The sequence below is a fragment of the Nonomuraea sp. CX421 genome, from assembly GCF_059358955.1.
The window spans coordinates 1-57,671 of record NZ_JCADBK010000030.1 but is presented as its reverse complement, the minus strand read 5'-3'; the positions used below and the strand labels follow the sequence as shown (position 1 = coordinate 57,671).

The following is a 57,671-nucleotide window of genomic DNA, read 5'->3' as shown; positions in this document are numbered from 1 at the left end:
CGCTGGCCGAGCAGAGCGGCGGCACGTGGAAGCTGATGGACAAATCGTCGACCAGCTATCTGTTCAACGCCGCGGGCCGGTTGACGAAGATCACCGATCAGCGCGACCGCAGCCAGGACCTGACCTACGACACGAACGGGAAGCTGGCGACGGTCACCGGGGTGGGCGGCCGGTCCCTGGCGTTCACCTGGTCGGGTGATCGGGTCGCGTCGGTGTCCAGTGACGCGGTGAACGGTCAGCCGCTGACCTGGACCTACGGGTATGACGCCGGTCGACTGGTGGCGGTGTGCGCGCCGGTGGCGGCGCCGAACTGCTCGGCGGTGGAGTACGGAAGCGGGTCGCTGTATCGCAGTGCGGTGCTGAACACCGACCCGTTCGGCTACTGGCGGCTCGGCGAGGCCACCGGCACCACCGCCAAGGACCTGGGCACCGGGGCGGGAGATGCCACCTACACGAGTGTGACACTGGGCCAGCAGGGCGCGCTGGCCGGCACCTCCGACACCGCCGCCTCCTTCACCACCGGGTCGAGGCTGGCGCTGCCGTCCAACACGATCCCGCATCTGGGCGACCAGATCTCGGTGGAGGCATGGTTCAAAACGGCTCAGTCCGGGGTGTTGCTGTCCGCCGGTGCGGCGCAGACCAGCAACGTCACCCAGGGGGCGATGCTGTATGTGGGCACCGACGGCAAACTACGCGGCTCGCTGGACACGGTCGCGGCGCCGATCACCTCCGCCGCCCCGGTGAACGACGATCAGTGGCATCACGTAGCCTTGACCGTCTCCGGCACCGATCAGACGCTGTACCTGGACGGGCAGCAGGTCGGCACCCTGTCCGGGACGGTCAGCGCATGGCGGCAGTTCGCCACGGTCGGCAACGGCGTCACCAACCCGGCCGTCTCCCCCGCGGTGCCCGCAGGCGTGGCGGCTTTCCCCTTCAACGGGTCGATCGACGAGGTCGCAATCTACGGCACGCCACTGACGGCGGCGGAGGTGCAGGGCCACTACGCGGCCAGAACCGGCGCGCCGCACAAGCTGACGAAGATCACGCTGCCATCCGGGCGGGTGTGGGCGACCAACACCTACGACAGCAAGAGCGACCGGATCGCCACGCACGTCGACCAGCACGGCGGCACCTGGACGATCGGCGCCATCACCACCGACCAATGGGGCGAGGCGGCGGTGACCGTCACCGACCCGGACAACGAGACCCTGCCCTACCTCTACGATGCCTGGCGCGGCTACCGCATCCGCGGCGAGACCGACCAACTCGGCTACGCCAACTGGTACGAGTACGACCAAGCCGGGTTCCTGACCAAGGTCATCGACCGCAACAACAACTTCAACGAGATCTACCAGGACAAACGCGGTAACACGCTGGGCCGGCAGTACTGCCGGGCGGCGACTGAGTGCGCGATCGAATTCTGGGCCTACCACCTCAACACCAGCGATGACTTCGACCCGCGTAACGACCAGGTGCTGGCCTACCGCGACGGTCGCTCAGCGAGCGACACCGACAACACCTACGCCACCACCAACACCTACAACAGCTTCGGTGAGCAGACCAAGCAGACCACTCCGGCCACCGCGGACTTCCCGTCCGGCCGCTCGGTCACCCTCGCCTACACCGACGGCAGCGAAGCCGCCATCGGCGGCGGCAGTACGCCTGCTGGGCTGGTGAAGACCAAAACCGACGCCCGCGGCAACGCCTGGAGTTACCGCTACACCGCGGCCGGTGACCTGGCCGAGCAGACCGACCCCGAAGGCCTGGTCATCCAACTGGAATACGACGCGCTCGGCCAGCTGACCGCCGGCACCCGCGTCTCGCAGGCGGTGCCGGCCGGCGCCAGGACCACACTCGCCTACGACGGGCTGGGCCGCGTCACTACCACCACGGCACCAGGCGTTGAGAACGAGATGAGCGGCGTCACACATACCGCCCAGCTTCGCTACGTCTACGACGCCGACAGCAACAGACTGTCTGAAACGGTGGCTGACCTGACCGGCGGGGAGCCGGACCAGACCACCGTTTTCACCTACGACTCCCATGGTCGTCAGGCGACGATCACCGGCCCGGAGGGCGGCATCGTCCAGCAGGTGTGGAACCACCGCGGCTGGCTGACCCGCGTCACCGACGCGCGCGGCACCGTGGTCGACACCGGCTACAGCAAGCGCGGCGAACTCGTCTCGCGCACGCTCAAGGGCTGGGTCGGCAGCCCGGTCAACCCGCATACACCGGCCGACGTGGTGCTGGAATCACACGCCTACGACCCGGGCGGGCGGCTGACCGCCAGCGTGGACGCGATGGGCCGCAAGACCTCCTATAAGTACTGGATGGACAACCGGCTCAAGCAGAAGATCGCCGACGACGCCAAACTGAATGGCGCCGCCACCACCCGCGATGTGGTCCTGCAGGCCGACGAATACGACCCGGCCGGCAACCTGATCGAGCAGACCACTGGCGGCGGCATCACCACCACGGTGTTCGACTATGACGCCGCCAGCCGCCTGACCGCCCAAACCCTCGACCCCGGCGCGCTGGCCCGCACCACCGCCTTCGGCTACGACGCCAACGGCAACACCATCCAGACGACGCTCACCGCCGCCGGCACCAGCCGCACCGAGAGCAAGCAGTACACCTACAACAAGACCAACAAGCCCACCCGCGAGACCATCGAAAACGGCGCCCAGGACCTCATCTCCACGATCGGCTACGACGAGCGCGGCCTGGTCACCTCGATCACCGACCCGCGCGGCAACGCCAGCGGCGCGAACGCGGCGGACTTCACCACCACCCTGCGCTACGACCCGCTAAACCGGCTGGTGGAAACCACCGCGCCGCAGGTGCAGATCGACAAGGCCGGCACGGCCAGCCAAGCCCAGCCTGTCACCCGAACTGGGTATGACACCGTCGGCAACGTCACCCACCAAACCGACGCCGAAGGCCGCACCATCACTTCGGTCTTCGACAAGGCCGGGCGGCTGACCAGCACGAGCGCGCCCAGCTACACCCCGCCTGGTGGCACCGCCGTCACCCCCACCACGACGCACGCCTACGATTCGGCCGGGCTGTTGATCTCGACCACCGACCCGCGCGGCAACACCAGCACCTTCGAGTATGACCAGCTCGGCCGTCAGGTGCGCGTCACCGACCCGGCCCCATCCGGTCAGCCGGCCGGTCGTTGGGTGGCCGAGTACGACTTGGCCGGTGAGCAGCTGGCCGGCGTGGACCCCACCGGTGCACGGGCTGAGGCGACTTATGACGGTCTCGGCCGCAAGATCACCGAAACGAAGATCGAGCGTAAGCCAAGCACGGCGGCATATACCACGACGCTGACCTACAACGACGCCGGGTATCTGACCAAGGCGGTGGCGCCGGGCAGCAGGATCACCACCTACACGGTCAACGCCGCCGGTGAGGTCACCGCGCAGACCGACCCGGCCACCAACACCACCAACCTGGCTTACGACCTGGCCGGACGCCTGACCAAGACCACCGACCCGGCTCCACTAAACAACGCCACCAGCGTCGAGTACGACCTGGCCGGCCGCAAGACCGCGGTCAAGGATCTGAACACGTCCGGCACAGTACTGCGCACCACCAGCACGAGCTACGACCCGGCCGGCAACCCGATCAGCACCACCTCGCCCGAAGGCCGCGTCACCACCCAGACCTTCGACGCGCTGAATCGCGTCACGGCGCTGGTCGAGCCAGTCTCCACGGGGCAGTCGATCACCACCGGGTTCGGCTATGACGCCACCGGCGCCCGCACCCGCTTGACCGACGGCCGCGGCAACGCCACCTGGACCGGCTACAACAGTCTCGGGCTGGCCGAGACGGTGACCGAACCGGCCACTACCGCCCACCCGAACGCGGCCGACCGCACCTGGACGGCCGTCTACGATGCGGCCGGTAACCCGGTGGCGGAGCTGCAGCCGGGCGGGGTGCGCATCGACCGCACCTTCGACCACCTCGACCGGCTCACCGCCGAAACCGGCGCCGGAGGCGGAGCCACCACCGCAGAACGCACCGTCGGCTACGACCTGGCTGGACGAGCAACCGCGATCGGTGACCTGACGGTCGACTACAACGACCGCAGCCTGCCGCTCAGCATCACCCGCGGCAGCGCGGTGCAGACCAGCTACGCCTACGACGCGCTCGGCAACCCCACCCAGCGCGTCGACGCCGCCGGAACCGCAGCGTTCACCTGGGACAACGCCAACCGCCTCGCCACAGCCACCGACCCGGTGACCGGCCGCAAGCTCACCTACGGCTACGACGAAGCCAGCCGCCTCACCTCCATGAACGCCGCCGTCGGCGCCACCGCCACCGACAGCCAGGCGTTCACCTACGACGCGATGGACCGGCTGGAAACCCACACCCTCAAGCGCAACACCGGCGCCCAGCTTGCGAAGATCACCTACGGGTGGGACAAGGACGACAACCTCACCACCAAGACCACCGCCGGCACCGCCGGAGCCGGCACCAACACCTACGCCTACGACCACGCCGGCCGCCTCACCTCCTGGACCGCCCCCGGCGGCGCGGTCACCGCCTACGAATGGGACGCCTCCGGCAACCGCACCAAGGCCGGCAGCGTGACCTACACCTACGACGAACGCAACCGCCTCACCAGCGGCGACGGCAGCACCTACGCCTACACCGCGCGCGGCACCCTGGCCAGCGAGACCAAGAACGGCACCACCACCCAGCTCACCTTCGACGCGTTCGACCGGCTGATCGCCGACGGCGACAGCCTCTACAGCTACGACGCCCTCGACCGCCTCAGCTCCCGCATCCGCGGCACCACCCACCAGACCTTCGCCTACTCCGGGCTCGGCAACGAGCTGGCCACCATCACCGACACCAGCGCCGGCGTCCAAGCAAGATACGGCCGCGACCCGTCCGGCGGACTGCTCGGCCAGCAGGAAGGCACCAACCCCGCCCTCGCCACCATGACCGACCTGCATGGTGACCTGGTCGCCACCTTCGCCAGCACCGCGCTGGCCACCACCACCGCCTACGACCCCTTCGGCACCATCACCGCACAGACCGGAACCCCGACCAACCTCGGCTACCAAGGCGAATACACCGACCCGGACACCGGCAAGGTCAACATGCACGCCCGCTGGTACCAACCCGGCACCGCCACCTTCACCAGCCGCGACACCGCCACCCTGGCCCCTAGCCCCTCCGTCCAGGCCAACCGCTACACCTACGCCAACGCCTCACCCCTCACCGGCATCGACCCCACCGGACACGCCACCATCATCGGCAGCGACCAAATCGCCGGCGGAGGCTCCTACTCGCCCGGCTACGACCAACAGACCCTCGCAGACAGCTACGCCCGATACGGCATCGTGCTCGGAGACAGCGGCGGGGAAGGCGGCTACTGCGTCGGGCCCTGCGGCAGAAGCGAGTTCGGGGGGGCCATCGCCTGCGACGGCCGGGAATGCTTCGGAGCCGTCATCGACCCGATGTACCTCCTGGAGATCCAGTTGGAGCGGGAAAAGCTGTTCTGGGGCGGCGATGAAGAATCGAAACGAACTGGGACGATGCCGAACGGAATGCCGGCTCCGCCCCGCTTCTGGGACATGAGCGCCGAAGAGCGCGATGGATTCACAACTTTCGCCTCATGGATGAACCTCCTCAACCCCTCGATCACCCTGGAGGAACTGATCGGCGGCGGAGCGTCTTCCGGAGGAGGGTCGGTAGGTGGGTCTAGACAAAAGATGTCCTACTACGACGCGTACAAGAAACTGTTGCCGTACTATCGGACCGTCAGGACGGCAGCTTCGAATCATGACATCGATGAACGTGCACTCACCGCCGTTCTACTCTGGGAGATACAAACAAAGGCACACAAGCTTGGTAATGCCACCCTCATTGTTGACTTTATCGCGGGAATTGCGGAAGATAGCAAGAATCCGAAGAACAAGGGGTATGGGGCGTCTGTAGGATTTGCCCAGTTGGAGATTTATAAGATTAAAATTCTGTTTGAAAAAGAAACCGGAAAGAAATTCGAAAGCCAAGCTGGCCGCGATTACCTCGAAAAGGCACTAGGGGCAAATAGGTCTATTCATTTGGCTGCCGCGTGGATGAAACATCTCAAGCAGAATGTTTGGTACATGAAGGGCGGAACAAAGCACTATCTGAACGATATCGAGGCGGCGATCGCCTACTGCGGGTGTTCCGGAGTTACGGTAGATAATCCTGCATCGGGAAACACTAAGATCAATAGCGATAAATTTCGAACGTGGGCAGAAAGTGGCTTTAAAGACAACATGCTAAAAGTGACGAACAGCGAGAGCAGGGCCACGGGAATCGAGCGCCGAAGGACAATGCTCCAGTGGCTGGCACCCGGCAACGCCGTCGACGAATACTGGCAGTGCAACAGAATAGGCTGGGACAAGTGCGATTGACAGTGGCGCGCACGGCAAAAACCCGCCCCAGGCGACTCGTGGCCGCCGTCCTCGGTCTACTCACCGTAGCCACAGGTTGCCTGCAGCCGCCGACCCCAGTGACACTGCGAGTCGATCCAGCGGCTCTTGAAGAGGTCCGCAGCATAGGTAAGGTACGAGTGGAGTTCGCTCATGAAAGTGATACAGAAGGCGGCGGGACCCAGATCTCGGAAACGATGATTATTGATGTCGGCGGGATGAACGGGCGAGAGGCACTCGATAGGGCTGCGAATCTCCTCGCCGCCCGTGATTGGGTGATTGAAGCGGAGAATCGCCCAACGATTATAGGAATGGCATCTGCCCGCTGGAAAGACACCTCCCTGGACCTGCGCCCGTATCATCCGGCGTACTTCGAAGACCATCCAGAAGTTCTAGAGCAGATTAAGAAGGAGTCTATTGATAGTAGCTCCCTGGTATATCTGGACGTGTCCAGTCTCAATGTTTCACGATCTTGACATGGCGATCGTAGATCGTTGTGATCATGGTGTTGCCTCGGCGTAGGCGTGCCAGCGCAGGTGAGCTGGACGGGATCGATACTGTTTGCGGCGGCGCCACAGGGACCAGGTCAGCTTGTGCGCCTCTTCGCGAAGTGGGGCGGGGATCACGATGTCGCGTAACTGTCGCAGGAGTTTGGGGATGGCGATGGGCACCATCTGTGCTTCCTCAGGCAGATCGCCGTCGAGGAGACGCTGGCGGGCCAGCGCGACGGCCAGGAAGAGTTAGGCCGGCAGGGACATCGCGCTCCAGCGGTGCCAGGGGTCCAGCGGATGACCTGGCCTTTGGCCAGGCCGCAGGTCTGCTTAACAAAGTGGTGATCTTCTTCTATTCTCCACCTTGCGCATGCCACGAAGATCAGACGGGAGAGCGGGACCGGCTCGGGGCTCCAGCAGCGGTAGAAAGACAGGGTGCCGGTGTAGCGATGTCGACGCACCAGCGGCGCACCGTGCCCGTCGTGCTGCCCGTCGTGTGTCACTCTCAAGATCACCAAGCGAAGGTACCAACAAGATCGCTAGCTAAACGATATTGGTCACTCAACCACAGGCGTCAGGTGCGCAACGACAGCCGCTTCAGCGTTTGCGAGCCACTCCTCCCAGGACGCGGACCCGGCCGGGCGTGAAATCGTCAACAGCGCTGTCCGGCTGCCAGCGCTGCACGTCCACCATGCCGGGCGCCAGCAGGTCCCAGTCCGGCTGGTCGAAGAAGCGGGCGATCTCCTCCACCGTCCGGTACGTGATCGGGTTGCTGAGGTTGTTGGAGTTGGTCGCCATCAGGATCTTGTAGAGCTCGGGATCGACGTCGGTCCTGCTGACGTGAGAGAAGATCAGGAAGCTGCCGGACGGCATCGCCTCCATCAGCCGGTAGACCACGCCGTAAGGGTCGTCGGTGTCGGGGACGAAGTGCAGCACCGAGCACAACACCACCGCCCACGGTTGGGCCGGGTCCAGATGCTGCAGGGTTTCCGGGTGGTTGAGGATGCCGTGCGGGTCGCGTACGTCGGCCTCGATGTACCGGGTCCGGTCATCGCCGATGATCAACGCCTGGGCCTGTGGCAGCACACTGGGGTCGTTGTCGACGTAGACGGTCCGCGCGGACGGGGTGACCGACTGAGCGATCTCGTGCACGTTCTCCTGGGTGGGCAGGCCGGAGCCGACGTCCAGGAACTGGCTCACGCCCTGTTCAGCGAGGAAGCGGATGGCACGGATCAGGAACTGCCGGTTGGCCGTCGCGATGGTCTTGATCTCCGGCGCGTACGCCAAGCCCCGTTCGGCCGCGTCTCTATCGACCTGGTAGTTGGTGGTGCCGCCCAGGAAATAGTCGTACATCCGGGCGGGAGAGGGAGAGGACATCTCTTCGTCGGGCTGTTGCGTGCGCACGCCACTCCTCGAGGTCACAACCATCGGGCCCTTCAAGATCATAGTGAGGCCCGTACGCCTTGGCCAGAAGATCTTCTGCGATCAGGGTTCGTGATCGAATTTATCGACCCCACACGCTGATCGGCGGTTCGCAACCGATCGTCATCCTGATCCAAACCCCGCGACAACCGGTTCAACACCGGCCCTTCCTACGTTGCGGCGGGTGACCACCGAGGTAACGAATAGTCCGTCCCCTGCCGCTGACTCGCACGCCCACCGACCACATTACGTTGCCGCCAGTACGCCACCGGCGGCATCCAGAGAGCGGCCGAGATCGACCGGCCGCCGCATGAGCCAGGCCCGTCCCGGACCTCGCCTCACCCGGGGCGGGCCTGCCCGGCGCTCCGCCGGTGCCCGGCGCCACCGTGCCCGTAACCGCCGCGGGCTGCTGATGGCGGTGTCCTGTACGGCGATGGCGCTGATCATGGCGGATGCGGCGCTGACCACGCTGGTGGTCGGCGAGCTGGCTGCCGATCCGCTGACCGACGAGGTGACGGCGTCCCAGCTCACCTGGGTCAACGTCGTCAACTTCGCGGCGATCGCGGCGTTGCTGGTGGCCGCGGGCCGATGGGCCGATGCACTGGGCCGGCGCGGTGTATTCGCGGTGGGCGTGGTGCTGTTCAGCCTGGGTGCCGTCGTGGTCGCGTCGACGGCCAGTTGGCCCGTGCTGCTGGGTGGCCGGCTCATCCAGGGGGTGGGCGCGTCGATGATGTTGCCGAGCTCGCTGGCGCTGCTGCTGGCCGAGTTGCCTTCTGCCCGCCGCCGCGGCGCGCTGGCGATCTGGAGCGGCTGCTCCGGCCTGGGAGTGGCGGTGGCGCAGGCCGGTGGGGGTGCGCTGATCGCGGCTCACGGGTGGCGTGCCGCCTACCTGTGCGGTGCGGCGTTGGCGATCACGCTCCTGGCGGTCGTCCCCCTGCTGCCGAGAGACAGGACCAGGACGGCGCGGCCGGAGGTGGCCGGCACGCTCGTGCCCGCCGTTGGGATCGCGGCCGCAGTGCTGGCCATCTGGCATGGCGGCCAGTGGGGCTGGACCTCGCCCCAGACCGTGGGCTGTATGGCGGTCGTCATGGCCACGGCGGCCATCAAGCTGATGATCTCGCTTCACCGCACCGAGGACGGGCAAGCGCTGTGGCGCCATCCGAGGATGGCGCTCAGTGCGATCGCGTCGGCGCTGTTCGGGGCGGTGCAGTACACGGTCCTGGTGATGACGCCGCTGTATCTGCAGCAGATCCATGGGCTGGATGCCGCGCAGGTGGGCTGGTGGCTGACCCCGATCTCGCTGGCGGTCATCGCCGCCGCGCCGCTGGCCGGTCGGCTGGGCCGGCGGTCCGGCACCACTGCGGTGGTCTATACGGGGGCGATCGCAGTGGTGGCCGGATGCACCCTGTTGCTGAACGTCGGCGAACTGTCGGCCTGGATGGTGCTCGCGCTGGCGACCATCGGCGCCGGGATCGGCGCGCTGGCCACGGGCACGTTCACGGCGGGCACCCTGGCGGCCGAGCCGCCGCGATTCGCCGTAGCGGTCGGCGCGGTGACCGCGGCTCGCATGGTCGGCGGGGCGCTGGGGGTCGCCGGCTCATCCATCCTGCTGGAGCAGTCCATCCTGTCCGGCACGCACGCCGGTTTCACCACGGTGCTGGGTGCTGTCATCGCCGGTGCCACGCTCCTGGCCGGTGCCGCCGTCTTCAACGCGCTACGCGCTGCCCGGGGAGCTCATTCCCGAGCGAGCACCGAGCGCGTCCCGACCGTACAGGACGTGCAGGAACTGCACCGGCTGCTGGCCGAACTGCGCGCCGCTCTCGTCCAGGTGCGCAGTGAAGCCGACTACGAACTGGCCCGCCTGACCTCCGGCATCCGCCCCACGGCCCAGCCGTCTGCGTACTTCCTGCACGCGTAAGGAGAGCTTGATGCCCTACCGCCAACACCGCGACGACCTTCTGGTCCCCCTCCCCCGCCGATCCTCCGACACCCGTACGGCACCTCGCCTCGACGAGCTGACCACGGCGCACCTCCCCGTGCTCAACCTGGCGTCCGCCGACCGGCTGTGCCGGCTGCACCGCGTCCGCAGTGTCTGTCAGAACGCCATCGCCGCGATCGACGCGGCGCTCGACCGTCCCAGCCAGGACGGCACGAAATGACCACCTCATCCGCCGAGCACATCGCCGGGATCACCGGCCGCGTCGCCCTGGTGACCGGAGCCGCCCAGGGCATCGGCACGGCGGTCTGCACCCGGCTGGCTGCCGCAGGTGCCCTGGTCGGCGCGTTGGATGTGCGCGCCGGCGAGCCGAAGGATCTGGGGCACGTGACCGCTTTCCCCTGTGACGTGCGCGATCCGGAAGCGGTCGAGGCCGCGGTCAGATCCATCGAGCACGAGCTCGGCCCGGTGTCCATCGTGGTCAACGTCGCCGGCGTGCTGCGCCACGGACCGCTGGCCCAGCTGAGCGAGCACGACCTGCGCGAGCTGTTCGAGGTCAACACCTTCGGCGTGATCCAGATCTGCCGGGCGGTGACCGAGCCGATGGTACGGCGCCGCCAGGGCTCGATCGTCAACGTCGCCTCCAACGCCGGCCACGTGCCGCGTATCGGCCTGGCCGCCTACGGCGCGTCCAAGGCCGCCGTCATCGCCTTCACCCGTCACCTGGCGCTGGAACTGGCTCATGCCGGTATCCGCTGCAACAGCGTCTCGCCGGGCTCGACCGACACGGCCATGCTGTCCGCGCTCACCAGTGCCGACCAGGCGATCGCGGGCGATGCGGGCCGGTTCCGGCTGGGCATCCCCCTGGGCCGCGTCGCGCAGCCGGCCGACATCGCCGAAGCCGTGCTGTGGCTGGCCTCCGACCAGGCCCGCCACATCACCATGCAGGACCTCGTCATCGACGGCGGCGCCAGCTTGACCGGGTAACGCCCTGGTCCGCCTCCCCCTTTGAAAGGAAGCTCCAGCGTGATCGTGTCCACACAGCCACCAATTCCGATGCGCGCTCCGGCGCCGGGCGACGTCCCCGTGCCGCTGCCGAACGCCTGCAACCCCTCCACCGTCGTGATCGGCACCCCCACCCACACGCTGCTGGCCGACCGCGACGAGGGGCAGGAGCCGCTGACCGGCCCGCTGACGGCTCTTCCCGACCAGGTCGCTACCGCCCTGCACCAGCCCGGCATGGTCGCCGCCGGTCTCATCGCCTTCGACGCCGAGCGCTCCCGCCTGGCTCTGTGCGGCGCTCCCCGCTGGTTTGATCCGCTGCTGGCCCCGTACTGCTTCCGCTGCCGCCACCCGTCCTGGACGCTCACCGCCGACCCCGAGCCGGCCGCCTACCTGGCGGCGGTGCGGCGGGCCCAGGACATGATCGCCGCCGGTCCACTGCGCAAGGTGGTGCTGGCGCGCAGCCTCCGCCTGGAGGCAGACCGGCCGCTGGCGGTCAAGGATCTGTTGGCCCACTTACCGAGCCCCAACGCACGATACGTGTACGCCGCGCCGACCGGCGAGGACGCCTCGCTGATCGGCGCCAGCCCCGAGTTGCTCGTCTCCCGCCACGGCCGGATGGTGGCCACCACCCCCATGGCGGGCTCGGCGCGGCGCAGTTTCGATCCGACCGTCGATCAGGCCCGCGCGCTGGCCCTGCAAAGCTCGGGCAAGGACCTGCACGAGCACCGGCTGGTGGTCGACGCCGTCGCTCAAGCGCTCGCTCCGTTCTGCGAGCACCTGTACGTCCCGACCCGGCCACAGGTCACCGCCACTCCCACCATGTGGCATCTGAGCACGCCGATCACCGGACGGCTACGCGATCCAAGCGCGTGCAGCCTGACGTTGGCCGCCGCCCTGCACCCCACACCGGCGGTATGCGGCAGCCCCGAAAGCCTGGCCCGCGAGGTCATCACCGCGCTGGAACCCGTCGACCGTGGCTTCTACGCCGGCCTGGTCGGCTGGCAGGACGCGGCCGGCGACGGCGAGTGGGCGCTGGCACTGCGCTGCGGCGCCGTGTCCGGCACCAGCCTGCGCCTGTACGCGGGAGCGGGCATCGTCGCCGACTCCGACCCGGAAGCCGAGCTGGCCGAGACCAACGCGAAATTCTCCACCCTGCTGCGCGCTCTGCGCATCCACACCGACCTGTGAAATCCCCGGCGCAGCCGCCCCGCCATTACGGGCGGGCGCGTGAACGGACAAGAAAGGACCTGTCGTGGCGATCCCCGCCATTGCCCCTTACATGCTGCCCGCCCTGCCCGACAACCGACTGAACTGGACGTTCGAGGCGGATCGCGCCGTGCTGCTCATCCACGACATGCAGCACTACTTTCTGCGGCCCTACCAGATGGACGCCTCCCCCATCGCCGACGTGCTGTCCAACCTGCTGGCCATCCGCCAGCGCTGCGCCGAGCAGGGAGTCCCCACCGTCTACACCGCCCAGCCGGGCTCTCAAGCCCCGGCCGATCGGGGCCTGCTGGCCGATCTCTGGGGTCCCGGCCTGACCGACGCCACCGAAGACACCGACATCTGCGCCCCGCTCATGCCCGCACCCAGCGAGATCGTGCTGGCGAAGCACTGCTATAGCGCCCTCGTCCGCAGCCCGCTGGCCAACCTGATGCGCGCCTCCGGCCGGGACCAACTGCTGCTCGGCGGCGTCTATGCCCACATCGGCATCCAGGCCACGGCCGTCGACGCCTTCAGCCACGACATCAAGCCCTTCGTCATCGGCGACGCTATCGCCGCCTTCAGCGCCGACGACCACCGGGCAGCACTGACTTACATGGCCCGGCACTGCGCCCGTGTGGAAGCCACCAGCGAGGTGATCCGCACGCTGAGCCGCTGAACAGCCCCGTCCCTTATCCACCCTTTGGCCTGACTCGGAAGGCGATGCTCGTGTTCGTTTCTCATGCTCTGCCGGCTGGCGCACCGCGCCTGTCCGTCCGCCCAGTCCCGGCCCTCGGGGAGCGGTTGTGATCTCGGTCGCCGAGACGGTCAGCCAGGTGCTGACCGCGCTCGGTGTCCGCACCGTCTTCGGCGCCGCCGTAGATGACTGCCCGCTCACCACCGCCCTGGCCGCGCAGGGCGTGCGCGTGGTCGCCGCCCGGCACCCGAGTGCGGCGACAACCATGGCCGACGCCTACACACGTACCGGCGGCCAGCCCGCGGTGCTGGTCGCCTCCCAGGGATCGGTCCTGACAAGCGCCATCACCGGCATCATGGAAGCGGCCCACAGTCGTACTCCTCTGCTGGTGCTCGCATGCGAACCCCCGGGTGGCGACCACAGCGGCACGGCCCGGCAGGCGGCGCTGCTGACCGCCGCCGGAGCGCTCATCGAACCGGTCACCGACGCGGCCGAGACGGTCAGCATCGTTGCCTGGGCCCTGCACGCTGCGCGCATCCAGCGCCGCCCGCTGGTGCTGACGCTGGCACGGCAGGTGCTGGCAACCTCCTGCCCTCCACCGCCGGACGACCTGCTGGCCACCCTCGGCGACTTACGCGCCCCCGCGCCTCCGGTGCCTGACGCGGAGGCCATGACGCGCCTGACGGACCTGCTCGCCGACGCACGTCGGCCGGTGTTCATCGCCGGCCGTGGAGCCCGCCATGCCGGGCAGCAGCTGGAGGAATTGGCCGGGCGCACAGGCGCGTTGCTCGCCACGTCCGCCGCGGCGCACGGCCTGTTCGCCTCCAGCCACTGGAATCTGGGGATAGCCGGCGACTGGTCCACTCCGGCGGTCGCCGATCTGATCCACGATGCGGACGTCCTCATCGGCTGGGGATGCTCGCTGCACGAGCGGACCACCCGCCGCGGCGACCTCATCGGTTCAGGCACTCACGTGACGCAGGTCGACCTCGACCCGGGCATGCTCGGCGTCCACCGCGGCATCGACTTCGGCGTGGCCGGCGACGCCGCGGCCACGGCCCGCGTCCTGCTGCAGAAGCTGCCCACGACCCGTTCGGGCTACCGCACCGACGAGATCCACCGCCGCATCGACGAGCAGTCCAGCTGGCATGACGTCGGCTACCACCCGATCCACATCGAGGGCCGCATCGATCCGCGGACACTGTCGCAACTGCTGGATGCGCTGCTGCCAGCGGAACGGACACTCGCCGTCGACCGCGGCGACTTCATGAGCTACCCGATCGGCCTGGTGCGGATCCCCGACGCGCAGGGGTTCTGTTACTCACAGGCCTTCGAGGAATCCGGGCTCGGACTGGCCAGTGGCATCGGCGCGGCGCTGGCCAACCCGGGCCGGCTGGCCGTGGCCGCGCTCGGCGACGCCGGCGCGCTGAGAGCGGCCGCCGAGCTGGAGACCGCCGTACGGCTCGAACTCCCCCTTCTGATCGTCGTCTACAACACCAGCGAGGACGGCCCCTACGGCCTGGTCGACCTGGCGGCGCTCGCGACCGGCTACGGGTGTACGGCGACCGTCGTCCGGCAGGGCCGCGATCTCAAGGCGATTGGCGACTGGCTGGCCGGGCCGCGCCTCGGGCCACTGCTGATCGACGCACGCATCGCCTCCGTCCGGCTGTCCGACAACGCCACCGCCCGGTCCTACAGGGAGGCGTCATGACGACCCTCCATGTGCTGGATCAGGTCGGTACGTCGTCGGCGGCCAGGCTGAGCCGGATCGATCTCGCCCCGGGAGGGCTTCCGGCGCGGCATCTGACGGGCGGCTGGTGGCATGCATCCGCCGAGGGCGCTCCACATCCACTGCGCAAGGCCGCCGCGCGGGCCGCCCAACGCCACCAACGCCTGCTCGGCTACCTGTGGAACACCGACGTGTCGGTGACCGACATGGTGTGCGAGCGCGACCTGCGCCCCGGCCATGAGACCGTCACCGCCTACAGCGGGCTCCGCCTGCAGGATGCCACTCATCAGGTCTTCATCGGCGGCGCCCCGCCCGCCGACGTGGCCGTGGATGATCTGCACGAGGTGACCTTCATCTCGGGCGGATGCCACTTCAGCACCCGCGCCGCCCAATTGATCACCGAGAGCGGCCGCCGCGTCTCCATCACCTCCCTGCGCCACGGTCAGGTCGGCGAACGAGTCGTGGGTCTGCGACTGGACGACGAACTGACGATCTCCGAGACCGAGACCGCGGCCCGGCTCCCCACCGTGGGGGCTGGAGTCCTGTCACGCATCCCGCCCGGGGTGCCGGTGCGTGTGGTGCTGGATGTGCCGCACACCGCCACCACCCTGATCCTGCTGCGGGCCGCCCAGCGTGGTGAGGTTTCCCCGAGGCTGCTGCTGCAGTGGTGCGACGCGGTCGCAGCCCGCCATCCCCGCCTGGCCGGGCTGCACGCCGAAAACTGGCGAGCTGCCCTCAGCTCCACACCACTGATCCGGCCGATGCAGGTGGAGGTCTCGGCCGAACTCGAAACCGTCGGCGCCTACCTGCGGCATGCCCTGTCCTGTGGCCGGGTACCGACGACCGATGAGCTGGTCGACCTCGTCGCCACCCAGGACCGGCTCTGGCGGCTGCTCACGCAGATCGCGCCTCCTACGACCCCGGTCGAGCTGGCCGAGCTCAGTTACGTCGCCGCCCAGCTGCGCGCTGCCGCCTCCACGCCCCACGCCTCCCGGCTGGCGATCGCGGTGGAGAACGCCTACGAGACCAAGATCCAGCAACGGTCCGGCGCCCTGGCCCGCACCTTGCGCGCGAAGTCGCCCGACGTCCGGTTTCACCTGGTCGGGCTCTACCCGCTGGGTCGACTCTGGGTACGCGACGCCGACGGCGGCATCCGGCTCAACCTGCATACCCACGACCCCGGACGATGGGCGGTTGACGAGCACGGCCGCAGGATCGACCTGATCCAGCTCGCCACCGACCTGTACGCGGAGGCGGCCCGCCCGCTGGCAGGCCATGGGTGAACGGCGAGCGGGCGGCTCTTCAACCACCGCGCCGCCTGCTCCGAGCTCCGGACAACACTCCGCCGCCAGAGGGCTGCTGCTGGCGGCGCCCTGCGTGCTCTACAACCACGCCATCGGCCAGGCGTCCATTGCCCACGCCGGCGTGATCCCCATCTTCGGCGTGGTCACCGCCGTGATCTGGCTGGACAACGTGCTCGCCATGCACCACCTGCTCGGAACCGCGATCACCCTCGCGAGCATCGCGACGCTGACGGCCCGCCGGTGACCCCTTCGCCCTTCCCATCCATAGGAGAGCCGATGTGGCACTCACTCCCGCACGACGCCCGCGAGGTCATCGAGGACCTGCGGCGCCGCTACGGCGACCGGCTGTATGACTACCTACGCACCGCGCTGCTCCCAGCTGAAGCCGAGCTCGCCCTGGCCAGCGCCCTGGTCTCGGCCTGCGTGCACGCCGGACGCCCGGTCAGCGACGAGTATCTGCGCGCCTGGCTGTACGCGGTGGCCAGGGTCCACCGCGCCACCGCGGCCGCCGCCAGACCGGCCGGCAGCAGAGTGTGGTCACGCCCCGGCCCGCGGGCGGCCCTGGTCGGCCAGGCCCTGGCCGGTCTGCGGGCCGACCATCGGGAGGTGCTCGACTTGTCGGCGCGGCACGGGATGACCGCTGCTGAGATCGCGCTGATTCTCGACGTCGAGCCCGGCCAGGTCGACCTGCTCGCCGCCGGAGCGGCAGACCAGCTTCACGCGTGGGTGGCCGCGCTGTCCGACGTGGGCCCGCTAAGCTCTCCGAACACCGTTGGCCTGGCGGGAGCGGGACGGAAGGGCGGCGGCTGCGAGCAGTTGGCGGGCTTGATCCGCAGTCAGGAGATCGCCTCGCTGAGCGAGCTCACCCGCACGCAGATCAGCCGCCACATCGCCGACTGCTCGATCTGTCGGCAGGCCCCCCGCAGCGCTCCGACGGCCGAGTTACTCGACCTCCTGCCAATCGGCGACGCCCCGGACGATCTGGCCGACCAGTTCACCGTGGCCGAACCGTTGTCGCACGATGAGCGGCTGTGGCGGGCAAACGGCTTCCCTGCCCAGCCCGAGCGGGGCCCTTCTGCCGACCCGCTGCACGCCACCCCGCCGACACCGGGGCGGGCGCCCGGCGAGGTGATGGCCGCGCCGGGCTCGATCGCAGCGCCTGCAGCGCAACCGGCCGGCGAGCACGCCCCATCCGCAGGGCAAGGCCACTCTCCCGAAGACCACCACCCGCACGACGAACAGCAGGACGACCGGCAGCGAGAAGATGAGCAGTTCCGCGCCTGGGACCGGCGCAGCAACCTGGTCTCCGAGTTCTGGCACAAGCGCCCCGATGAGGCCGATCCCGAGGCGCGCCTGACGCTGCGGCCGCTGTTTCCGGCGATGCGGGTAGCCGCGCTCATCATCGCGGTGGTCGGGGCCGTCGCCCTGGTGGGGACGGCTTGGTCAGTCCTCAGACCCGACCCTCGGCCGGAAACGGCCGCTCAGGTCGCCGCTCCCCAGCCGGTGGGCACGATCACTCTGATCACCACGGAGCAACCGCCGGAGGTCGACCCGGTCCTACAGGAGCCGCCCTCGCTCGCGCCCACCCAGCCTCCGACCAGCAGGCCGGCCACCTCCCGGACCGCGACCAAGCCGAGCACGCGCCCCACCGTCCAGATGACCGGTACTCCCTCGGCCCGGATCCGCCCCACCAAGACCGGCGGTCCTACCACGCCCACCGGCCCCCACGACCCGCCGCGCCAGCCCACCACCAAGCCGAGCGCCTCGCCGGCCAAGTCGCAGCTGCCCAAACCCGCCGCCCCCTCCGCGCAGATCTCTCCCTCCAGCCTCAACCTCGGCTCCGGCCGTACCGGATCGGTGTCGCTGGACGTCTCGCCCGGAACCGGCCAGGTGGTGTCCGCCTCAGGCAGCTCCGGCATCTCGGTCAACGGCACCCGCATCACGGTGTCGGCTCCCCGGGAGAAGCCAGGCTGTGCCCGCTTCACCGAGTCCGGGACGGTCACCCTCACCTGGAGCGGCACCAGCACGGGCGACGGCCGCACCACCGCCGGCACGACCACCGGCGTCGGAACGCTGACGGTGACCGTGACCTGGACGGTGGAGGCCGACCAGGGTTACTGGATCTCCAGCGGCCCCGTCTACTCCGATCGCCAGGGGCACTGGTCGAACTGCCCGAACGGCTGACCCGAGAAGAAAGCGTCGACATGAACAAGATCCGAAAATTCTTCCTGGCGATGACGCGCCGCGAGAAGCGGTTCGCCGCCGCGGGCATCGTCGTGGCTCTGGTGGTCTGCGTGCCGGTCATGGCCGTCGCCGAGCCCGGCCTGGTGCACGGATCCGCGCCCGGCGAGCCGGTCGATCCCGGCGTCGAGCAGGCCCTGGCCGTCGAACGCGGTGATTCCTGCCGCGACATGCTGCCGGACGACACCCCCACGTTCGTGGTGTGCCGGTGGCTGTCGGCGCCACAGGACGCCGCCGATGTGGCCTCGTTCTGGATGACCGACGACGGGGCCCGCCTGGAACAGGCACAACCACTGCCGCCCCGCTACGTGCGCTGTAACCAGCCGACCGACCTGTCCAAGACCACCGCCTGCAAGGGCGGGCAGACCAGCTGCGCTCAGCAGCCGGATGGCTGGTACAAGTGCCGCAACATGGCCACCGGCACCATCACCTTCGAACGGACCGTGAACGGCAAACGCCAGATCCGCACCACAGCGCCCACAGCCTCGACCGGCCCCAGATCCTCGGCCACTCCCCGTGCCAGGCCGACCAAGATGAGCTCCACATCCTCCCCGCCGGCCACGCTCACCATCGCGCCGTCCGCGATCGCGCCGCCGGCCTCCGACACCTACCCGGGCCGGCCGAGCACGCGACCGGACCAGACCCAGGCTCCCAGGCCCGACCAGCAGCCAACCGCCACGGCGACCACCCCGTCGGCCACACCAACATCAAGCGGGACAGCTCCGACCAGCGACCCGGTCGCCGCGGCGATCACCGCCGCCCGGACGGCACGCCTGCGCATTTGGATCGAATCGGACCTGGCCGACGACTTCAAAGCCGGCCAGGCGCAGTTCCGCGCCGCCCTGCGAACGCTGATCAACGCGGCTTCGCGGCCAGGAGTGATCGGCGTCAAGTTCGCCGACAACCTTGGCTACACGTCTTTCACCTCCGAAGACGAGATCAAGGACTTCCTGCGGCAGGCGAGCGACGCACTTCGTGCAGCTCTGCCGGGCAAGCGGCTGGCCATCGGCGTGGTGGTGCCCGAGCTGGGCTGCGGCGCCGCCGCAGCCTGCGTCGCGGCCATGCGCGCCAAGGCGCCGCTGACCACCAAGAAGCTCGTCGAGCGCTACATCAAGACGAGCGCCGTCGAGCAGGTGTACGTCTCCAACGGGTTGTTCGCCTCCGCTTATCGCCAACACCAGCTGCGCGACCCGAAGACAGGTAAGCAGCAGCTCATCACACCCGCGGTCGCCACCCGCGCCCAATGGCTGAGCATCAAGGCCCTCGGCTGGGACACCCTGGCCCAGATCAGCTCGCGAGAGTACGGCCTGGCCCACAGCAGCCCCACCGCCCCCTGGGACGACGCCCAGGCCACGGCTCAGATCAATGCCTACATCGGCACGGTGATCGGAGTCGGCGCACCCACGGTGACTCTGTGGGGGCACAAAGCCGTCGACGGCGGCCACACCTACCGGTTGCTCGACGCCGACCTGGCGATGAACCCGATGTGGTCACAGCTGATCCGCCAGAACCTGCGCGAGAGGCTTTCGGTGGTGTTCGACCCGCGCTCGACCGAGCTCGGCATCCACCAGGACATCGCCGCCCTCGGCAAGGCAGCCAGCGAGATCTTCATCGTCGTGTGAAGGGTGCGACACCTCATGCCGTCCGACCCCCCAGACCTGCCCGTTGACCGCCCCTACGACGGCTACGAAGGCCCGAGCGCATTCGCTGACGTCGGCGACGGCTACCCCGTCGAGCTCGGCCCAGACCAGCAGGATTCCGCCCCCGGCTCGCCCGCCGACGATGGAGACGCCGATACACCTCCCACACCGGTCAACACGCGCCGCCTGCACCCCCTGCCATCACCGGCACCAGCCAGAGACGACGACTGGGACGAGTTCGAACCGGCCCGCACCGACTGGCGCAAGATCATCCCTTTGGTAGTCACCCTGGCCGCAGCCATCGGTATCGGCGTCTGGCTGGCCATCATCCCGACGGGACAGCAGGTCACCGAACCCGAAGAACCTTCCCCGTACGCGCAGCGCACGTCACCGACACGCCAGCCACCGCCCATCACCGCCGAGCCCCGTCCCAGACCGACTCTCACCTCGGCATTGCCCCGTAGGACCGCCTCCACCAAGCCGCACGCATCCCCCAGCCCGTCGGCCAAGACGCCCGAAAGGCGGGCATCCGCCGAGCCCACCGTGACCGCCACCAAGACGGTGCGCACCACGACCACGCCCACCCGCACTCGTGCTCGTACGCCCCGACACGGTGGGCCGGAAGAGCCTCCTCAGTCGCCCATCTGCCTGACCTGGGCCGAATGCCACGACGGACCTCCGCAGGGAAACCGATGACTACTGGGTCCGCCGACAACGCCTGGCAGCAGTCACTGCAAGCAGGGCCGCTCATCACCGCGGCCGCCGTCCTACTGGCCGCATCGGCGGCCACCGTAGCCGTCCACCGCCTGCGTAATCCCCGCCGACGCCACGGGCTGGCGCTCTGGTGGCGGCTACGCTTGCGGCTGTACCCAGGCGCGGGCTTCGCTCGTCGCCTGGAGCTCTACCTGCACTACGGGCTGCCCGCCGCCCGCAAGGTCGCCCGCCACGCACGCCCTTCCCTGCGCGGCTGGTGGAAGCGCCACCTGGTCCCGCACCGCGAGATCGCCCTGTTCCTCGGCTGGGCGCAAGGCTGGATCTTCCGCATGCGCACCTACGCCACCTTCGAGGACGGTGTGCTGTGCCTAGCCCCGCAGAAAGAGGGCAAGACCGCCCACCTCGCTGGGCGCATCCTGGACGCGCCGGGCGCGGTGATCGTCACGAGCATCCGCGACGACATCGTCGGGCTGACCGCGGGTCTACGGGGCGAGCACCGGCGCGTCCACCTGTTCAACCCTGATGGGTTCGGCACCTGGGCCTCCACCGTCCGCTGGTCGCCCGTCGACGGCTGCCAAGACCAGGCCACCGCCCTCCGGCGAGCCGCGCACATGGTCGCCGCGGCGGAAACAGGCGGCGTGTCCGATGAGGGATTCTGGACCAACCAAGCGGCCATGGTGCTGGCCTCCCTCATGCACGCCGCCGCCCTCGAACGGCTGACGATGGAGCAGGTCTACGCCTGGGCGCTGGACGAAGATCCCACCCCGCTGAAGATCCTCGCCCGGCCCCGGCCGGGGCTCGACACCGACCGCGCCGCCGCCCTGGTGCGCCGCTACCACACCCTGCACGTCCGTACGCGCGACAGCATCTTCCTGACGCTGCGGCAGGTCCTGCGCTGCATGGACGACCCGGCTATCGCCCGGATGATCTGTCCTACCCCCGGCGAGGGCCTTGACCTGGACGATCTGCTGCGCCGCCGCGAAACTCTGTACTTGATCGCCGGCGATGACGTGACCCCGGCTATCCCCGTGCTGTTCACCACGCTGGTGGCCGAGATCCACCACCGCGCCCGCCAGCTCGCCTCCCGCCGCCCCGGCCGTCGGATGGACCCGCCCGTGCTCTTCGTCCTGGACGAGGCGCCCGAGGTGTGCCCGATCCCGAGGCTGCCCGGCTGGCTGGCCACCGCCGCCGGCTCCGGCCTGGTCTTCGTCGTCGCGGGCCAGTCCCATGCGCAGTTCCGTCAGAAATGGGGTCCGGAAGGGGCCAGGACCATCTGGAACAACGCCAAGGCCAAGATGCTGTTCGGCGCCACCTCCGACCCGGAGGACCTGAAGACGATGTCCGAATTGTGCGGCGAGATCGCGCTGCCGTACTGGGAGAACTCGGTCGACGGCTCGGGCAGGCGGCTGCGCACCCGCCGCTGGGAGAACGTCCCCGTGCTGCCGCCCGAGCAGGCTCGCAGGCTTCCCACCTGGCGTGCCCTGGTCCTGCGCCGCAACGCCACGCCGACCATCGTCCGTATCGAGCAGATCTGGAAGCGCGCCGACTACAAGCGCTGGCGCAAGAACGGCGAGGTGCCCCTGCCACCTCTGAAACCGTCGGCGCCTACCCTGGCGTCTTCCAGCAGCCCTCTCGAACTGCCCGCCACCAGGCGTGGCCCTCGTCTTGCCCGGCCCTGGCACGTCCGCCACGCCGATCCGGACGACGACCGCCAGTGACCGGCCATCGTGACGACGGCGGAGACAGCGCCCGTCCCGAGATCATCACCGGCCTGGCCGCCGAGTTGGAAGAGCTCGCCCACACCGTCGCCCAGCTGAAGGCGTCCTCCAGCCGGCCCAAGCCCTCCAGCGGCAAGCCATCGCCTGGAAGCGCCCCGCGCCCCTGGTGCTGGCCCCGCATGCCGCACGAGGAGAAGGCCGATCGCCTGGCCGAGCTGGCGGACTGGGTCCGCGACGTGCTGTTCGCCTGGCCGGACGCGCAGCGGGCCATCCTCAGCTGCTGGCCACGCCACTGGGACGTCATCGAAGAGCTCTCCATGCTGTACTGCGCCTGGCGAACCGCGTACACCTGGGACGGCGCCACCTCGAGCGACGCCGCCTACTACCTCGACCGGGTCCGGCCCAGCACCGTCGAACGCCTCCAGATCCGGATGCGGCCCTGCGGCCAGAGCCACCAACCGGACGGCCCTCCACGCGATGACGCCGACACCGTCGACCGCACCATCACCGAGCTGAGACTGCTGTAGCACCCGCGGACGAGGGCGAGACTTGTCGGTCGCCATCCGTACCCTGAAGGGTCCTGTCGGCGACGCCGAGGAGGACTTTGCGATGCCGCGTCCATATTCATCCGCCGGCGCGTCCGCCCGTGCCCGCTACCACGCCCTCTGGACTGCGGGCCGCCCCCGCCGGCTGCTGGTCCGCCTGGCCGTCGCGATCACCGCCGGTGGGCTGGTGGCGTGGATGAGCACCGTCTGGCTGGGACTGATAACCGCCGTTCTCGCTTCACTGATCACCATGGTCCATCAGTTCCGTACGCACTCGCCGGCGGCAGCCTGGCGCAAGGGTGCGGCGGGAGAACGCGCCACGGCCCGCCACCTGCGCAAACTCGAGTTGACCGGCTACACCGTGCTACACGACCTGGCAGTGCCGCGCAGCAACGCGAACATCGACCATCTGGTCATCGGGCCGACCGGCGTGTTCGTCATCGACTCCAAGAAGTGGCACCGTCGCACCACCGTGCGAGCGGCCGCAGGGACGCTGTGGATCGGCCGGACGCCGCTCGACAAGGTGGTGCGTCCGGTCCACTTCGAGGCCCGCCGGGCGAGCGAGGTACTCAGCCAAGCAGCGGGGCGACGCGTCCAGGTCGCGGCGGTCATCTCGGTACACGGCTCCCGCCTGCCTCGCCACCGGGTCATCACCAATCGTGGAGCGACTCTGCTACGGGCGGCACGCCTCGTCGGTTGGATCACTCGTCGCCCTCACCTCTATGACGCAGCCGAGGTTTCGGTGCTGAGCAGGGCTGCCAGCACGCTCCTGCCGCCTTACGCTCAGACCTCAGACGGACCTGACCGACGGGAGTCTCTCGGCGGCTGAACGGTATAGGACCACGACAGGCTCCGGATGAGCAGCCGATTGAGTCACTACTGATGGCCAGGCATTGATCGACGTCTGTGACGGTTCACCCCCACGGGCGTGGGGACTGTGAACGGACACGAGGTTTTCCTGATGGGCGGCCAACCTGATCCAGGTTGGCGGCGGTCAAAACTCCTGCTGGGTGGCCAGGTAGCTTCCTGGCGGGTGGCTTTCGTGGGTGAGAAGTAGGTCCGCTCGCCGGTCGGTTCCGGGGCGGGCCCCTTCGGGCGAAATCGATGTCACCGCGTTTCGGAACCGCTTGTCCGATGCCAGTGAGATTGTCGTTGCTCCCGTCGCGGAACCTATGGGGCGGTCAACGCCGTTTCGATCAGCACGTCGTTTCGCTCCAACCACGCCTCCCGCCGCTTGATCTGATCGCCGACGCCCTCCTGCCACATCCGCGCCCAACCCCCGCCCTGCGCCTCGGCGATCTGCTTCATCGAGAACCACGCCCGCCTTGATCGCAGTACGGCCACCTCGACGAGCCGGGAACGATCCGTATCCGACATCCCGTAGGCGTCAGCGAGGATCCGGCAGCGGCGCGGCGCATCGACGTTCTGCAGCAGCGGATCGGCGTCGACGGGATCACCCAGCGGAGCCCAATAGAGCATTGCGTTGCACACCTCGTCGACCCTGGATACCGGCTTGGCCATGTCGAAGTCGATGAGCGCAGCGGCCTCGCCGTCCCGGAACACGATGTTGTCAGGCGTGAAGTCCATGTGCCCGACCAGTTCGGCCGGATAGGGCGGTGCGGGCGGCATGTCCGGCTGCTCGGTGAGTTCCGTGAGCCCCGAGAAAGGCCGGACCCCTTCAGGGAGGACGAAACCGGCGGCCGCGTCGTCGTAGGCCCGGACGAGGCGGCCGACCGAAGCCAACCGCTCCTCGTCGGCGATCCAGGCAGGCCTCGGCCGTCCGGCGACCTCGCCAGCGACGAACGTCAGCACCTCACGTCCGGCCGCGTCAATGCCGAGAAATCTCGGAGCACCCGCGAACCCGACCACCTCCAGGTGGCGGAGCAAGGCATGGACGAGCGGAGCGTTGAAGCCGACCGGACGCCGCACTGTGTCGCCGACGCGCACGACGCCCTCGGTGACGTCACCGCCGACCAGCGCGATCTCGGGTTCGGATTCAGCAGGTTCGACGTAGGTGGCGGAGCTCATTGCGGTTCCCCTCTTCAATCCGGCCAAGTGTTAGACCGTACTGCGGCACATGGGCATGATCGAGTGATTTCCTTGACCATCTACCAGGATTTCCGATGGCCGCCGGCCAGGAAGCGCATGGCCATCAGCCCGGACTCATATGGCCGCCGACCAGGAGAAATCCCGGTGGACGGCCAGTACCACCTTGCCGATTCTCGCCCGGACTGAGTGCTCAGCTGGCTACTACGCTGAGGAGATCACCCCAGCCCGCGAGCGCGGACCGACTGTTGCTCCCGGGTAAACCGGTCGATGTCCAAGCGCACGCCGGTCATCGCTTCCACGGTCGCCAGCGCGGTCTCCCACTCAGGGTATGGAGCGGAGGGTGTCACACCGGCCTGGTCGTCGGCCCTCTTCTGGTCGGCAAGAGCGCGCAGCGCGCCCAGGTAGGAATCCAGCGCACGAGGGTTCTGGCCGGCGCACCCTGAAGACTCGGGATACAAGGTGTCCAGCTCGGTGACAAGCTGCCCATCGGCGGCGTAGAACAACCTGTTCGCAGCGTTGATCAGCCACCAGACACCCCACGCCTGCGCGTTCTCGGTCAGGCGAACCCATATTTCAGGATCACTGGGATAGGCGCACTGCGTCAGCACGATCACACCATGGTCGCTCTGTTCCAGCACGACATGCTCCCCCAGTTCCAGCACCGTGCGGGGAACCGCCGTGTCGGGGTCGGCGCCCAGCCGGCGGGCTACATCGGCGACCGTGAGGGACACATCTCGCCCGCGCACCACCATCCAGAACATCGCGCTGGTGCTGCCATCCTGCACCCGTTCCAGATCCTTCACCAGTTGTATGTAGTAGTCGATCATCTCGCCCGCGACCGGACTCATGCGCTTCCTCCTCGATAAGCGGAGACGACAGGGTAGCGATCGATCACGACGTTTTCCGATCACGAGGAGGACCCCAGCCCGGCGACCAATCGCCGCAAGGCATCGGCTGTGGCATCAAACTCGGATCTGGCCCACATCGGCGGCCCAACGGAAGCCGGTGGGCGATGCTCGATGCCGTGAGGCCGACGAAGGAGGCCTTGCGGCATCGAGCATCGCCCTGACCATCGGCGGCGGCACGCTGTCGTCTGCGATCGTCACGGCCTTGCCAGGCTCCTCCTTGGGTTGGTTCCGCTCAAGCACGGTGGCCATGGGCCCTCAGAAGTGTTGGCCGCCCACCAGGAGAATTCCTGGCCGTGTACCAGGATGCTCGTGGCCACCCACCAGGAGAACCTCATGTCCGTCCACAGGGACCACGGGCACGGGCACGAACTCGCTCATGCGGATGCCGGTTCACCCCCACGGGCGTGGGGACGGGCGATGGGGACCTGCCCCTGTCACCGCCGGCACCGGTTCACCCCCACGCCCGTGGGGGTGAACCGGCAGATCTCCAGTCTCCACGTCCCGTCCCCACGCCCGTGGGGGTGAACCTATGATGCCGAGCGCACGGCCGCGCTTGATGGCCCCGTCCCCACGCCCGTGGGGGCATGCTCCGTGACCTGGCACTATGTGGCCGTCTGACCCTGATTTTAGGCACTTTCGCAGCGGTTGCCAGGGGGACAGCGGCAGTCGATACCCCTCTGCGCTGGAGGCCCCGATATTTTCTCGGCCTGCCTATCTCCCGTGCCCCTGATCGCGGCTCCCTCCTTCACGATCGAGCAATCGGGACTGCTCGGTCTGCTCCCGTTCAACCCGGTGCTCATTACGCGACTGGTCCGTACCTCGCTCGAAGCGGGCTTGTACAAGTTCGACGTACTCCACGCGCACAGCCTGTTCGATGTCGCGCCGCTCAGGCGACATTTCGGCACGTCGGACGACCTCCTGCTGAACAACAGTGCGCTCCTGCTGAAGAAGTGCACGATTCCTGCGAGCGGCCTCCGCTCGCTGCACGGCATCATTGATGTCCTGAGTGCGAGCACCGCGTTGAGCGGTGGCGAAGTCGCGATTCAGGTCGTCATAGCGACGCCGCACCAGCGGCCACGCGGCCCTTGGCGGTGCCTGTTCAGCCGCTTGCTGAGCATCCCTTTGTAGCTGCGTCATGTTTTCGACGAGGACGTGATGACGCTGCTGCAGTTGGGCTTGCCGTTCCCGTATGCCTCCCAGCTCAGTCTCCAACTCGCGACGGCGCGCCCGACCCCATAGCGCATCGAGCTCGCCGGTGAGGTCGTGTTCACGCTGACGTAGTTCGTTGAGCTCTCGGTTGTCCTCCATCGCGCCAACAGCCTGATGCGCTCGCTCAGCAGTCGAAGACGCCGCCTCGATCCGGTGGATCTGCTCGGTCAAGTGGTCGCGCTTGGCGATCAATCGAAGCTCGAAGGGCCCACCTCCGGCTTCGGCGTAGCTCTGCCTGTCCTGCTCGGCCGTCCGGGCTTCGGCCTCCGCAGCGGAGATCTTCCGGCCCAGCTCGTCAAGGCGCTCCTCGAGTTCGACGTCCGGCAGCAACCCGACCCCGTACTCCGACTGAGCCAAGGCCAGCGCAGCGGCCGCCCGGCGCACAGCCATCCGGGCTTCCTGCTCGGCATCACGCGACCGTTCGTCAGTAGCAGACCTCCGGATGATGCCGACATCGTGAAGCACCTCTCGATCGGTCTTGCGCTCCGCATCCCGGCGGCGGCTGATGTCATGCTCCAACGCACTCGCCGCGTGCGGGGCGAGTGGCTCAGGCTCGGGCGTAAGGAGCTTGTCGGTACGGTCGCCCCGCAAGGTGGCGGCATAGGCCACCATCGCCCGCTGCAGTTCGTCCGCCTCTCCCCTGACCTCGCCGTGACGCGCCCGGTCCGCCTCGGTTTCCAGCAGCTCCAGCGGCAGGTACAGGCGCGCGGTGGCGCGGTCGCGGGCCATCGCCGAATACAGGGTGTGCGGATCCAGGCCCATGCCGTAGACCAGGGCGTGCTCGGCAGTAAGGCCCTGCGCGGCGGCCACCGTCAGGGCGGTGCCGTACGACAGGCCGCCCTCGGCGATGTAGCGGGGGCTGATCCACTCGTTGACCAGGGAAGGCCCGTCCGGGCCGGTGTGACGCCACTCGACCTGCACCCGGCCGCGCTCGTCGACGGCAGCCACCCTGCCGCGGTATCCGTTGAGCACGTTGAGTTCGCCCTCGCCGCGCCGCACCCGATAGTCGTTGCGCCGTACTCGCACGTGGTCGCCGACCGCCAGGGTGACGCTGCGACCGCCGGCGATCCGATAGGTGCGCTCCGGCCCAGTGATCTCGCCGAGTTCGCGCCGTACCGCTCGAGCTGCCAGGTTGAGCCGTTCGACGGCTTCATTGGTGCCGGCCAGTACGAGCACCCCGGCGAGCTCGTCGTGCATCGCCTCGCGACTGCCCACGAGATAGGGCACCCTGGCCGCCGCCCAGTCGGCGATGAGCTGAGCCATGGTGTCATCAGCGCCGCGCCCGGAACGCACCCGCCCGCCCTGGCTCCACACGTCCAAGGCCTCCTGCCGCTGGTGGGCCCGCCACAGCTCCAGCGCCTTGCGTTCCAGCGGATCCCGCTGGCGGCGGTTCTCCCGCAGGGTCAATCCGCCGATCTGGCGATGCACCGCGCCGAAGCCACCGCCGACGCCCACCGCGCGCAGCTGCAGCGGATCGCCCACGAGCACGACCTTGGTACCGGTGCGTTCGGCCTCCTCCAGCAGCACGGCCAGCTCGCGATCATCCACCATCGCGCCCTCGTCGACCACCAGCACGTCGACCCCGCGCAGTCCCGGCCGGTCGGGATCACGGATGCGTCGTAGCCAGCCAGCGATGGTGTGCGAGGCGATGCCGGACTCGGCGGTGAGGTTCGCTGCCGCCACCGCGGCGGTGGCCGCGCCGCGCACCACCATGCCGCGCGCCTCGAACGCGGTCTTGACGGCCGCCATGAGCGTGGTCTTGCCCGCGCCGGCCACACCGATGACCGCCTCTACACCGTGCCCGCCGGTCAGCACCCGATCCAAGGCGCCGCGCTGTTCGGCCGAAAGTTCCACGGCGTTGCCGACCTGGAAGGCGTCGACGGCCATGCGCACGGTCTGACCGTCGAGCACCGCTACACCGCTGTCGTATCTACGCCGCACACTGGCCAAGATCGCGTTCTCGGCGGCCAGGACATCCTGGGAGGTGAAACGTTCCGCGTTGCTCAGGTGGCTCGCCCCGGACTCGGGCAGTTCCACTGCGGGCGCCTTCTGCAGGACCTCGTCGGTGAGCGCCTCGACCTCGGCCACATCCGCCACTCCGTCGGGCAGCGCGTCGATGACCGCGGCCAGCACGTCAGCGCGGGTGACCACCTTGCGATGCGCGGTCAGACCACCCTCAGCGCGCCAGATCCATGCGGCGATCTGCTCCGCTCCCGGCCGTGGGGGTAGCCCAGCGCCCTCCCGGGAGCCTTGCACCAGCGCGTCCGCGTCGATACCGTCGGTCGCCAACTGTCGGCGCCAGTCGGCACGCAGGTCCACTTCGTCGACATCGTCCTGCTTGCGCTGGCGGCTCTCCGCCGAAGCCACTTTGCGGGCCTCGCGCGAGGCCTCGTCATAGGGTTTGCCCAGCCGCGCCAGCAACGCCTTTACCTGGCCGTCCCGCTTGGAGAACAGGACGCGTACCCGCTCCGGGATGGCCGAGATCTCCCACGCGCCGGTGTGCTGATCCCGGCTCCAGGCAATGCCGTACCGCTCGGTCAGCACCCGGCGGATGCGCGCCTTGAGGAGAGCGTCAGCGGCGTGCGCATGCCGGTGGACGTCTCGCCCGCCGGCGCCGATCGCCGACCACCGGCCGTCGTCGCGACCGCGTACCATGTTCGCGATCGTCACGTGTGCGTGCAGATGCGGGTCGGGTGCCGCTCCGTCCACCGGCCGGGCGGTACGGTGCCACATCACCCACCCGAGCAGGCCGGTCGACTCCGCCCTCTCAGCCAACTGGCCGTCGCCCTGGTGACCGCGAAGGCCATAGGCGGCCCAGCCCTCCACGGCGGTGACGGTCTCGACCACCGCGTCAGCGAACACCGCCTCCAGCTCAGCGGCGAACTCCCGCCCGGCCAACCCGTACAGCACCGACATGCTCTTGGTGACGTCCAGGGTCAGGTCGTAGCCGCGGTTGCCGATGCGTACTCGGGCCTTGCGCCAGCGGCGTGCGGTGTCCAGTTCGTCAGCCGTGTACGCCTGCTCCGGATCGATACCCGCGGCACGGGCGACTTGCTCGATGTCGGTGACGGTCATGAGATGCGCCTCGCCCTGCCGGGCGATACCGCGTGCCATGCGAGCCACTCGCCTGGCCACCGCGGGACGGTCGGATAACAGCGTCTGGACCGTGGCGCCCTGCTCGGCCGCAGCCGCTTCCATGGCCGCCAAAAGCGGTGCGGCGGACAACTTGGCTCGCGGGTCGATCACGTGCTTGGCGGGCACCAGGACCTCGCCGCTCCAGGGATGTACGCCGTCCATCAGGGCGCGCGCGGTCCCGTACTGGTCGGAGGTGAGCCGGGTCTGAGGGACGATGCCGAACTCGCACAGGCCCTGGCCGATCCACATCAGCCCGCGTTCGTCGGCCGGCCGGTAGGCGATCCGTTCGTGCGGTTGCCCCGGCAGGCCCTGAGCCCGGTCATCATCGCGATGCGCACCGCACCCGGCACCGTCCTGCAGCCGGTACTCCACCTGCTCCATGGAGGGTCCGATCACGCTCACCCAAGCCAACGCGATCCACCTCCTTCGTGTCCGTTCCCCTTGAGGATTGCGACCGCCCGAAGAGCTGAGCCGCCGTATGCAAGGTCAAGGTGAACAGCCGTCAGTCTGTTCGTTCGGACTTACTCTTCATTTCGGTGTCGCCCCTGCCGAGCCGGGTTCAGGAGGGTCGGCGGCCGACAGGAGAGGGCCCGTGATGGTCATGATTCCCAGCCGGGGTGAGACCGGTTCGGATGGCCGGACCAGTTCGATCAACTCAGCTGTCGGGCGTGCGCGGGCCCCGATCGCGGCAACGTAGTCACGGGCTTGGGTCATGTTCAGGCTGGGAGCACGTCGCCGGAGGAGGCGAATGGCGGCGCCCCGCCCCTCCCGTGCCAGCGCCTCACGAACTTCGATCGCGAACGGGGTGTCACGATGAAGGTCGTTCTCGACAGAATCGATGGGTTTGATGCGCCGCTCATACTCGTCTTCCCAGAGCCCGGTGACGTAGTCGGTAACCGGAATGAGGTGGATGCTGCCGTCATCGCGGTCAACTAGATAGGGACCGTTGCCAACAAGCAGATCGCTGGCGTTGCCGCTGCGGAGGTATGCCTGGGACTGATAGCTGACGATCCAGCCGAATGGGTGGTCGATCACTTGAGCGATCGCAAGGGAGAGCACGTGGCCGTCATTCACGCACTCGCACTCCTCGGCACGGAGCAGCTCTTCGATCAAGCGTACGGCGTCCTCTCTATCGATCATCGGCCCGTTCTTCTCCTGTTAGATCCGTCCTGGTGCAGGACCAATCCGGACGTTCGCCGGCCGTTCACAGGGCAGGCCCGAACGTCGCAAAGCACATTCGGACACGACACCCTTGGCCGCCAACACGGCTACGAATAGGACGTGTCTTCATAGATACCTTGGTCCATTCCGGCTATCGATCTTGATAAGAGTGTGACAAATAGTAAGAGATGCGACAAGAGAGGTATCGCGTCAAATGACACAGCGCTCTACCTTCTGCACCGTAAGAGAGCCAAACCCCTACCACTTGGAAAAGGAAGGGAAGGGCCACACCGGCTACGCCGAGGCACATTCGGGTCGGCGAGTAGTGACGAAGGTGCCCTGCGGGATCAACGTACGGCGGCGCATGTTTCAAGCGGCCCGCCCCTCCGAGGCCCGCCGCGGTACGGCGACCAGCCGGTCCGGCCTACTTCTCGCACCTGCACCGGAGCGTCTGCCCGCGCCAGGCTCGCCCGGCGCGGGCAGGGCACTTCTTTAGAACGGGGCCGCGAGGCCGGAGCCGCGGCAGTGCGCGCACTGGTTACTGCCGCCGGGGGCCGCGTTGCGCAGGGTGGTCAGCTCCATGGTGATCAGGTGGTGAAGCCGCATGGTCTCGCTGACCTGCAGCGGCATGATGTAGCGGCGCTCACGCTCCGGCCGTTCGACGATCAGGACCGCCTCGACGTCGGGGGCGAAGCTGGCCGGGTAGGTCTGCACCAGCTGAATGAGGGCCAGGCCGAGTTGATCGATGATCGCCAGGTCGGCTGCGCCGACCGGAGTGGGCCGGGGCAGGCGGTGGCCCTGCCAGGCGCGCAGGAGAAAGGTGATCAGCTGGCGCAACCTGCGTCCGGGGGTGATTCGGCGAGGCTGGTCAGGGGTGGTGTCCGGGGTCATAGCCGCTCCCTTGTTGTGCGGGACGCCCTCAGCTGGGTGCCCGTCTGTGTTCCGACGGAGGAAGTGAGCGCAGGCGTGGAGGGCGGGAGCGCAATCCCCGGCGGCCGGGCCCGGCCAAGATGTTTTGCGCCAGCAAAAGATCTGTGGGCGGGCGGGGTGAGCGCAGCGAAAGCCGGGGTTGTGCGGAAGTCCGGTGCCTGCGAGCTTCGACCGGAGCGGAACACCACGGGCTGACAGCGGCGCGGCACCGCGCGACATCCCGGGATGCGGCGGGCCTGGTCACGTACCTCGGGTGGATCGTCGGATCCTCGACCGCGTAGGACATGCCCGCTAGACTCAGTCGCGGCCGAGCACTTCGCCTTCCGTCCGGAGGTCCCGGCATGGACGGCGGGCAGGCGCAGATTATTGAGCGGGGCGTGCTGACCGCCTGGGACGAGTCGTGGGACGTGGCGGTATGCCAGGCCGAGGTGATCGGCCGGCTAGGCTGCCGAGCCGCGGGTGGGATTGGCCGCTGCGGATGCGGTGGCGTCCGAACTGGGGATCTCGCGGTGTCAGGTGTACGTGCTGCTGGGCCGGTGGCGTGCGGGTGAGGCGTCGTGTCGGACCTGCTTCCCCGGCGCTCGAGCCGCCCTCCTGCACCAGATCTGGGACGCCGCGGATCTGCCGTTCCGGGCCGGCCTGTCCTTCTGGCGGCCGTACGAGCGGCTGAGCCCGCCCCCGGCAGGAAGCGATGTTGCACGCGGCGGCCACCGCAGTGCAACTGGCCGCAGACGGGAGGAGAGCGTCGCGAGATCGCAGAAGACGCGAACTCGCGACGGTGCGATATCCATCTCGAGCAGAGCGGGACTTTATGCGAGTGGGAACGGGTACGTGATCATGTGATCCATGTCGATCCCCCGGGACCCGCCCGCACCCACACCACCGCAAGAGTCCAGACGTTCACGAATCGCTCGCCGGATCGGCTGCCTGGCCTTGCCGATAATGCCGCTCCTGCTGCTCGCGGCGATCGTCATGGCGCCGGTGTGGATCAATGACCACCGGCTGGCGCGCATGGTGGACCGCATCCAGGAGTATCCGCTGCCGCCCGGAACGGACTTCGGGTACTTCGCCCTGCAGGTCGAGGTGAGCGGTGACTCCGGCGACTGCTGGTACACCATCCGCTTCGAACTCTCCACCGACCGGCCTATCCAAGAGGTGCTGAACCATTATCGCCAGGCGAAGATCGAGGACCCCGACGGAGACCTCGGCGACTACGAGGTCGTGGGCTGGACGCCATTCGACGAGCCCGGCACCCGCGTGGATGGCACCTCTGCCACAAACTCAGTGATCATCGACCTGGACGGGATGTACGACGACACCTGGACGGACATGCGCTGCTGGTGACGCGGCGGGGCCGCTCGCGCGCTGAGGCGTATGACCGGAAACGCGCCTTCATAAATCGGCCAGGGCATCTCCCGCCTCCTTCTTTCCCGACCCCGAGCCCGGCCGTTTCGCCCCCTCCCAACGTGTCCGTTAGAGGAACCTCAACCGGACATCAGGGTGCGCGGCCGCGGAGATCATCGAAGCGCAGCTCGGCACGCCGCCCTAACGTCTCAGATAGGTAGTCCGCAAAAATGTCCGGTGATGGGGGCTAAACGGTACGGTAGTCGGGTGGGAGAACTCATCGGCTACGCCAGATGCTCGACCGTCGCCCAAGACCTCACCGCCCAGCGCGAAATCCTTGCTTCCCTCGGCGTCGCCGACGACCGCATCTACCTCGACAAGGGACTCACCGGCACCAACCGCGAACGGCCCGGACTCGACCAAGCCCTGGCAGCCGTCCGCTCCGGCGACACGCTGGTAGTGCCCAAGCTCGACCGGCTCGCCCGCTCCGTCCCCGACGCCCGCGACATCGGCGACACCCTGGTCACCCACGGGGTGCGGCTGTCGCTCGGCGGCAGCGTCTACGACCCATCCGACCCGATGTCGAAGCTGTTCTTCAACATGCTGGCCGTCTTCGCCGAATTCGAGGCCGACCTGCTCAAGATGCGCACCCGTGAGGGCATGGCCATAGCCCGCTCACGCGGCCGGCTCAAGGGCCGAGCCCCCAAGCTGACCACACGGCAGCAGGCCGAACTGGTCCGCATGCACGCCACCGGCGACTACACCATCGCCGACCTGATGGAGGTGTTCGCTGTCGGCCGCGCCACCGTCTACCGGGTGCTGGAGCGGATGCGGAACACGACCAGATGAGCTTCGGCACCTTCGCCCGCCAGGTGCGCGACCCCGCCCTGCCTCACCAGCGTCGGGTATCTGCGCTTCGCTCGTGCGTACAGCTCTATCGGCCGATCGGCTTCGAGGCGACCCTGAGTTTCCTGCACGCCAAAGCCGGGCCGTTCAGCACCGAGGAGGCCGCCCTGCTGAGGGCCCTGGCCATGCTGGAGGCCAGCCGCTCGGCCTGGCAGGAGGCCAAGCGTGCCTACGCGGCCGCCCGACGAGAGGCCAAGCAGCGCGGTCAGCGAAGCCCCCACCCCAACGACATCAATCCGTACGCCCCCCGGCACTGGTATGGAGCGCGCCGGGAGGCAGCGCTGCATGCCGTGTCCTTCTGGCACCGGCGACGGCTGTCGATCCTGCTCACCGACGACGACAAGCTCGCGCACAACCTTCGTGCATGCGTGCAGACATGCCTCGATACGGAGGGTCATCTACCCCCCGGGCAACGCCGGCTGCTGGCCGACTGCATCGACCAGCTCGATGCCCGCCTCCAACCCGCGCTCTACCACGACGACCCAGCGGAATACTTCCGCACCCGCGACCTGCTGACCGTGGCCCGACACCTTAAGGCAGCTACGTCGCCTCTGTAGTGCTGCCCATCTGACCAGCGACGCGCGACCCGAGGGTGAGCTCACTTGCACGGAGCCGTGCTCCCTCGGGCCCCACTGGTCAGCGCCTCCATGCTCGACGGCGGCAGGCGGCCCACCTGGGTGTGCACACGACTTCAGACATCCGTGCAGAGGGCTTCGGAAATCGACACCCGGATCCCAAGATCAACCCCGCCAAGATGTCCAAAAAACATGTCGAAAAGTCGGAGTGTCCAACAACTCCGACGGCACCGTTTCTCATACTATGGCGCGGTGACGATCATCCCACCCGCCGCCGAGGATGCCGAAAACCTCGCTGCCGATCTCGTCGTCGAGGATCCTCTGGCCTCCGTGCCCGCGAAGGCGACCGGCGCCCTCATCGGCTACGCCCGGGTCAGCACCGCCGGCCAACTCCTGGACCGCCAGATCACCGCGCTCCAGGCCGTCGGTTGCATGCGGATCTTCTCCGACAAGAAGTCCGGCAAGAACGCCGAACGCGAAGAACTGTGGAAGGCACTGGACTACCTTCGCGAAGGGGACACCCTCGTGGTGCCCTCCCTGGATCGGCTCGGCCGCTCCCTGCAAGATCTCATTTCCATCGTCGCTGGACTGCGCAAGCGCGGTATCGGCTTCCGCTCCCTGCACGAGGCGCTGGACACCACCACACCCGGCGGTCGGCTGGTCTTCCACGTCTTCGCCGCGCTGGCCGAGTTCATCCGCGAACTCATCGTCGAGGGCACCCGCGAGGGCCTGGAGGCCGCCCGGATGCGCGGTCAGCGCCTGGGCCGCCCGCCCGCGATGACCCCCGAGCAGATCCGCCACGCCCGCGACCTGCTCACCCACCCGGGCAACAGCGTCTCCAGCATCGCCCGGCTCCTCGGCGTCAGCCGCTCCACCATCTATAAATACGTGCCCGAGCTCACCACCGGCGACCGGCCCGCCCTGACCGAGTCCGCGGATCGAGGCCAGCTGCCGAAGCGCGTCTTCGACCAGTGACCTCATGCCCCCTTTGAAGGAGAATCTGTGTCCCCCTCCATGTCGCAGGTACGCCTGCAGGCCGAGCACGACGGCCACCGCTACGAGCTGACCCTGACCGTCGATGACGACCGGCTGCACATCGAGATGCGCGGGAACGACGCCGACGGCCAACTGCTGGTCGACTGGCAAACCGCGCAGCCCGTCCCCGCGGCCGACGTGCCGGTGCTCGCCCAGCTACTGACCGGCGGCATGGCCGCACTATCCGGTAACCGGCCGGCACCAACGCTGCAGGAGCGGCGGCGCACGCACAGCAACTCGCACCGGCCCTGGACGGCCGAGGACGACCAGCGGCTCAAGGACCTCGCCGCAGCTACTGGCGCCACCATCCGAGATTTGGCACAGGCCTTCGGCCGCAGCCGCAGCGCCATCCGCTCCCGGCTGGAGCGGCTCGGCGTAGAGCTGAGCGCGTGAGCTGAGCGCGTGAGCTGAGGCGAAACGGAGACGCAGCGCCAGCGGAGCCGACGTGCAGCCGAAGTGAACGCGCCGCGCACGGGGTCGGCCGCAGGCCGATCGCTTACGACGCGAGCGCAGCGAGCGCCCCGTGTGCGGAAAGGCTGGCTCCCGCACCCGCTACGGCGAGGTACCACCGGGTCGGCCAGTAGTGACGACGGCGCCCGCCGGCCGGGGTACGGCGGCGCGCGTTTCAAGCGGCCGGCCTCAAGGGGCGGGCTGTGCTCTGGACTGAGGAGCGAGGGAGCGAAGCGACTGAGTGACGAGGGAAGAGCGCAGCCTCTGCGCCCCGCAACAGGCCGGCCGCGGTACGGTGGCCAGCCCGTCCGGATAATCCCTGTGTTCGGCCCTCGGTGTCCACCTTCCCGACGAGGTTGCCGAGGAGGTCAGCGCCCCCGATCTGCCCCATGGAAGGGGTCGCACCGGCCACCGGCGTGAGGGCGTCAGGCAGCCTGGGCTCGCCGGCGTAGCTCGGCCAGCGGCAGCGGATACGTCACGCCGGACCGTCGTTGCTTGAGGATGGCGACGTCGCCGAGTTCGGCGCGCAGCCGGTTCTCTTCATGCTCAGCGTGCAGGAAGCGGTCGGGATGCGTGCGCAACTGGTGAAGCCATTGCCGCTGTCCGGCCCGTACGCAGCTCCCACCGCAGTTGTTGTGCCGGTAGCCCTCGGCGTACAGGCGGGGCGGCTCGATACCCAGGGCGCGGGCGGCGTCGAGCATCTGGTCCTTGGTCAGGAAGGGCGGCTCGGCCATCGGGAAGCGAACCCGCCAGGGTGACCAGCCCCGCCGGATGCCGGGGATGCGGTGCGTTTCGGACCAGTCGATGCCGATGTAGACGATGGCGGTCCGCGGGTCGGCGTGGGTGGTGAGCCAGTCGCGGCAGGGCTTCTGCTTGAGCCAGTACGAGCAGGGGGCGATCCTGGCGTTGCCCAGGAAACGGACGTCGCGGAACACCTCGAACGGGGTGCGGCCGTCGCTGACCACGGTGAGGTCGACGCCGAGCTGGTCGGAGGCGTCCCGGTTGAACCGGTACAGGTCGTCGTCCTCGACCAGCGTGTTGGCGAACAGCAGAGTCAACCGGTCGGTCCCGTGCTCGGCGGCTACACGCTGGGCGGCGGCCCAGCTGCCGATGCCGCCGGAGAACTGGACCACGTGGCGCGTCATGCCGGGTCGGTTTCGCTGGCGGGCGACGTCCACCGTGGCCAGGACACGAGCTTGCCCTCCGCGATGGCCCGCTGACACAGCCGGATACAGCCTGGGCACAGGGCTTCGCGCTGCACGAAGGGATCATCTCGGTGCGCTGGGTTGCCGTCCGGGTCGACGGGGGTTCCGGTGGCCCGGTGGATCAGGACGGAGAGAGCGGTCTCGGGATCGATGATGAGCGGCTGCAGCCCGCAGCGGCAGCAGGAGGTGAGCAGAAGCTGGTGGCCCTCGAACGGGAGCGGTTCGTACTCGCCGAACTCGTAACCGCTCACAGCTCGGCCCATCCGTCCGACTTGCGCTGGATGTGACGCACTCCGGTTTCGTCGCGGACCTTGAGCAGGGCGCCCTCTTCCCGTATGGCCAGCACCAGGGCGGGACCTCGGCCGGGAAGGGAGACGATCTCACCGGATGTCACGGGACAATCAGGGGTGGGCAGCGTCGGGGGCTGGTCGAACACCAAGTCGAGTTCGCGGTCGTCGATGTCCTGGGTCAGCAGGCGGGCCAGTTCGGCGGTCACGTGCAGCAGGGTGGCCCGCAGGTCCGCGCGGGGGTCGTTGAGTTCGGAGCCGACATAGCTCAGCAGTTCGGTCAGGTCGGCGCGTGCCGACGTCGACATCATCGGGACGTTCTCCATGTCGGTGTGGGGCCGCCCTGCCACCGGGGAGAGGGAGGCCGGTGGCAGGGCGGAGCGAGAGGGGACGGGGGATCACCGGGGCCCGCCCGGAGAGCTGGGCGGGCCCCGGCCAGGGGTTAGAAGTCCGGCTGGTCACCGGCCGCACCGGCGGCGGCCATGGCGGGGACACCTTCGGCGGGGGCCTCCTGGCCCTCGGTGGGCATGCCGTCCCACGGGTTCTCCTGGGGCGGGGTGTTGGGCCGGTTACGCCGGACCTTGGTGACCTTGGCGGTGGCGTGGCGCAGCGACGGGCCGATCTCGTCGACCTCGACCTCGTAGACGGTGCGCTTGTCGCCTTCCTTCGTCTCGTAAGACCGCTGCCGGAGCCGGCCCTGGAGGATGACGCGCATGCCACGGGTGAGGCTCTCGGCGGCGTTCTCGCCCGGCTGCCGCCACACGTTGCAGGTCAGGAAGAGGCTGTCGCCGTCCTTCCACTCGTTGGACTGGCGGTCCATGAACCGCGGGGTGGACGCGACGCGGAATCGGGCCACCGCCTGACCGGTCGGGGTGAAGCGCAACTCGGGGTCGTCGACGAGGTTGCCGACGATGGTGATGACGGTGTCGCCTGCGGCCATGGTGTCCTCCAAGGGGAGTAGTGAGGTGAAACGGGACGGGTCCGAAACAGGGGCCGTGGAAGGTGGCGGAGGCCGGAGCCCCCGCCACCGGCGCGGGGCGGGCTAGAAGGGGATGTCGCGGTCGGCGACCGTGGACTCGCGGTAGGCCTCGACGGCCTCGCTCACGCACCCCAGGCAGATCCGGCCACCGGCGAGGGTCTTGTAGCTGTGCTCGAAGCTGACCTCGTCGCCGCAGCGGGTGCAGGCGGTGATGTCGGTGCGGTAGAGGGGGGTGTCGAGGGTGAGGCTCATTGCTGGCTCCCTTCCGTACGGTGCCCCTGCTGGGCGGCCGTTCCGTGTTTCGGTGAGGGAGGACACGTAGGCGGAAGAGACGGAAGGCAACCCAGGCGGCCCTGTCCGGCCAAGATGTTTTGGCGCCCGGTTCTGCTTTTGCGTCAAAAGATCTTGGCCGGGCGGGGTGAGCGCAGCGAAAGCCTGGGTTGCCTGGAGGAACGTGCCTGCGAGGCTGACTGATCCGAAATGCGGGGCGGGTGCCCAGCAGGGACTTACGGCAGGGTGGGGCGGCCATGAGCCTCGCCTCAGCCGCACGCGTACGCTGCCACCTCCGCGACGAAGCCCGCTACGGCGAGAACCCGCCTCGCGCCCGGCGACCCGCATGGCATCCGCTCATGGGGGGCGCAACCCGTTCAGCAGGCGGCCTCAGGCGGTTCTGCTGCGGCCGAGAGTGGTGGGGCCCCTTGGGGGCTCCACCACCGCCTTCGCGTCAGCCGTGAGACTCGAGATAGACGGCCAGCAGCCACTGCAACGGCCTCAACCATCCGGCGTGCGGGGTACCCATGGCCGCGTCGATCTCCTCGATGGTCGGCAACTGGGCGCTGAGCCGGGGCGCGGGCAGATGGCGGCTCAGCGCATGCCCGACGAGATGGGCCATCGAGTAGGAGGGTGCCACCGCCAAGGCCGTGGCCACCGCGCGGCGTGCCAGGCCGACCTCGCCGTTGAGCCAGGCGGAGACGGCCAGCAACGATCCGACGGGAGCCAGGAAGGGATCGTCCACGTGCCGGGCCAGGTCGACCAGCATCGCGGTCAGGGCGGCCGCTGTAGCCGGGTCGGTCTCCAGGGTCAGCCAGGCTTCGTCGCGGATGCGGATGATCTGCAGGTCGAAGGCGAGTCGGACCGCAGTGACGTCGTCCAGGGTCTTGCCCTCGCGATACAGGGCGATCGCCTGACGCAGCCGGGCCAGGCCGTCTTCGACGATCTGACCCACCGGTGGTTCCGCCGGGGAAAGGAGCTGAGCCGACAACTCGGTGGCGCCTCGGACAGTCAGGCGTCGACGGTGCTCAGCACCGTCATATGGGGTGGGTAGGTGCATGGAATGCCTGGTAGAAGGCATGGGGGTGTTCCCTTCCAGAAGAGGCGGATCAACTGATGAAGCGCTACCTGCTCGACGGCGAGGCGCGGTAGGTGTGTTGCCCACCCCGGCTGTGAAGCTGGCCAGGGTGGCGCGGATGCCCGCCCCGATGAGCGTCATGGCGGTCGACGACGGCCCGGACACCTGGCACTTCCTTGGCGGTTACTCCCGAGGGTCACGGTCGTTCTGGGCTGCGGCGCCTGCCTCATCCGGGGTACGGCTGAAGACCAGATCGTCGGCTCTGGCGATTGCGGCTTGGCTCTGGCCGAGGAACCAGACGCGTTGCTGGCCGGTCGCGCTGATGGTGTCGATGCGGGCCAGGACGGGCATCCACCCGCCGTCTGTGTCGGCGGCGAGGTGGACGTGCCAGCCCGGCTCGATGGTCCGGGCTGGCCGGTAGTCACCGGTCATGGCGAGACCGGGTGGTGGCCGAGGCCGAGCGTGGCGCCCAGCTTGGGGCCGAGCTCCAGCGCTGCGTGCACGGCGGGCAGGTTGCGGCGCTGCCAGCCTTCCAGCGCCACCGGCAGGTCGGCTCCGTAGCGCAGGTGCTGCCTCAGCGTGGCCGCCAGGGAGGTGGCCTGCTCGATGCCGTTGTTGGCGCCGCGGGCGGTGTTGGGCCGGACCGGGGCCAGCGCGTCGCCCAAGAGGACGGCGTGGGCGTGGCGGCCGATCGGGTAGATCATGCGCTCGGGTGGCGCGATGTCGACGATGGGGGCGGCGGTCCAGCTGGGGGTGGCCTCGATGATCGCGGTCGCCTGGCTGGGCAGTAGCTGCCGGGCGTGGTCGGTGATGTGCCGGCGCACCTGGGGAGTGATCTGGTGGGGCAGGACGTAGGTGCGGCGGACGGGGTCGGCGTCCAGCAGGGTGCGGAACTCCTGCTCGGAGTGGTTGATGTAGAAGGTCCAGTCGGTGACGACGGCGCCGTCGCGCTGCAGGATCGGGAACAGGTGCAAGCCTGCGCCGGGGAGTTCCAGCCTGGTGTAGTCGTGGAGGTCCGGCAGGACGGTCGGCGACTGGCCGCGCCAGGCGACGTAGCCGCCGTAGCGGAGTTTGCGGCCTGGGTCGAGCAGGCGGCGGCCGGTCGAGCGGCGGCCGTCAGCGAAGACGACCAGGTCGGCGCTGAGCGGGTCGGCGTCGGCGATCTGCAGCTGGGCGCGACCGTCGACGTCGGTGGCCAGGCCTTGGACGCGGCTGCCCAGGCGCAGCCACCCCTCGGGGAGGCGCTGCAGCAGCGCGGTGTTGATCAGGTGCCAGGCGGTGGAGCGGCCCGGGTAGAAGGTGTGGGTGTGGCCCGCGTCGCAACGGTCGGCGACCTTGACCGCGACCACGCGCTCGCTGGTGAAGGGGACGAACTCGTGCTGCGGGACGCCTACGGAGTCCAGGACGTCCAGGGCGGCGTTCTCCAGGCCGATGACGCCGCCGGCCTGCGCGTGCAGGTGAGGGGAGGCGTCCAGGACGGTGACGTTGGTGAGGCCGGCCTGGCGGAGTAATAAGGCCAGGGTGGGGCCGGTGATGGAGGCGCCGACGATGGCGATCGAGGGCTCTCCGTCGGCCGTGGGCGAGGCGGTGTGAGGGTGGGCGAGCGGAATCATGGCAGCTCCTGAGGCGTGTGACTGACGGGGCTGCCGGAAGAGGAAGGCTCGGCGTTGGCCCGGGAGCCGCGGCGGCGGGGACTTCCCCTTCCGGCGGCGGCCGTCAGCGGCGCGGGAAGCTGTCCGCGCAACCGCCCGTGTCTGGGCTGGTCAAGATGTTTTGCGTCAGCAAAAGATCTGTGGCCAGGCCAGACCTCGCCCCCTCAGAGCCCCTCAACGCGGGGCGAGAGGGCGGTTGAGCGGGCGGCGCCCCGTGACGCAGGCTGTGAAGCCGGAAGGGAAAGGCCCGCCCGTCCTGGCCCGTCGCCGAACGCCGAACCGGCTCGGCGAGGCGGGTACCGCGCCACCGCATCCAGGACCGCGGCATGCTCTCTGGAGCAGCACCAGCCTCCGGGCCGCCACGGGTGGGCGGCGATCTCGGCGGCGGGGGGTGCCGTCGGCCACCAGATCAGCCGGCCGGACTCACCTCGGCCCACCGAGCCCAGAACCCCGGCCGGTGCTTCTCCGCTGCGATGAACGGCGCGGCCACGAAGAACTCCTCAGCGGTGGGCGGGCTGGAGCCGCGCCGTTTGCGCCAGGCCCGCCGCACCCTCTTCTGCTCGGCCAGCTCACAGGAGGTGCCAAGCTGGAGAACGGCGGCTTCCATGGCGCTGCGAGTACCGGTCCGGACGGCGACGATGCGGCGCGGCACCTGCCGGGGGCTGATGATCGCGCGCTGCACCTGATACAGCGCCCAGGTGATGCGGTCGAGTCGTGCCTCGTGCTCGGCCAGCACAGCCGCCAGGGCAGAGCGGTCGGCCATCAGGTCTCGCAGCAGGATGCCGACCCGATCACGCCTGTCCATGCCGGCCAGGCCCTGGGTCGGGTTCAGCCTGAACGCGATCTCTTCCAAGGCCAGCGGCAGGGCCCCTTCGGCCGGGAAGGTCTCGAACCGGTCGAGGGTGCGGGCCTGCCCGGTCGGGCCGGTGAGGGCGAACGGGCAGAACGAGCAGGCGCTTTTGTTCCAGATGCGGCCGGTCCTGGCCTGGATGCCGGCCAGACAAGCGGCCCGGTCAAGCCCCTGGTCCGCGAGGGGATACCAGCCGCAGCGCAGCTCGGTGTCGTACTGCTTGTCCCTGGCGATCCGCCGCGCCTCGCTGACCTCGTACCCGACCAGGTGCAGGTAGCGGCGGCCGCGCGTGACGAGGTCCTCGCGAGCCTCGTCGAGCGGGACGCCTTTGGAACGCTGCACTGTTGACTGCACCAATCACATCTGTACTCGGGCGAGCGCCGCCCGTAGTTGAAAGGCTTGGTGCATGTCAGATCTGAGGCAACAGTTGATGGAGGGCCGGGTGGATCTTCCTCGGCTCGGGACGGTCGAGGAGGGGGCGGGTGACATTCCGCCGTTCGTAGTCAGGGACGCTGCCGGCGTCGAGGTCGAACCGGTGACCCGGTATCTACGAGATCTGGCGCTGAGCGACATGAGCCCGTTGACGTGTCGGAGCTACGGCCATGATCTGCTGCGGTGGTTTCGGGTGTTGTGGGTGCTGGGCATCGCGTGGGAGGCTGCGACCGGCTCGGAGGCCGACGTGCTGGTCGGCTGGATGAAGTCCGCGAGGAATCCGCAGCGACGGCGGACTCGCCCGGGCAGTGCGGCGCCGGGCGTCGTCAACGTACGGACAGGTAAGCCGTCGCTGGCCGCCGGGTACGCACCCAGGACCGTCAACCACACGTTGAGTGTGGTCTACAGCTTCTACGTCTTCCATGCGCACTTCGGTCGCGGCCCAGTGGTCAACCCGATTCCGTCATCAAGGGACCGGCGAACCGCTCTGGCGCACCGCAGCCCGATCGACGCCAAGGCAGTGTTCCGGCGTGCACGGCTGCGGCAGCGTGTCGCCGAGGCGGCTCCCCGGTCGATCCCCGACCCGTTGTGGGATGAGTTGTTCGCCGCCATGACCTGCGACCGGGACCGGGCACTGCTGCTGTTCTACGTCTCCAGCGGCGCCAGAGCCAGCGAGATTCTTGGGTTGAGCGTGGGCGATGTGGACTGGGCAGGTCTTCGGGTTTACGTGGTTTCCAAAGGAACGCGGCTGCGGCAGGCGGTGCCGGCCTCACCCGAGGCGTTCCGGTATCTGGCGTTCTACCTCAACCAGGACGGTGTTCCTGCGGCGGACGCTTCATTGTGGCGGACCCGCCGGGGGCAGCAGCGGCCGATGACGTACTGGGCAATGCGGCGGGTGCTTCAGCGCGCCAACGAGGTGCTTGGCACCAACTGGACTCTGCATGATCTGCGGCACACCGCCGCGACGCGGATGGCCAACGATCCGAAGCTGACGCTGGCCGAGGTGCAGACCATCCTGCGCCACGCGGGGATCGAGACGACCGGCCGTTACCTCACCGTCCGGGTGGAGGACATGTTCGACAAGCTTCAGGAGCACTATGAGCGGCCGCGGCCGGAACGTACCTACGCAGCTGGCTACGCCGCTGAGGACATCGCGGCGGTGTTCGGTGGATAGCCGCTACACGCTGCGCAACCGGCGTTCTCCTGAGCTGCGGAGCGACCCGGACCGGCGGGATCGAGGCACCCGGTTCGCCGCCGGGGAACTGGAGGCCGCCCCGGCCATTCCCTCGGTGCCACCGCGTCCGTTCGGGGAGTTGTCGAGGACCTCGATCGAGGCACTGGTCAAGCTTGCCGAGACCGTAATGGGTGCTCAGGACAGCAGTTCTAGCCAGAAGCGTCGGTCCGGGACGCAGCGTCTGCTTGAGATTCTGGATGGCTTCGACGGCCCGACCTGGCAGGACCGCTGGGAGGCCAGCGGCCTGAACGAGCGTGGTCAGCCAGTGAGCCGACTCAGCGACAACAAGTACCATGGCTACAACCTTGTAACCGGGCTCAAGGTCTTGTGCTGCCTACGGGTCATTCAGCCGAGCCTGGTCGCGTTTCGGTCCAACAAGTTCAACCGGTACGCACAAGCGTTTCTGGCCACCCAGCGGGACCCCCTACTTGCGAAGTTCTTCGACGAGGTCACCGAGACCCGGGCCCCGCACAAGCATCAGTACGCCGCCCAGTTCGACGTGTCGTGCGCATTGACGACCCAGGGCATCACTCTGGCGGACCTGACACCCGAGGCGCTGCTGTTCTACGCCAACGAATGCCGCCGACACGGGCTCGTCGTCGGAACGGTGGCCGGTGGCACGAAGTTCGCCGGGCAACTCGCCTGGGACGTGCTGTTCAACATGGGCCACTTCCCGCCCAGTACTCCGCCCACGCTGCGGACCTACATCTACAAAGGCCAGCGCACGGTCGAGGAGATGATCGACTTCTACGAGATCAAGACCCCCGAGGTCCGGCGCCTGTTGATCGACTACATCACCCGCCGCAAGGCCGACACCGACTACAACACCCAGGAAGGGCTCGCCCGCAACCTCGCCGGGAACTTCTGGTCAAAGATCGAGCAGATCGCCCCCAACCAAGAAGATCTTCATCTTTCAGACGAGATCTACCAGCAGTGGCGCGAAGCCGTCCGCTACCGTCAGGACGGCAAGCCCCGCGCGGACGTCGGCGGAACCGTTTTACTGCCGGTCCGCGCCCTCTACATGGATCTGCAGAGCTGGGCGTTGGAGGAGCCGGAACGGTGGGCACACTGGGCTGCCCCTTGTCCGATCCCGCCCAACGACCTGCGGGGCTTCGCGCAACGCCGTAGGCGCATCAACGACCGGATGGCCGACCGTATTCGGCAGCGCCAGCCCTTGCTGCCCACGCTTGTCGCCAAGGTCGAGGACCACTACACCAGCGTCCGCGACCTGCTAGCAGCTGCCCGCAGCGCCCCGCTCGGCGGGCACTTCACCCACCTGGGACGGTCATACCAGCGGACGAACGGCCGCAACGACCGACGCAGCTACGACGACCCAGTCCACGCCGCAGTCCGGGTGACTGACCTGGAGACCGGCACAGTCCGCCACCTGGTCCTCGAAGAAGAAGCGGCCTTCTGGGAGTGGGCATACCAGGAGGTCCTGCGGCATACAGGTATCCGGGTCGAGGAACTCGTCGAGCTCACCCACATGAGTGTCCGCCAGTATCAACGCCCCAGCGGCGAAGTGATCGCTCTACTGGTCATCGCTCCTTCGAAGACCGACCGTGAACGTGTCATCCCCATGTCCGCCGAACTCTTCCACGTCATCGCCACCATCATCCGGCGGCACACCGCCCATGGACCGATCCCGCTCCTGCCTCGCTACGACGGCCACGAACGGCTCTGGGGCGCCCCCATGCCTTACCTGTTCCAACGACAGATCGGCGCTGTCCGCCGGGTCACCGGCACCGGCACCGTGAACCACACCCTGCGACGCCGCTGCCAGTCCATCGCCGAAACCAACCCGGCCTTCCAGGGACTCCATTTCACCCCACACGACTTCCGGCGCTTGTTCGCCACCGACCTGGTCAACAACGGTCTGCCCATCCACATCGGCGCAGCCCTGCTCGGCCACCTCAACCTCCAGACCACCCGTGGCTACGTCGCGGTCTTCGAAGAGGACGTCACCCACCACTACCAGGACTTCCTCGCCCGGCGCCGCGAACTCCGCCCCGCAGAGGAATACCGACCCGCTACCACCGAGGAGATGACCGAGTTCGAAGAACACTTCGACAAACGCAAGGTCGAACTCGGATCCTGCGGACGCCCTTACGGAACGCCGTGCCAGCATGAACACGCCTGCATCCGCTGCCCAATGCTGCACATCAACCCCAAGATGCTGCCCCGCCTGCAAGAACTTGAGGAAGACCTTCACCTGCGGCGTCGGCGAGCCGTCGCTGAGGGATGGCTGGGTGAGATCGAAGGCATCGACCTCACGCTCCGGTTCCTAAGCGACAAACATCAGCAAGCCAACCGCCTCACCAAGATCACACGACAGGTGGACCTGGGCATGCCCTCACCGAGGTCACGATCATGATGCCCGCAGGCCGTCCAGCCTGGAACTCAGACCAAGAGCCGGATCGAGGGAACCTCCGCATCAACCGCGATCCCCGTTTCGCATTCGCCGCACCGTGGGCTTCCAAGGACGACGCCTGGCGGCGCTCGATCCGGCTATCCAAGCCCTGCTGGCCACCTTGCATCGCCGACAAGGCCATCGTCGACGAATCGGCCGCCCGCGCCGCGGTCAACGAAGTCATCACTGCGGAGTGATCTACGGTGAGACCGGCTGCTCTGCTGTCCTTTAGGCAGGATGCGCGCTGGGAGCGGCGGTCGACTGGAAGAGATCAGGCCTGTGCTGACGGACCTGGTCACCCATCAGGCCATGTTCCCACAAGGGATCGACAACGCCGAGGGGGATGCTGATTCTCTGTAGACCCGATGCCGGATCGATGGGCAGCCGAGCCCGATGGGCCGACAACCAGTTGGGGGCGTTGTGAGGAATCTCGTATTCGCCCCAGCCGACCAGGCCGATGCATTGCCTGGCTCCGGTTCGAACACCTATCCTGCCGGCCTTGGTAATGGTCCGTGGACTGGGAATCAGGCTTCCCACGACATCGATGCGCTCAACATGTCGCCATGCCAGGCGCACACGCGATCCGTACCAGTCCTCCATCTCCACGCCCTCAGGAGAGATGCGCGCAACCGTGGCAGCGGCCATCTGCCGCCACCTGACCAACCGCACTCCAGCGAAGGCCACCGTCGCCCCTGCTGCAAGGAACACCAGTTCGATACGATGACGATCAGGGATGAAAGCGATGAATAACAGCCATACGGGGATTAGGAGGACGGAAGGGAGAAACAACCGAATAACGGTCGCAGCCGAAAAGGCGCGCGCCATGCGAAACTCTTCCATGAACTAAACCTGGGACCTCGACGCCATCGATGTCAACGTGGGATGTGCTGCTTGTGTCGTGATCGCGAGGGCCTTGGCGCTGCTCTTGGAGCATGGCCTTGACGTCTCACGCAGACCGGATGTCTCCGTAGAGAGCAGGCACAACGACAAGGTGTACATCAAGCCGACAAGCCGCACGCCAAGGCCCCCCGTCGGTCTCACGCTGCTGGGATTTTCTCGCACCACCACATCCTCATCCTGAATGACGCGTTCGCCCTCAACGTTAGTGTCCACGCACACGTAGGCGAGCCCAGCTTGACAAGGTGCAGAGAAGGCTGCACGGACGCGGCCCGGCCACCTGCGGAATGGTGCCGGCCAGCAGCAGCTCGCGGCCCAGCGTGTAGTACGGACGCTGCCTTGTCGGCCGGGTGAAGCAGGTCGTCGGCTGGTCGGTGTCATCCAGCACCGTCACGCCATCGCGCTTGAACAGGCCACGGCGGGCCACTTGGATGGTGCGCACCCGGGCCGCGGCCAGGCGCGGGAACAGCTCCTCTTCCAGGTCGCGTTTGGTGTCGGGCCACTCGTGACCGGTCTGGGCCATCATCACCGCGCCCTGGAGCAGATAGCGCAGGGCGATCGGGTCGTCCAGCAGATCGAGGGTGGCTTTGACGGAGTCGACTCCGCCGCCGAGTCCGACCACGATGGGCAGCTGCACCACGAGGGTCCTCCATGTTTCTTCCAGGGGGCATGCAAGAGCCGCCGACCCGGGCAGCGGGCGGTGGCGGGCAGATCGCTCTGCTGGCGAGGCGTGATCAGACACGCTGGGCCTGGCGAGGGAAGGCAATGCACGGCGCGCCGATCGTGACGCGGGACCGGCTGATTCGCCGTACCTCGTCGACGGCAGCTATTCCTCGGGTGAGGCGGCGACGAGGTCGCCGGTCACGCTCATTCAGGTGAGCGCCGGCCCGGCTCGGCACCGCGCTCGGCGCTGCCCCAAGGGACGGGGTGGCGGACGATCGTACGTCCGCCACCCCGCCCTTTGGCCTCTCTTACGCGGTCGTCGGGACGCCCTCCTGGGCTTGCTGCGCGTTCTTGGCTTTTGCGCTGGCGAGGATGCCCGGGAGGTGCTTCTTGACGAGGGTCCGCAGGCGGCGCTCGTTCATGCCGGACGAGTTCACGACCTCGTGCACCAGCGGCTCGATGTCGGCCAGGTCCGGGGTCGGCGCGGGCAGGACGCCGGCCCTGTCCGCGTGCCTGAGCAGGCGTTCGTACTCGTCGCACCAGTTCTGGCCGGCGCCGAACTCCTCCATCTCTTCCCTGCTCATCGGCAGGGCCTTCAGCGCGGTTTCGGCGTGTTCGGGGTAACGCCGCACTTGCGGGTCGGTGGCCAGGAATCGCACCAGCGGGTCCTCGGACGCGATCAGTTTCTGGTACGCCTCGGCCTGCCTGATCTTGTGCGCCCTCTCCAGCTCGTGCAAGGCGGCGTGCCGCTTGTCCTTCGCCTCGAAGTAGGCCGTGACCTGGTCGGGAGACATGGTGTGGTCCCAGTCCGGAACCCGATGCGCGGTGCGCACGCGGCGGGTTTCGAGCTCGTGATCGCGGCTGTCGAGGGCCTCGTAGAACGCCTTCACCTCAGGCAGCATGGGGAACTTCCTTTCCTGTACTGGTGGACGGGCTGCCGGACGAAGGCTTGGTGGTGAGGGCCTGGGCCGTTTGCGGCGGGCTTCCCCCGTCCGGCAACGAGCCGTCAGCGGCACGGAGAAGCGCCCCGCAACCGTCCGTTTCGGCCTGTTCAAGATGTTTTGCGCCAGCAAAAGATCTTGAACAGGCCGAACTCGCCCACCAGGAACCGCGGAGCGGGGCGCGAGGACGGTTGCGAGGCGCGCCGCCGTGACGCAGGCTGCGAAGCCGGAAAGGGGGACACCGCACGGCCCGAGCGCCTCACCCAAGCGCCTGGCTGGCTGCCGCGTCAGCAACAGGGTGAGAGGCGTACGACATCAGCCGCCCGGTGAAGGAGGAGGGGCAGACTCGTGACCGGGCACGTGCCCGGTGCCGTCAGGCGGCGCGGAGCCGGTGTTCTGGCCGGTGCGCCTGTCGCTGCCGTACCGGGCGTCAACGGAAGCGTGAGGCAGACGAGGGCGCGTGCCGGTCTCGGCGGGGGAAGGGGATGATCGGCGTGCCGATCATGACGCGGGATCGCTGGTGGCGCGGCCCTATCGTCCACGCGAACTTGTGGTTGCCGCCGTGCCTGATCTCGATGGCGCCTGCCTCGCCGAGGGCCTGCGTGACCCAGTCGTGGCGAGACTGACCGGGGCGAGGCGGGGGTAGCCTTGGCCTCCAGAAGCCGCCGTATGGTGTGGTCGCTGGAAGGCTCACCGGCGCGGACCTTCTGCAGGCTGCGCTCGGGCAGGGCGGTGCCATCAGGCAGCAGCCTCAGCAGCCGCAGTTTCGTGCGGCCAAGCTATCGGGCGCCTGCGGAGCGGTAGGCGACGCCGTCGTGACCCGGCAAGATCACTCGGCCGTCGGCGGCGATCTGGGCCACGGGATCAGAGCAGGCCCGGACGCCCCGCAAACCCGCCTGCGTGGTGCCTGGCGGCGCCGAAGGGGAGCAAGACGCCTGGACATCAGATCCACTCCTTGGAGAGGGCAGGGTTCCAGGTCGATGCGACACTGCCGTGGGCGAGAGAGATGACGGCCCCCCTGCGCGTGCTGCTGGTCGATGATCAGGAGCTTGTCCGGACCGGCATCCAGCTGGTGCTGCGCCGGGAAGCGGATATCGCTGTGGTCAGCGAGGCAGGTGACGGCCGCCAGGCGCTGAAGCTGCCGACCGAGATCGAGGCCGACGTGGTCGTCATGGACATCCGCATGCCGGGCATGGACGGCCTGGAGGCCACCGCCCGCATCTGCGCCGCCAGCGGGCCGAAGGTTTTCGTCTTGACCACGTTCGACCTTGACGAGTACGTGTTCGGTGCGCTGAAGGCCGGGGCCATCGGGTTCCTGCTCAAGGACGTCGGCCCGCAGGCTTTCGTCGAGGCGATCAGGGTCGTGCACCGTGGCGAATCGGTGCTGGCGCCGTCGGCGACCCGGCTGCTGCTCTCCCACTTCGTCACCCATGGGCCGTCCCCAGGCGCCGCCGCCGTCAGCCCGCGGGCCGAGCTGCTCAGCCACCGCGAGCGTGAGGTGCTGGCCAAGGTCGCCACGGGGCTGTCCAACGCCGAGATCGCCGGCCGGATGTTCCTGTCCGAAGGGACCGTCCGTACGCACGTCAGCCACATCCTGGCCAAGCTCGGGCTGCGCGACCGGGTGCAGGCGGTCATCTTCGCCTACGAGAACAGGCTGCTCGAATCGACCTGACCACGAGCCCTTGGATCGAGAGGCCAGCCGCTGCTCCGCTGACTACGAGGATCGGCAGAGACGCGAATACGTGTCCAGGCGGATGTGGCGAGACTTCGATGACCTATACCGTGACTGGCGCTCGCTCCGGCACGCCAGTCTCGTGGGAGAAACCATGGTCAACCTGCCCTTACCGGATCGCCGACGGTCAACGGTCCTCGTCGTGGTCCTGATGGCTGTTTCAGCTCTGCTCTGCGCGGTCGATCCGCGGCCGGCGGCGGCCTCCATCGACGACGGCCAGTTCGTGTCTTTGCCGACCACTCCGGTCCTGGACACCCGCAGCGGTCTGGGCGCATCCGCAGGCATCCTGCCCGCAAACGGCTCGGTCAGCTTCCAGCTTGCCGGCCGCGCCGGCGTGCCGGCGTCGAGCGTCACAGCTGTCGCGGTGACGGTCCAGGCCAACAGCCCGACCGCCTACGGCTGGTTCAGTCTGTACCCCTCCGACCAGCCCACCACCGCCTCCATGCTCACCTATCACCAGGGTGAAGCGACCGTGGGCGCCGACGTCGTACGGCTGAGCACGACCGGCAAGCTGACCCTCAAGAACAACGGCGCCGGCGCCCAAGCCCACGCCATCGTCGCCGTGCGCGGCTACTTCACCGCAGGTGGCGGCGCCACCTATCATCCGCTGGGCACGCCGCTGTTGTACGACACCCGCTCGGGCACCGGCACCCCGGCTCGCACAACTCCGATCCTGGGCAATGGCGGCACGGCCGTCTTCGATGTGGCCGGCACCTTCGGCGTCCCCGCCACCGGCGTCGACGCGGTCGCCGTCAACGTGGTGGCCACCCAGCACACCGACAAAGGGTGGCTCACCCTGGTCCCGTCCGACCAGTCCCCAGGGTCGGGCGGGCTGACCTACGTACCCGGCGAGGACAACGCCACCCTGATGATCACCCAACTCACCGCGACCGGCGACCTAAAAATCACCAACCACGGGGCCGGACCCGTCCACGTGTCGATTTCAGCGCGCGGCTACTTCACGGTCCCCAGCGCCGACGACACCGGCCTGCCCTACCATCCAGTACCGACGGCCACCATCTACGACACTGTCAGCGGCATCGGTGGTGCCGGCACCAGCCCACTGTCCGCAGGCGCTACCGTCACCCTCGACGTCACCAGCGCCTCCGAACTCAACCCCGACGAGGTTCTCACCGCCGCGCTGAACATCAACGCCCGGCAGGCCACCCAAAACGGCTGGCTGTCGGCTTACCCAGCCGATGAGGACGACCCAAACGTCTCCAGCGTCAACTTCGCTACCGCCGAAAGCACCAACGGGTTCGACCTCACCGTTCCGAGCTTCGACGGCCGCATCAAAATCACCAACCACAGTGCCGGCACCGTTCACGTTACCGTCACCGTCACCGGCTACTTCACCGAGGTCGACAACCCCGACGGCGAGCCCGGACCTGAACCACTTCTGGTCGAGGAAGGTACCGAGACGGTACCGATCGACCCCGACATTGAGCCCCACACCTACGCCAGAGTCACCTACAAGGACTACACCGCCGAGAGAGCCTTGGCACGCGGCGGCTTCGGCGGTTGGATCTGGGTGCGGTATCGCACCTACAGCAACGGCCGCACCCGCCTGCTCGACGTCAGGGTCAACGCACACAATGCCGGCGGCCCCTGGCCAGGCTATAAGGAGAACATCTACGTCGCCTGGCGCGGCGTCGGCGGAAAATACACCTACTTCTGGAAACAGCAGAACTCCGCCGGCGTTTACTGGTTCATCGAGGACTATGTTGGAAAGCGATACCCCAGAGCATCCAGCAAGCCGTACGTCAAGATCAGGGTGAAGTGGAGCCACCCCATCGAGCCTGACTATCTCTCCAAGACGTACATCAACGCCTACGGCAGACCCGCCGAGTAGCCGCTCAGGCGTCGACGCCGGAGGGGCAGGCGACTTCATTCGCGAGATTGGGCGCCAGAGGTTCGCGACTTCCGGCGCCACGTTGCCAGCGCCGCGTGCCGAGATGTTCGCCAGGACTGATACCACTTGTGGATCTTGCCCGCCGGCGGTAGCTCCGGAGCGGTGTTGGGTCAGCGGGTCTGTCGGTGCTCCAGCCAGTCGCCGAGCATACGGTGGGTGAGGTCGTCGAGGGGCCGCGTCCGTCCGGCGATGGTAGGTACCGAATGCATGCCCTGGTGGCGTAGCGCCAAAATCCGGTCCGATCCTCCAAGCGCCGCCAATTGCATCGGATGCGAACTCGCAACAGGTGGAGAATCTGCCCGGAGAGGGGAGCAATCACGCTGTGGACCTGCGTACTTGAGCAGGATTCTGGCCGCGACGATACCGGTCACGAGGGCCTTGCTGCGACCCGTGCAGGGGGCTGGCCTGGGACTCCGCCGACGACTCGCATAGGATGCGGTTTTCTCGCATCTGATGCGAGTCGCGGAGGGTGGTGAACCGGTGGGGTTCAACGGGTCGATACCGGGGGCGGCCGGGCTGCACCTGGTCGACGGGGTCGCGTTGCTGCGGCCGGAAGAACAGGTCTTCGCGGCGATGCTGATGGGGTTCGCCAACCAGCAGCTCGCGCGGAATCTGGCCCGGACGACCGTGGAGGGCCGAGAGAACACAATCAAGGCGTTCGCGGACTATGTGAACACCTACCCCTGGCACTGGACACCGGCGATGGTCGACGAGTGGCTCGGTGACCTGCGCTCGCTGCGGGACCTGAAGCGCTCCACGATCCGCTCGTACTCCGAGGCCGTGCGGGCGTTCTGCCACTTCATCACCGATCCGCTCTACGAGTGGACGGCGACCTGCGAAGAGCGGTTCGGTACCCACCCGGTGCAGGTCGTGCACGAGTGGAACACCGCCATGCACGTCCAGGACAACGAGGCGGACGCGAAGAAGCGCGCGTTCACCAAGGCCGAGCTGCACGCCTTCTTCGCGCACTGCGACGACGAGGTCGCCCGCATCCGGGCCTTCGGCCGCAAGGGCTGGCTGCCCGCCTTTCGCGACGCGACCCTGTTCAAGACCGCCTACGCTTTCGGACTGCGGCGCAACGAGACGCGGATGCTGGACGCCGCCGACTTCGGCCGCAACCCGCACGGCGGCGAGTTCGGCGTGTACGGCCGGTGCCAGGTCCGGTTCGGCAAGGCCAAGAAGGGCTCGCCGCCCAAGCGCCGCGGGGTGCTGACCGTGTTCGACTGGACTCCGGACGTCCTGGACGAGTGGTTCACCGAGGTCCACCCGCTGTTCGGCACCAACGACAACCCGGCGGCCTGGCCTTCCGAACGGGGCCTGCGGATCGGCTGCCAGCGGCTCAACTCCCGCTTCATCGCCTACCGCAAGGCCCTGGGCCTCGACGAGGGGCTGGACTTCCACTCCTTCCGCAGGTCCTACGTCACCCACCTCATCGAGGACGGCTGGGACCCGCGCTTCGTCCAGGAGCAAGTCGGCCACGAGCACGCCAGCACCACCTCGCTCTACACCTGCGTCTCCTCGGACTTCCGCACCCGCACCCTGCGGCGGCACCTGGATGCCACCATCGCCGCGGCCCTTGGGACCCAGACCGAGAGGCAGGCATGAAACGCAAGGTCGGCTACACGTGGCGGCTGCGTGAGGTCATGGCCCAGCACCAGATTTTCACGGCCACCGAACTGGTGCCGCTGCTGCGCGAACGGGGCATCGACTTGTCCGCCTCCCAGGTCCACCGCCTGGTCTCCGGCACCCCGGAACGCCTGTCGTTGCAGGTCATGGCCGCGCTCTGCGACATCCTGTCCTGCACTCCGGCCGACCTGGTGGACACCACCGCCGAGAACGCCGGGGTCCGCAAGACCGCCACCGACAACCTGCCCGCACCGCCCGCGAACGTCGCGAAGCTGCGGCCCCGCGCGGCCCGCATCCTGCCCGACGCATGACCCGCACCTACGCCACCGGCGAGCAGTACGAACGCCGGTACATGGCCGAGTGCTGCCGCTGCGGCCGCCGCAGGCACAAGGCCGGCACCTGGCCGGATGGATACGTCTGCCGCACCTGTTCGGACCGCGCCGTCCGGACACGGGGTACCTGTCCGGGATGCGGCCAGGACCGGGCCCTGCCTGGGCTCCGCCCCGGTGACGGAGTCCCGATTTGCACCACCTGCGCCGGCTTCTCCCGAACCTTCGACTGCTCACGCTGCGGCTTCGAGGGCAAGCTCCTGGGCGGGCGGCTGTGTGAGCGCTGCACGCTCAGCGACCGCCTCACCGCGCTCCTGGACGACGGCACCGGCCGCATCCGTCCCGCGCTGGTCCCGCTGTTCAACCTGCTGGTGGCGATGGAGAAGCCCGGCAGCGGACTGGCCTGGCTGGCCATGCGCCGCAGCCAACCGGCGAACGCCTCCCGATTGCTGCAACAGCTCGGCCTCGGCCAGATCTCGCTGACCCACGACGCCTTCCACGAGCTCCAGCCCTGGCGAACCGCCGCTCACCTGGAAGAACTCCTGATGACCAGCGGAGTCCTGCCTACGGTCGACAAGTACCTCTGCTCCTTCCAACGCTGGCTTCCCGGGCATCTGGCCAGCATCACCGACTCCGAGCACGTCAAAACGATCAGGCTCTTCGCGACCTGGCGCGTCCTCCCGCGGCTGCGGGCCCGCGCCGAGCGAAGCCACATCACACCCAGCGTCCGGAGGTTCGCCGCCGAACAGATCAAGTACGCGACCGCCTTCCTGCAATGGCTCGGCCAACGCAACAACAGCCTCGCGTCCTGCGGCCAGATCGACATCGACGCCTGGTGGGCCGAGAGCAGCGAACACGGCCGCACCTGCCTGAGGGCCTTTCTCAGCTGGGCCATGCAGACCCGTAACTGCCCACGCTCCCTGTCCATCCCCGCGATGAAGGTCTCCCGGCGGGCCGCACTGAGCGAAGACGAACGCCTCGACGCCCTTGGCCGACTGCTGACCGACACGGAGATTCCGATACGTCTGCGTGTCGCGGGGGTCATCGTGCTCCTCTATGCGCAGCCCGTGAGCCGCATCGTCCGGCTCAGCGTCGACGACGTGGTCCACGACGGCGACACCCTACTGTTACGGCTCGGTGAACCCGCCTCGCCCGTTCCCGCACCGGTCGCCGCTCTGCTGCTGGAGCACATAGCGAACCGCGACAACATGAACACCGCCACCAACCCCGCCTCCCGATGGCTCTTCCCGGGCCGCCGGGCAGGACAGCCAGCCCGCCCCGACCACCTGTCCGCGCTCCTGAACGAGGCCGGGATCCCGGCCTCCGCAGCACGTGGCGCCGCCATCCGCCAGCAGCTCCTCGAACTGCCCGCTCCCGTCGTTGCCGACGCTCTCGGCTACCACAACAAGACCACCAGCCGCCTCATCAGAGAGACCGGCGGGACATGGAGCCGATACGCCGCTGGCGATCACACAAGGTCACCGACAAGCCGGCCTCCTCGGGGAGCCGGCGACAGTTGACTACGAGAGCCCACAGCAGAAGGCCATTCTCTAGCGGAGACGGGCCAGCAAGTGGGCGTCCAGGAAGCCCCGCTCGGAGGCCGGGTCGTGGAGCAGCCGCGCGAATGTGGCGAACCCAGCCCCGGCCAGCAACTCGGCGAAGCGGTCCGCCGGCCAGCTATAGGCGGGTGTCACCTTGTGGTCGAAGCGGACCGGCTCGGGCGCGTCGGTTCCGAAGAATGAGACCAGGAGAAGGCCCCCCGGCGCCAGGACACGCGCCTGCTCGGCGAGCAGCGCGGGTAGTTCCCCAGGAGGGGTGTGAATCATCGAGTAGTGGGCCAGCACGCCGCCGAGCGCGCCGTCCTCAACTGGGAGTTCCTCCATCCGGGCCTCATCGAACTTCAGCGCCGGATGGGCCCGCCGAGCGTGGTCGACCATGGCCGGAGAGAGGTCGAGCCCGAAGGCATCCAGCCCCAGGTCGTGCAGCATGGCCGTCAGATGTCCGGGCCCGCAGCCGACATCCGCCACCCGCGAATTCCCCGTCCCACGCACCAACTCGGCGAAGGTGCCGATCATGTTCCGTGTGAACGGCTGCGTCTCCAGTCGGTTAGCGAACATCGACGCATATAACTCGACGACCCCGTCGTAGGCCGTCCTGGTCTCGTCCTGGTGCTTCGCCACGGGAAGGAAGTTAGCACCCCCCATTCTCAGCTGTTCTCCGGCCCGGTGCCGAATCCTGCGCCGTCGTATCGGACTCGCTCGGCTACCAGGACAAGGCCATCACCCGGTGGCGCGACAAGCCGCTGGCGACCACGGCCGCGCCCAGGGAGATGGTGTTTGAGAAGGCCACCTGTAATCCGGTGGACTATTAGGAGGCAATCGCCTCAATGG

The 57,671-nt window shown here is 68.2% G+C and carries 48 protein-coding genes (1 of these 48 running past the window's edge); 29 read left to right on the top strand and 19 right to left on the bottom strand.

Going from position 1 to position 57,671, the window contains the following annotated elements; genetic code table 11:
- Together AC5L3X_RS34505 and AC5L3X_RS34500 are read left to right on the top strand one after the other, a co-directional pair.
- Positions 1-6,419: the 3' portion of a LamG-like jellyroll fold domain-containing protein gene (locus tag AC5L3X_RS34505; RefSeq protein ID WP_494862668.1), read on the top strand. It extends 988 nt beyond the left edge of the window; only the last 6,419 of its 7,407 coding nucleotides appear in the window; its start codon lies beyond the left edge, outside the window; its stop codon occupies positions 6,417-6,419.
- Complete coding sequence (locus AC5L3X_RS34500; RefSeq protein ID WP_494862666.1) at positions 6,410-6,913, top strand: hypothetical protein; 504 nt, start codon at positions 6,410-6,412, stop codon at positions 6,911-6,913. The genes AC5L3X_RS34505 and AC5L3X_RS34500 overlap by 10 nt, the downstream gene beginning before the upstream one ends.
- Positions 6,914-7,525: 612 nt before the next feature.
- Here the strand turns inward: AC5L3X_RS34500 and AC5L3X_RS34495 are convergent.
- The gene (locus AC5L3X_RS34495) at positions 7,526-8,332 is read right to left on the bottom strand and encodes an SAM-dependent methyltransferase (RefSeq protein WP_494862664.1); all 807 of its coding nucleotides are present in this window, start codon (positions 8,330-8,332) and stop codon (positions 7,526-7,528) included.
- A gap of 328 nt (positions 8,333-8,660) precedes the next feature.
- Here AC5L3X_RS34495 and AC5L3X_RS34490 point away from each other — a divergent pair, with 328 nt between their 5' ends.
- The 14 genes from AC5L3X_RS34490 (at position 8,661) to AC5L3X_RS34425 (ending at position 23,911) form a co-directional block, all read left to right on the top strand.
- Positions 8,661-10,268: an MFS transporter gene (locus AC5L3X_RS34490; RefSeq protein ID WP_494862663.1), complete on the top strand. Its 1,608-nt coding sequence runs from the start codon at positions 8,661-8,663 to the stop codon at positions 10,266-10,268.
- A gap of 10 nt (positions 10,269-10,278) precedes the next feature.
- Positions 10,279-10,509: a hypothetical protein gene (locus tag AC5L3X_RS34485; protein WP_494862661.1), complete on the top strand. Its 231-nt coding sequence runs from the start codon at positions 10,279-10,281 to the stop codon at positions 10,507-10,509.
- Positions 10,506-11,273, top strand: a complete 768-nt coding sequence (locus AC5L3X_RS34480) for an SDR family oxidoreductase (protein ID WP_494862659.1) — start codon at positions 10,506-10,508, stop codon at positions 11,271-11,273. The genes AC5L3X_RS34485 and AC5L3X_RS34480 overlap by 4 nt, the downstream gene beginning before the upstream one ends.
- 39 nt (positions 11,274-11,312) lie before the next feature.
- Positions 11,313-12,479: an isochorismate synthase gene (locus tag AC5L3X_RS34475; protein WP_494862657.1), complete on the top strand. Its 1,167-nt coding sequence runs from the start codon at positions 11,313-11,315 to the stop codon at positions 12,477-12,479.
- A gap of 64 nt (positions 12,480-12,543) precedes the next feature.
- Positions 12,544-13,173, top strand: a complete 630-nt coding sequence (locus tag AC5L3X_RS34470; RefSeq protein WP_494862655.1) for an isochorismatase family protein — start codon at positions 12,544-12,546, stop codon at positions 13,171-13,173.
- Positions 13,174-13,300: 127 nt separating this feature from the next.
- On the top strand, positions 13,301-14,902 hold the full coding sequence (locus AC5L3X_RS34465) for a thiamine pyrophosphate-binding protein (RefSeq protein WP_494862653.1): 1,602 nt from the start codon (positions 13,301-13,303) through the stop codon (positions 14,900-14,902).
- Complete coding sequence (locus AC5L3X_RS34460) at positions 14,899-16,203, top strand: hypothetical protein (protein ID WP_494862651.1); 1,305 nt, start codon at positions 14,899-14,901, stop codon at positions 16,201-16,203. Before AC5L3X_RS34465 ends, AC5L3X_RS34460 begins: the two co-directional genes overlap by 4 nt.
- Positions 16,196-16,468 (top strand): hypothetical protein, encoded by a 273-nt coding sequence (locus AC5L3X_RS34455; protein WP_494862649.1) that lies wholly within the window; start codon positions 16,196-16,198, stop codon positions 16,466-16,468. Before AC5L3X_RS34460 ends, AC5L3X_RS34455 begins: the two co-directional genes overlap by 8 nt.
- 32 nt (positions 16,469-16,500) lie before the next feature.
- Positions 16,501-18,408, top strand: a complete 1,908-nt coding sequence (locus tag AC5L3X_RS34450; RefSeq protein WP_494862648.1) for an RNA polymerase sigma factor sigma-70 region 4 domain-containing protein — start codon at positions 16,501-16,503, stop codon at positions 18,406-18,408.
- A gap of 20 nt (positions 18,409-18,428) precedes the next feature.
- Positions 18,429-20,087 (top strand): hypothetical protein, encoded by a 1,659-nt coding sequence (locus tag AC5L3X_RS34445; RefSeq protein WP_494862646.1) that lies wholly within the window; start codon positions 18,429-18,431, stop codon positions 20,085-20,087.
- Between the two features lie 15 nt (positions 20,088-20,102).
- Complete coding sequence (locus tag AC5L3X_RS34440) at positions 20,103-20,801, top strand: hypothetical protein (RefSeq protein ID WP_494862644.1); 699 nt, start codon at positions 20,103-20,105, stop codon at positions 20,799-20,801.
- Positions 20,798-22,537: a type IV secretory system conjugative DNA transfer family protein gene (locus tag AC5L3X_RS34435; RefSeq protein WP_494862642.1), complete on the top strand. Its 1,740-nt coding sequence runs from the start codon at positions 20,798-20,800 to the stop codon at positions 22,535-22,537. Before AC5L3X_RS34440 ends, AC5L3X_RS34435 begins: the two co-directional genes overlap by 4 nt.
- Entirely contained in the window at positions 22,534-23,064 is a 531-nt protein-coding gene (locus AC5L3X_RS34430; RefSeq protein ID WP_494862640.1) for a hypothetical protein, read from the top strand. Before AC5L3X_RS34435 ends, AC5L3X_RS34430 begins: the two co-directional genes overlap by 4 nt.
- Positions 23,065-23,086: 22 nt before the next feature.
- Positions 23,087-23,911 carry a nuclease-related domain-containing protein gene (locus AC5L3X_RS34425; protein WP_494862638.1) on the top strand — a complete coding sequence of 275 codons (825 nt, stop codon included), beginning with the start codon at positions 23,087-23,089 and terminating at the stop codon, positions 23,909-23,911.
- Positions 23,912-24,252: 341 nt separating this feature from the next.
- Here AC5L3X_RS34425 and AC5L3X_RS34420 read toward each other — a convergent pair whose 3' ends face one another.
- The 5 genes from AC5L3X_RS34420 to AC5L3X_RS34400 all read right to left on the bottom strand — a co-directional run bounded on the left by AC5L3X_RS34420 (position 24,253) and on the right by AC5L3X_RS34400 (position 32,435).
- Positions 24,253-25,110: a phosphotransferase gene (locus AC5L3X_RS34420; RefSeq protein ID WP_494862636.1), complete on the bottom strand. Its 858-nt coding sequence runs from the start codon at positions 25,108-25,110 to the stop codon at positions 24,253-24,255.
- Positions 25,111-25,346: 236 nt separating this feature from the next.
- Positions 25,347-25,979, bottom strand: coding sequence for a hypothetical protein (locus tag AC5L3X_RS34415; protein WP_494862634.1), 633 nt, complete (start codon positions 25,977-25,979; stop codon positions 25,347-25,349).
- A gap of 771 nt (positions 25,980-26,750) precedes the next feature.
- The gene (mobF, locus tag AC5L3X_RS34410) at positions 26,751-30,764 is read right to left on the bottom strand and encodes a MobF family relaxase (protein WP_494862632.1); all 4,014 of its coding nucleotides are present in this window, start codon (positions 30,762-30,764) and stop codon (positions 26,751-26,753) included.
- Between the two features lie 147 nt (positions 30,765-30,911).
- Complete coding sequence (locus AC5L3X_RS34405; protein WP_494862630.1) at positions 30,912-31,496, bottom strand: YrhB domain-containing protein; 585 nt, start codon at positions 31,494-31,496, stop codon at positions 30,912-30,914.
- 540 nt (positions 31,497-32,036) lie between these two features.
- Entirely contained in the window at positions 32,037-32,435 is a 399-nt protein-coding gene (locus tag AC5L3X_RS34400) for a hypothetical protein (protein WP_494862628.1), read from the bottom strand.
- A 981-nt stretch (positions 32,436-33,416) separates the two neighbouring features.
- Between AC5L3X_RS34400 and AC5L3X_RS34395 the strand changes: the two genes are divergently transcribed.
- From AC5L3X_RS34395 to AC5L3X_RS34375, 5 genes are all read left to right on the top strand, one after another.
- The gene (locus AC5L3X_RS34395; RefSeq protein ID WP_189128511.1) at positions 33,417-33,818 is read left to right on the top strand and encodes a hypothetical protein; all 402 of its coding nucleotides are present in this window, start codon (positions 33,417-33,419) and stop codon (positions 33,816-33,818) included.
- A 267-nt stretch (positions 33,819-34,085) separates the two neighbouring features.
- A complete protein-coding gene (locus AC5L3X_RS34390) occupies positions 34,086-34,667 on the top strand; it encodes a recombinase family protein (protein ID WP_494862626.1) in 582 nt (193 codons plus the stop codon).
- Positions 34,664-35,281, top strand: coding sequence for a hypothetical protein (locus AC5L3X_RS34385; RefSeq protein ID WP_494862624.1), 618 nt, complete (start codon positions 34,664-34,666; stop codon positions 35,279-35,281). Before AC5L3X_RS34390 ends, AC5L3X_RS34385 begins: the two co-directional genes overlap by 4 nt.
- A gap of 270 nt (positions 35,282-35,551) precedes the next feature.
- The gene (locus AC5L3X_RS34380; RefSeq protein ID WP_494862622.1) at positions 35,552-36,274 is read left to right on the top strand and encodes a recombinase family protein; all 723 of its coding nucleotides are present in this window, start codon (positions 35,552-35,554) and stop codon (positions 36,272-36,274) included.
- A gap of 27 nt (positions 36,275-36,301) precedes the next feature.
- Positions 36,302-36,727 carry a hypothetical protein gene (locus AC5L3X_RS34375; protein WP_494862621.1) on the top strand — a complete coding sequence of 142 codons (426 nt, stop codon included), beginning with the start codon at positions 36,302-36,304 and terminating at the stop codon, positions 36,725-36,727.
- A 482-nt stretch (positions 36,728-37,209) separates the two neighbouring features.
- Here the strand turns inward: AC5L3X_RS34375 and AC5L3X_RS34370 are convergent, their stop codons facing one another.
- The 9 genes from AC5L3X_RS34370 to AC5L3X_RS34330 all read right to left on the bottom strand — a co-directional run bounded on the left by AC5L3X_RS34370 (position 37,210) and on the right by AC5L3X_RS34330 (position 43,447).
- Positions 37,210-37,929, bottom strand: a complete 720-nt coding sequence (locus AC5L3X_RS34370; protein ID WP_494862619.1) for a hypothetical protein — start codon at positions 37,927-37,929, stop codon at positions 37,210-37,212.
- A complete protein-coding gene (locus AC5L3X_RS34365; protein ID WP_494862617.1) occupies positions 37,926-38,240 on the bottom strand; it encodes a hypothetical protein in 315 nt (104 codons plus the stop codon). Before AC5L3X_RS34365 ends, AC5L3X_RS34370 begins: the two co-directional genes overlap by 4 nt.
- Complete coding sequence (locus tag AC5L3X_RS34360) at positions 38,237-38,626, bottom strand: hypothetical protein (protein WP_494862615.1); 390 nt, start codon at positions 38,624-38,626, stop codon at positions 38,237-38,239. The genes AC5L3X_RS34365 and AC5L3X_RS34360 overlap by 4 nt, the downstream gene beginning before the upstream one ends.
- Before the next feature lie 92 nt (positions 38,627-38,718).
- The gene (locus AC5L3X_RS34355) at positions 38,719-39,216 is read right to left on the bottom strand and encodes a single-stranded DNA-binding protein (RefSeq protein ID WP_494862613.1); all 498 of its coding nucleotides are present in this window, start codon (positions 39,214-39,216) and stop codon (positions 38,719-38,721) included.
- A gap of 102 nt (positions 39,217-39,318) precedes the next feature.
- A complete protein-coding gene (locus AC5L3X_RS34350; protein ID WP_494862611.1) occupies positions 39,319-39,507 on the bottom strand; it encodes a hypothetical protein in 189 nt (62 codons plus the stop codon).
- Between the two features lie 472 nt (positions 39,508-39,979).
- Positions 39,980-40,585: a DUF4192 family protein gene (locus tag AC5L3X_RS34345; RefSeq protein WP_494862609.1), complete on the bottom strand. Its 606-nt coding sequence runs from the start codon at positions 40,583-40,585 to the stop codon at positions 39,980-39,982.
- A 201-nt stretch (positions 40,586-40,786) separates the two neighbouring features.
- On the bottom strand, positions 40,787-41,035 hold the full coding sequence (locus AC5L3X_RS34340; RefSeq protein WP_494862607.1) for a hypothetical protein: 249 nt from the start codon (positions 41,033-41,035) through the stop codon (positions 40,787-40,789).
- Positions 41,032-42,216, bottom strand: coding sequence for an FAD-dependent monooxygenase (locus AC5L3X_RS34335; RefSeq protein WP_494862605.1), 1,185 nt, complete (start codon positions 42,214-42,216; stop codon positions 41,032-41,034). The genes AC5L3X_RS34340 and AC5L3X_RS34335 overlap by 4 nt, the downstream gene beginning before the upstream one ends.
- A 448-nt stretch (positions 42,217-42,664) precedes the next feature.
- Positions 42,665-43,447, bottom strand: coding sequence for a hypothetical protein (locus tag AC5L3X_RS34330; protein ID WP_494862603.1), 783 nt, complete (start codon positions 43,445-43,447; stop codon positions 42,665-42,667).
- A 64-nt stretch (positions 43,448-43,511) separates the two neighbouring features.
- Here AC5L3X_RS34330 and AC5L3X_RS34325 point away from each other — a divergent pair, with 64 nt between their 5' ends.
- The 3 genes from AC5L3X_RS34325 to AC5L3X_RS34315 are packed head-to-tail and all read left to right on the top strand — an operon-like array spanning position 43,512 to position 47,378.
- Complete coding sequence (locus AC5L3X_RS34325) at positions 43,512-44,711, top strand: tyrosine-type recombinase/integrase (RefSeq protein ID WP_494862601.1); 1,200 nt, start codon at positions 43,512-43,514, stop codon at positions 44,709-44,711.
- Positions 44,704-47,145 carry a tyrosine-type recombinase/integrase gene (locus tag AC5L3X_RS34320; RefSeq protein ID WP_494862599.1) on the top strand — a complete coding sequence of 814 codons (2,442 nt, stop codon included), beginning with the start codon at positions 44,704-44,706 and terminating at the stop codon, positions 47,143-47,145. Before AC5L3X_RS34325 ends, AC5L3X_RS34320 begins: the two co-directional genes overlap by 8 nt.
- Complete coding sequence (locus tag AC5L3X_RS34315) at positions 47,142-47,378, top strand: hypothetical protein (protein ID WP_494862597.1); 237 nt, start codon at positions 47,142-47,144, stop codon at positions 47,376-47,378. Before AC5L3X_RS34320 ends, AC5L3X_RS34315 begins: the two co-directional genes overlap by 4 nt.
- A gap of 31 nt (positions 47,379-47,409) precedes the next feature.
- Here AC5L3X_RS34315 and AC5L3X_RS34310 read toward each other — a convergent pair whose 3' ends face one another.
- The 3 genes from AC5L3X_RS34310 to AC5L3X_RS34300 form a co-directional block, all read right to left on the bottom strand.
- Positions 47,410-48,021: a hypothetical protein gene (locus tag AC5L3X_RS34310; protein ID WP_494862595.1), complete on the bottom strand. Its 612-nt coding sequence runs from the start codon at positions 48,019-48,021 to the stop codon at positions 47,410-47,412.
- Between the two features lie 262 nt (positions 48,022-48,283).
- Positions 48,284-48,718 carry a hypothetical protein gene (locus AC5L3X_RS34305; protein ID WP_494862593.1) on the bottom strand — a complete coding sequence of 145 codons (435 nt, stop codon included), beginning with the start codon at positions 48,716-48,718 and terminating at the stop codon, positions 48,284-48,286.
- 331 nt (positions 48,719-49,049) lie between these two features.
- Positions 49,050-49,643: a hypothetical protein gene (locus tag AC5L3X_RS34300; protein ID WP_494862591.1), complete on the bottom strand. Its 594-nt coding sequence runs from the start codon at positions 49,641-49,643 to the stop codon at positions 49,050-49,052.
- A gap of 1,045 nt (positions 49,644-50,688) precedes the next feature.
- On the opposite strand from AC5L3X_RS34300, the gene AC5L3X_RS34295 reads away from it, so the two are divergent.
- The 5 genes from AC5L3X_RS34295 (at position 50,689) to AC5L3X_RS34275 (ending at position 56,801) form a co-directional block, all read left to right on the top strand.
- Complete coding sequence (locus tag AC5L3X_RS34295; protein ID WP_494862590.1) at positions 50,689-51,354, top strand: response regulator; 666 nt, start codon at positions 50,689-50,691, stop codon at positions 51,352-51,354.
- Between the two features lie 154 nt (positions 51,355-51,508).
- On the top strand, positions 51,509-53,266 hold the full coding sequence (locus AC5L3X_RS34290) for a hypothetical protein (protein WP_494862588.1): 1,758 nt from the start codon (positions 51,509-51,511) through the stop codon (positions 53,264-53,266).
- Positions 53,267-53,806: 540 nt separating this feature from the next.
- On the top strand, positions 53,807-54,931 hold the full coding sequence (locus AC5L3X_RS34285) for a tyrosine-type recombinase/integrase (RefSeq protein ID WP_494862586.1): 1,125 nt from the start codon (positions 53,807-53,809) through the stop codon (positions 54,929-54,931).
- Complete coding sequence (locus AC5L3X_RS34280; RefSeq protein ID WP_093175773.1) at positions 54,928-55,263, top strand: helix-turn-helix domain-containing protein; 336 nt, start codon at positions 54,928-54,930, stop codon at positions 55,261-55,263. The genes AC5L3X_RS34285 and AC5L3X_RS34280 overlap by 4 nt, the downstream gene beginning before the upstream one ends.
- A complete protein-coding gene (locus AC5L3X_RS34275) occupies positions 55,260-56,801 on the top strand; it encodes a site-specific integrase (RefSeq protein ID WP_494862583.1) in 1,542 nt (513 codons plus the stop codon). The genes AC5L3X_RS34280 and AC5L3X_RS34275 overlap by 4 nt, the downstream gene beginning before the upstream one ends.
- A gap of 30 nt (positions 56,802-56,831) precedes the next feature.
- Here the strand turns inward: AC5L3X_RS34275 and AC5L3X_RS34270 are convergent, their stop codons facing one another.
- Positions 56,832-57,461 carry a class I SAM-dependent methyltransferase gene (locus AC5L3X_RS34270; RefSeq protein ID WP_189122621.1) on the bottom strand — a complete coding sequence of 210 codons (630 nt, stop codon included), beginning with the start codon at positions 57,459-57,461 and terminating at the stop codon, positions 56,832-56,834.
- Positions 57,462-57,671: the final 210 nt, after the last annotated feature.

Excerpts from the sequence above, each read along its gene's own strand:
- AC5L3X_RS34490 (WP_494862663.1), top strand. The coding sequence starts at position 8,661 with ATGAGCCAGGCCCGTCCCGGACCTCGCCTCACCCGGGGCGGGCCTGCC.
- AC5L3X_RS34485 (WP_494862661.1), top strand. The coding sequence starts at position 10,279 with ATGCCCTACCGCCAACACCGCGACGACCTTCTGGTCCCCCTCCCCCGC.
- AC5L3X_RS34480 (WP_494862659.1), top strand. The coding sequence starts at position 10,506 with ATGACCACCTCATCCGCCGAGCACATCGCCGGGATCACCGGCCGCGTC.
- AC5L3X_RS34460 (WP_494862651.1), top strand. The coding sequence starts at position 14,899 with ATGACGACCCTCCATGTGCTGGATCAGGTCGGTACGTCGTCGGCGGCC.
- AC5L3X_RS34455 (WP_494862649.1), top strand. The coding sequence starts at position 16,196 with ATGGGTGAACGGCGAGCGGGCGGCTCTTCAACCACCGCGCCGCCTGCT.
- AC5L3X_RS34450 (WP_494862648.1), top strand. The coding sequence starts at position 16,501 with ATGTGGCACTCACTCCCGCACGACGCCCGCGAGGTCATCGAGGACCTG.
- AC5L3X_RS34445 (WP_494862646.1), top strand. The coding sequence starts at position 18,429 with ATGAACAAGATCCGAAAATTCTTCCTGGCGATGACGCGCCGCGAGAAG.
- AC5L3X_RS34440 (WP_494862644.1), top strand. The coding sequence starts at position 20,103 with ATGCCGTCCGACCCCCCAGACCTGCCCGTTGACCGCCCCTACGACGGC.
- AC5L3X_RS34435 (WP_494862642.1), top strand. The coding sequence starts at position 20,798 with ATGACTACTGGGTCCGCCGACAACGCCTGGCAGCAGTCACTGCAAGCA.
- AC5L3X_RS34420 (WP_494862636.1), bottom strand. The coding sequence starts at position 25,110 with ATGAGCTCCGCCACCTACGTCGAACCTGCTGAATCCGAACCCGAGATC.
- AC5L3X_RS34415 (WP_494862634.1), bottom strand. The coding sequence starts at position 25,979 with ATGAGTCCGGTCGCGGGCGAGATGATCGACTACTACATACAACTGGTG.
- mobF (WP_494862632.1), bottom strand. The coding sequence starts at position 30,764 with ATGGAGCAGGTGGAGTACCGGCTGCAGGACGGTGCCGGGTGCGGTGCG.
- AC5L3X_RS34400 (WP_494862628.1), bottom strand. The coding sequence starts at position 32,435 with ATGACCCCGGACACCACCCCTGACCAGCCTCGCCGAATCACCCCCGGA.
- AC5L3X_RS34395 (WP_189128511.1), top strand. The coding sequence starts at position 33,417 with ATGCCGCTCCTGCTGCTCGCGGCGATCGTCATGGCGCCGGTGTGGATC.
- AC5L3X_RS34385 (WP_494862624.1), top strand. The coding sequence starts at position 34,664 with ATGAGCTTCGGCACCTTCGCCCGCCAGGTGCGCGACCCCGCCCTGCCT.
- AC5L3X_RS34370 (WP_494862619.1), bottom strand. The coding sequence starts at position 37,929 with ATGACGCGCCACGTGGTCCAGTTCTCCGGCGGCATCGGCAGCTGGGCC.
- AC5L3X_RS34355 (WP_494862613.1), bottom strand. The coding sequence starts at position 39,216 with ATGGCCGCAGGCGACACCGTCATCACCATCGTCGGCAACCTCGTCGAC.
- AC5L3X_RS34350 (WP_494862611.1), bottom strand. The coding sequence starts at position 39,507 with ATGAGCCTCACCCTCGACACCCCCCTCTACCGCACCGACATCACCGCC.
- AC5L3X_RS34345 (WP_494862609.1), bottom strand. The coding sequence starts at position 40,585 with ATGCACCTACCCACCCCATATGACGGTGCTGAGCACCGTCGACGCCTG.
- AC5L3X_RS34340 (WP_494862607.1), bottom strand. The coding sequence starts at position 41,035 with ATGACCGGTGACTACCGGCCAGCCCGGACCATCGAGCCGGGCTGGCAC.
- AC5L3X_RS34335 (WP_494862605.1), bottom strand. The coding sequence starts at position 42,216 with ATGATTCCGCTCGCCCACCCTCACACCGCCTCGCCCACGGCCGACGGA.
- AC5L3X_RS34325 (WP_494862601.1), top strand. The coding sequence starts at position 43,512 with ATGTCAGATCTGAGGCAACAGTTGATGGAGGGCCGGGTGGATCTTCCT.
- AC5L3X_RS34315 (WP_494862597.1), top strand. The coding sequence starts at position 47,142 with ATGATGCCCGCAGGCCGTCCAGCCTGGAACTCAGACCAAGAGCCGGAT.
- AC5L3X_RS34310 (WP_494862595.1), bottom strand. The coding sequence starts at position 48,021 with ATGGAAGAGTTTCGCATGGCGCGCGCCTTTTCGGCTGCGACCGTTATT.
- AC5L3X_RS34300 (WP_494862591.1), bottom strand. The coding sequence starts at position 49,643 with ATGCTGCCTGAGGTGAAGGCGTTCTACGAGGCCCTCGACAGCCGCGAT.
- AC5L3X_RS34295 (WP_494862590.1), top strand. The coding sequence starts at position 50,689 with ATGACGGCCCCCCTGCGCGTGCTGCTGGTCGATGATCAGGAGCTTGTC.
- AC5L3X_RS34290 (WP_494862588.1), top strand. The coding sequence starts at position 51,509 with ATGGTCAACCTGCCCTTACCGGATCGCCGACGGTCAACGGTCCTCGTC.
- AC5L3X_RS34280 (WP_093175773.1), top strand. The coding sequence starts at position 54,928 with ATGAAACGCAAGGTCGGCTACACGTGGCGGCTGCGTGAGGTCATGGCC.
- AC5L3X_RS34275 (WP_494862583.1), top strand. The coding sequence starts at position 55,260 with ATGACCCGCACCTACGCCACCGGCGAGCAGTACGAACGCCGGTACATG.